This is a genomic window from Herbiconiux flava (assembly GCF_013409865.1).
In the GTDB taxonomy this organism is placed as follows: Bacteria; Actinomycetota; Actinomycetes; order Actinomycetales; family Microbacteriaceae; genus Herbiconiux; species Herbiconiux flava.
In genome coordinates, this window is record NZ_JACCBM010000001.1 from 2,922,657 (window position 1) to 2,979,076 (window position 56,420).

Here is a 56,420-nt window from a genome sequence, read left to right on the forward strand (position 1 = left end):
ACGCGTGGATGCTCGACGTGCTCGGTCGCGCGTAGCGGCGGCCGCCCGGGCGAACCGGGCCGGCCGCTCGCGTCAGCCTTCCGGGAACGGCCGCAGCTCGAGGCGGCCGTTCCTGGCCATCGGATGCCGGGCGGCCAGCGCCGTCGCCTCGTCGAGGTCGCGGGCCTCGAGCAGGTCGAAGCCCCAGATCGCGTCGGTGACACCGATGAGCGGGCCCTCGGTGACGATCGTCTCACCCGCGCGCACCCGCACCCCACGGGCGGTGCCCGGGTCGAGGATGTCGCCCATCACCCGCTGCCCGGCGCTCTCGAGCTCGTCGACCCAGACGTCGACGTCGCTCTCGTCGGGCTCGGCATCGGGCGTCTCGTCGCCCATCACGAACATCATGAATCGCATGTGAACACCGTACACATGCGAGCGGTCGAGGGGAAGATCAGTCCTCGAGCGCCGAGCGCAGCAGGCCGACGAGGGCGTCGAGCTGCACGCTGTCGGTCGAGCCGATCGCCTGGTCGGAGCCGTCGAGCGCACGGGCGGCGAGCCCCTGCTTCGAGTCGATCAGCTCGGCGATGCGGGTGTCGATCGTCTGCGCGGCCACGATCCGCCACGCGGTGACCGGCTCGGCCTGGCCGATGCGGTGCACGCGGTCGATGGCCTGGGTCTGCTCGGCAGCGGTCCAGGACAGCTCCGCGAGCACCACGTTCGACGCGGCCTGCAGGTTGAGGCCGACGCCCGCCGCGGTGAGCGAGCAGACGGCCACGGCCACCTCGGGGTCGTTGTTGAAGGCGTCGATCTCGCGCTGACGGAGGGCGGCCGACTGGTCGCCGCGGATCGACACCGTCTTCAGCTCCCGCTTGGCGAAGAGCTCCTCGGCGGCGTTCATCACGTCGATGTGCTTGGCGAAGAAGACCACCTTGCCCACTGAGCGGGCGAGCTGCGCGGTGTAGTCGGCGGCGAGGCCGGCCTTCGCCGTGCCGATGCGGCGCACCATCGTGAAGACGTTCAGGCCGTCTTCGTTGGCCTGCGTGTCCTCGAGCTCCTGCCGCGCGACGAGGCGCATCAGGTCGTCGTCGGGCAGCTCGTCGACCTCGTCGCCGCGAGCGTTGGCCCGGGCCGCCACCAGGCGGCGGTAGCGGGTGACCAGGCGGGCACCGAGCTCGCGCTCGGCCTCGCGGATGGAGCGGCCGAAGTCGTCGTCGAGCTCCACGGGGAGGTCGACGATGCGCTTGGCGGGCAGGTCGGCGGCCACGTCGATCTTGCGTCGGCGCACGATGCCCATGTCGATGACGGCCTCGCGCGCCTCGGCGAAGAAGCCCGCGTCGGCCGGGGTGAGGCCGATTTCTTCGAGGTGCTCCATCAGCTCGGGGCCCGGCTTGTCGCCGTCGATCCAGCCGAGGAACTGCCAGATCGCACGGAAGTCGTCGACGTCGTTGATCAGCGGCGTTCCGGTGAGCGCCATCATCAGCGGGTTGCCGCGCGGGGCGGTGTGCCGGATGCGGTCGGCCAGTGCCAGCACGTTGCGCGAGCGCAGCGAGGTCATGTTCTTGATGAAGTGCGCCTCGTCGACGACCATGCCGCGGAAGCCCATGCTGCCGAGCCAGGACAGGTGCCGGTCGAGCACCTCGTAGTTCACGACCACGACGTCGGCGAAGGCGTCGAGCGTCTCGCCGTCGCCCTGCACGACGGTGGCACGGCGGTGCGGGGTCCAGAGCTCGACCTCGCGAGCCCAATTCATCTTCACCACGTTCGGCACGACGGCCAGCAGCGGGTAGGCGTCGGCGACGGATGCGGCCAGCAGCGACTGCGCCGTCTTGCCGAGACCGGGCTCGTCGGCGAGCAGGAAGGTGCGGTGCCCCGCCTGCACGCTCTGCAGGAAGCGGGACTGGTGCACCATCAGCTCGTGGCCGGGGGGCGAGAGACGGTCGATGGTGGGGGCCTCGGGCAGCTCCATGCTGGCGGCCCTGCCGCCGGCACCGTACTCGAAGGCGCGGTAGAGCGGGCCGAGCAGCTCCCAGTTCGAGAGCCGGCCGACGCCGTGCGGCTTGGCGGGCGTGAGGTCGGGGGCCATGAAGGGGTTCGCGAGCTGACGCGACTTGACCGACACGGGCACGACCTGGCGCTCGGCGAGCTCGGGTGGCACGACGGTGGCGGTGGGGGCCGGCGTCTCGGGCTCGTCGTCGGGCACCTCGTAGCCAGCGTCCTCCAGGTACTCGCGGCGGAGGCTCCGGGCGGCGGGTGAGAGCGGGGTGTCGTTCTCGAGCAGCGCGATGAGCGAGGTGTCGCGGGCGGCGGTGCGCGCGAGGATCGATGCGATGCCGTCGAGGCGCTTCAGCTGCTCGGCCCGCTCGGCGTCGGTGATCGTCGTGTCGGTCTTGATGCTCGCGCGCTCCTCGCGCATGAGCAGGGCGACCACGAGGAACTTCGTGCGGTTGGCGGGGGCGACCTTGCCGCGCTGGGCGGCGGCTTCGACCTCGCGCACCTTGCGGGCGAGGATCGGGATCAGACCGGTGTTGTCTGCGGTGCGCGTACGGCGGTTGCCGGACCTTGACATCGTTCTCCTGGGAGTGAGGCGGAGTGCACGGGGCCTGGGCGGTCGAGCAAGGCGATAAAATCGCGGTCGGCGCGAGGAGCGGGAAAACCCGTGGCGTGCTCAGTCTACGCGATGCACCTTGATCAGCAGTCCACTGGCGACGAACACGATCGCGCCGACGCCGTGGGCGATCTGCCAGCCCACGAGCGGCAGGACGATCGGCAGCACCGGGTTCCACAGCACGGCGATGGCGGCGAGCGGCGGGAGCCACCACCACTGCTTCGCCTGCACCGCGAAGACGAGCATGATGAGCGCCAGGATGGCGATCACGAAGCGGGCCACGGTGAACCAGCCGTCGTCGCCGATGACGGCCAGGAAGGCCACCAGGGCGATCGCGCCGAGGAGCCCGGGGGCGAGTGCGGGACGGGTGAAGTCGGGGGTGGTCTGTCGCGCGCTCATGTCTCGCCAATCCTACGCGGCGCTCGGTAGGGTGAACCCATGTCATTCACGTCGGGTGCTTCGACCCCCCTTTTCGCAGGCCCAGAGGGGCTCTGGACAGCTGATCCCGAGGAGCTCGCCGCACGGCTGTTCGTCACCGTCTTCGCCGGGCAGGGCGCCGTGCCGCTTCCCCAGAAGGACGTGTCGGAGGTCTATTCCACGCTCGCCGGGCTCGGCGGCTACTCGCTTCCCGACGTGCGCTCGGGCAACACGCAGCCGCTCGGGCTGACCGTGCAGCTGGCGCAGGAGGCCATCCTCACCTGGGAGCGCGCGACGGTCGCGGTGCGGCTCTCGGCCGGCTCGGGCAGCGGCGCCGGCCCCGTGTCGCACACGGTGACGATGCTCCGCTTCGGGCCGGGCATCCTGAACGCCGCCGACCCCGTGGTGGCGCTCAAGGCGCGGCTCCACTGATGGCGGCGACGAACCACCAGACCGAGGCACCGGCACAGACCGAGGCCTTCCGCGTCTCCGACGAGGTCGCCGAGGCCCTCGCGGCCGGGCGCCCGGTCGTGGCGCTCGAGTCGACGATCATCTCGCACGGTCTCCCCCGCCCCCGCAACCTCGAGGCGGCCCGGGAGTTCGAGGCGATCCTCCGTGACGCCGGCGTCACGCCCGCCACCATCGCGGTGCTCGACGGCATCCCCCGCATCGGCCTCGACGACGAGGGCGTGCGGCGCATCGCCGAGGAGGACATGACCAAGGCGAGCGTGCGCGACCTGCCGATCCTCTCGGCCAAGGGCGCGAGCGGTGCGACCACCGTCGCGGCCACCGCCTACCTCGCCGGCCGCGCCGGGGTGCGCGTCTTCGCCACGGGCGGCCTCGGCGGTGTGCACCGCGGCGCCTCCGACACCTTCGACGAGTCGGCCGACCTCTCGGCGCTGGCGCTCTCGGGTGTCACCGTCGTCTCGGCGGGCGTCAAGTCGGTGCTCGACATCCCCGCCACGCTCGAGCGCCTCGAGACCCTCAGCGTTCCCGTGGTCGGCTACCGCACCACCGACTTCCCGAGCTTCTGGCTCAGCACCTCCGGCTACACGATCGACTGGTCGGTCGAGGACACCGACGAGATCGCCCGGGTCATGCGCGGACAGGACCTGCTCGGCCACGGCCAGGGCATCGTCGTGGCCAACCCGCTGCCGGCCGAGCTGCAGTGGGACCCGGCGGAGCACGACCGCGTGCTCGCGACCGCCTTCGCCGCGGCCGACGCCGCCGGGGTCTCGGGCAAGGCGGTCACACCGTTCCTGCTCGGCTTCATCGTCGAGGAGTCGGGCGGCCGCAGCCTCGAGGTGAACCTCGACATCGCGCGCAACAACGTGCGGCTCGCCGGCGGCATCGCGCTCTCCTGGAGCGCACTGAACAGCGCTGCGGCCTAGCCCGTGACCGACCCGCGGATGCCCGTGCCGCGGGTGGTCGCGCCCCTGGCCGCCCCGCGGGTGACCCCGCTCCCGGCCGCCCCGCGGGTGATCGCCTTCGGCGACGTCTTCGACGACGTCATCGTCACCCCGGCCGGCGACATCCGGCCCGACACCGACACCGCGGCCACGATCGAGCGGCGCTCGGGCGGATCGGCGGCGAACGCGGCCGCCTGGTTCGGTCACCTCGGAGCCGAGGCCCATTTCTTCGGCCGGGTCGGCACGGCCGACGTCGACCGGCACACCTCCGAGCTGGCCGAGGCCGGCGTGGCGGCCCACCTCCTGGCCGACGTCGAGCGCCCGACGGGCACCATCGTCGTGGTGCTGCAGCCCGACCGCACCCGCACCATGCTCACGGAACGCGGCGCCAACGTGCTGACCGGCCCGGCCGACGTCGACCGCTCCCTGCTCGCGCCGGGGGCCCATCTGCACCTCACCGGCTACTCGCTCTTCAACGACGTGCCCGGCGCGGCCCGCCTGAGCGCGGTGCGCGCCTGCGCCGCCCTGATCGCCGACGCCACCGCGGCCGGCATGACCATCTCGGTGAACCCTGGCTCGGCCGGCTTCATCGCCGACCACGGCGCCGCCACAGTGCTCGACGCCTCCCGGGGCGCCACGGTGCTGCTGCCGAACCTCGACGAAGGGCGCGCGCTGATCGCGTCCGCCGATCCGGCGGCTCCGGGCAGTTCAGCCGTCGATCCGGCGGAGGTGGCGACCGCGCTGCTCGCGCACGCCCCGGTGGTGGCGCTGACGATGGGGCGGGGCGGGGTGCTCGCCGCGGTCAGGCGGGCGCACGGGCATCCGCTCGTCGTGCGCGTACCGGCCCTGCTGGTCGACCCGGTCGACACCACCGGCGCGGGAGACGCCTTCAGCGCCGGCTTCGTGCACGCGTTGCTCACGGGAGGACCCGTGGTCGCCGAGGCGATCGACGAGGCCAGGCTCGAGCGGGCGGCCCGCGAGGGCGTGCGCTGCGCGGCCATCGCGATCCAGCGCCTCGGCGCCCGCCCACCGATCGCCGAGCAGCCCGAACGGGTGCGGGCATGAGCGGCGCCGCCCAGCCCGGCGACGAGGCCGCCCTCGAGCGCCTCCGCACCCTCCTCCGCATCCCCACGGTGTCCCTGCCGCCGGCCGAGCGCGACGAGGCCGCGTTCGACGCCTTCGCCGACGCCCTGAGCGAGCTCTACCCCCTGGTGCACGAGCGCCTCGAGCTCGAGCGGATGCGCGACCGCACCTTCCTCTTCCGCTGGCCCGGTCGCACCCGCGGCCGCGCCGCCGTGCTGATGGGCCACTACGACGTGGTGGTCGCCACCGACGAGGGCTGGGAGCATCCGCCCTTCGCCGCGGAGGTCACGGGCGACGGCGCCGACCGCGTGCTCTGGGGGCGCGGAACACTCGACGACAAGGGCTCGGTGGTCGCCGTCCTCGAAGCCGTCGAGCGCTCGCTCGCCTCGGGCGTCACGCCGGAGAACGACGTCTACCTGCTGTTCGGCCACGACGAGGAGACGGCGGGCACCGGCGCCGAAGCGGCCTCCCGCCTGCTGCACGAGCGCGGGGTGGAGCTCGGTCTCGTGCTCGACGAGGGCGGCGCGGTGATCGAGCGCGCCTTCCCGACGGTCGCGGTGCCGGTCGCCGTGGTCGGCGTGAGCGAGAAGGGCACCACGAACTTCACCTTCACGGTCGAGCAGCCGGGCGGCCACGCCTCGACTCCCCCGGCCGACACGGCCACAAACCGCCTGGCCCGGGCCATCACGCGCCTGCAGAAGCACCCGTTCCCCGCGAGCCTGAACCCGGTGACGGCCCGCATGATCGCCACCATCGGTGCCCACGCGGCGAACCCGTTGCGCACGGTCTTCACCCGGGTCGGGCTCTTCCGCCCGCTGATCGTGCCCGTCTTCGCGCGGCTCAGCGACGAGACCGCAGCGATGGTGCGCACGACGATGGCCGTGACGCAGCTCTCCGGATCACCGGCCGCGAACGCGCTGGCCGAGCGAGCGCAGGCCGTCGTCAACGTGCGCATCGCCGTCGGCTCGACGGTCGATGAGGCAAGGCGCCACCTGGAGCGCGCGATCGCCGACCCGCTCGTGCGCGTCGACACCACGATGGAGAACGGCCCCGCCCGGGTCTCCCGCATGGGCGGGCCCGACTGGGAGCTGCTCGCCGAGACGATCGTCGCGAGCTACCCGGGCACCGTCGTCACCCCCTACGTTCAGACCGGAGCGACCGACTCGCGGTGGTTCTCCCCGCTCAGCCGCTCGGTGTACCGCTTCAGCCCCTTCGAGATGTCGTCCGAGGAGCGTGCCACACTGCACGCCAAGAACGAGCGGATGCACGTGGACACGTGGTTCACGGGCATCCGCTTCTTCGAGCGCCTTGTGAAGCGGCTCTAGCGCGGGCTTTCACCCGCACCGTGACTACTGCTGCTCGGCCCGCTTCGCCTGCTCGGCGGCCATCTGCGCGTGCAGCTCGGGCAGCCGGATGGGCCGGCTCGACGGCGGAAGGTCGTGCACCCGCTCCAGGGCCGGCTCGAGCTCGGAGAGCCACGCCTTGTAGCCCTCTTCGTTCAGATGCAGCCGGTCTTCGGTGAAGGCCGGGTTGAGCTCGCCCGACTCGACGGCCATGACGGGCCAGAGGTCGAGGTAGTGCGCGCGCACGGTGGCGGCGAACTGCCACACGTGCCGGTTGATCTCCTTGACGAACTCGGCGTACTCGGCGCCGCGCGGCAGCACCGACTGCACGAGGATGCGCGCGTCGGGCAGCGCGGCCCGGATGTTGGCGAGCGCGGTCTCGATGCCGCGCACGACCTGCTCGATGCCGCGGCGGTTCGCCACGTCGTTCGTGCCGATCAGGAGCACGACCGTGTCGGGGTCTTCGGCGGCCACCTCGTCGAGCCGGGCGATCAGACCCTCGGTGGTGTCTCCGCCGACGCCGAGGTTCACGGCCTCGAGCTCGGGGAACCACTCCTGCCAGCGGCCGCCTTCGATCAGGCTGTCTCCGACGAAGACGGTCTTGGGCTTTCCGGACATCCGCACCTCCAGGTGAAGTAGATCCCCATTTTAGCCGGGGGCGACGATCCCCGCTCCGGCGGGCTTCGTCGAACCGGCCATCGCGGCGTCCTTCCGGGCCGCGAGCAGCGCGGTCTCGGTGATGCGGTTGGCCATGCCGTTGAAGATCACGCCGTGGAAAGGCAGGATCGCGAACCAGTACAGCCGGCCGCCGAGCCCACGCGGGAAGAAGATGGCGCGCTGGTCGTAGATGGAGCCGCCGTCGTCGGAGGGCGTGGCGCGCATCTCGAGCCACGCACCACCCGGCACCTTCATCTCGGCGCGGAGCCGCAGGAACGACCCGCGGTCGATCTGCTCCACGCGCCAGAAGTCGAGCGCGTCGCCCGTGTGCAGCTCGGTCTGGCTGCGACGGCCACGACGGAGGCCCACGCCGCCGACGACCTTGTCCATCCACCCGCGCACGGCCCAGGCGATCGGGAAGGAGTACCAGCCGTTCTCCCCGCCGATGCCCTCGATCACGCGCCAGAGCTCGTCGGCGGGGGCCGGCGTGCGGCGCTGCTTCACATCGAGGTACACGGTGTGGCCGGCCCAGTCGGGGTCGCTCGGCAGCGGGTCGCTCACGGCACCGGGCACGAAGGCGTCCTGCCAGCTGGTCTCGACCTCACCGGCCTTCATCTTGCCGAGCGCGAGCCGCACGGCCCGGCGGTACGGGGTGAGCCCGCCCTCGGGGTCGTCGATGTAGCCGCGGATGTCGTGCTCGTGCGTGACGCAGTCGAACTGCAGCGACGCGATGATCGGGATGGCCAGCGCGCGCGGGATGGGCGTGACGAGATTCACCCACTGCGAGGCGAGCCACGGCGTCAGCACGGGCAGCGCGGCGATCGGCCGCTGGGCGAGCCCCGCCTCGAGCGCGTAGCCGTTCATCATCTGCCCGTAGCGCAGCACGTCGGGCCCGCCGATGTCGAAGGTGCGGTTCACCTCGGACGGCAGATCGGCGGCCCTGACGAGGTAGTAGAGCACGTCGCGCACGGCGATCGGCTGGATGTGGTTGCGCACCCACTTCGGTGCCGGCATGTACGGCAGGACGTCGGTGAGGTGCCGGATCATCTCGAACGAGGTCGAGCCGGAGCCGATGACGACACCCGCCTGCAGGGCGGCGGTCGGCACGCCCGAGTCGAGCAGGATGCGCCCGACCGCGACCCGCGACCGCAGGTGCGGCGACAGCTCCCCGCCCTCGGGATGGAGACCGCCGAGGTACACGACGCGCGTGACGCCGGCGTCGGCGACCGCGGCGGCCACGTTCTTCGCCGAGGCCTCCTCGGCCTTCTCGAAGTCGCCCGTGCCGCCCATGGAGTGCACGAGGTAGTAGAAGACGTCGACGCCCTTCACCGCTGTGCGCAGCGACTCGGCGTCACCGAGGTCGCCCTTCACGATGTCGACCGAGCCCGCCCAGGGCACGTCGCGCAGCTTCTCGGGCGTGCGCACGAGCACGCGCACGTCGAAGCCCGCGTCGAGCAGGCGGGGAACCAGACGCCCCCCGATGTAGCCGGTCGCGCCCGTGACGAGGGCCAAGCGTGGGGAGGTCATGCTGCCTACGCTAGCCCTCGCACGGACACGGCGGGCGGGAGGCGTCGCCCTCGGGGTGAACGGTCAGCGCAGCGCCGGTCGGTGCAGCACTAGATCAGCGCCTTCGTGTGCCACACCGTCTTGATCTCGGTGAACGCCCCGATGCGGGCGAGGCTCGGCGCGGCGGCGTCCGGCCCCTCCTCGGGCGGCAGCACGCGCTTCAGCGTCTCGGCCGCGGCGATCTCGAGGTCGATCCACTCCAGCGCCGAGGCGCCCACGAGGTCGAGCGCGTTCACGTCGGCATGGCTCGCGAGCCACGGCGCCAGCTCGGCGGGAGAGCCGGTCAGCACGTTCACCACGCCCTTCGGCAGGTCGCTCGTGGCGAGCACCTCGCCGAGGGTGATCGCCGAGAGCGGATGCGCCTCGCTGGCCACCACCACGACGGTGTTGCCGGCGACGAGCGCGGGCGCGACCGCGCTGACGAGACCGAGCAGGGCCGAGTCCTGTGGCGCCACGACCGCGACGACACCGGTGGGCTCGGGCACGGAGAGGTTGAAGTACGGGCCGGAGACCGGGTTCGCGTTGCCCGCCACCTGCGCGTACTTGTCGGCCCAGCCGGCGTACCAGACCCAGCGGTCGATCGCCTCGTCGACCTGCGAACGGGCGGCGGAGGCCGACACGCCCTCCTGCTTGACGATCTCGTCCTCGAACTGGGCGCGGCGTCCCTCGAGCACCTCGGCCACGCGGTAGAGCACCTGGCCGCGGTTGTAGGCGGTGGCGCCCGACCAGCCGCCGACGGCGGCGCGTGCGGCCACGACGGCGTCACGCGCATCCTTTCGCGAGGCCTGCGCGGCGTTGGCGAGGAAGCGGCCCTTGGAGTCGACGACCTCGTACACGCGGCCCGACTCGCTGCGCGGGAAGGCGCCGTTGACGTAGAGCTTGTAGGTCTTGGGAACGGTGACGTGGCTGCTCATCGGGCGCCTTCCTTCAGGTATGCGGCGAGACCGTGGCGGCCGCCTTCGCGGCCGTAGCCTGACTCCTTGTAGCCGCCGAAGGGCGACGCGGGGTCGAAGCGGTTGAAGGTGTTGGCCCAGATCACGCCGGCGCGCAGCTTGTCGGCCACGGCCAGGATGCGGCTGCCCTTCTCGCTCCAGATACCGGCCGAGAGGCCGTAGGGCGTGTTGTTGGCCTTGGCGATCGCCTCGGCCGGGGTGCGGAAGCTCAGCACCGACAGCACCGGGCCGAAGATCTCCTCGCGGGCGATGCGGTGGCTGGTCGACACGTTGGTGAAGATCGTGGGGGCGAACCAGAAGCCGTTCTCGGGCAGCTCGCACGCCGGGCTCCAGCGCTCGGCGCCCTCGGCCTCGCCGATCTCGCTCAGCTCGCGGATGCGCGCCAGCTGCTCGGCGCTGTTGATGGCGCCCACGTCGGTGTTCTTGTCGAGGGGGTCGCCGACGCGCAGGGTCTCGAGGCGCGACTTCAGGCGTTCGACGACCTCGTCGTGGATCGACTCCTGCACCAGCAGCCGCGAACCCGCGCAGCAGACGTGGCCCTGGTTGAAGAAGATGCCGTTGACGATGCCCTCGATGGCCTGGTCGATCGGCGCGTCGTCGAAGACGATGTTCGCCGCCTTGCCGCCGAGCTCGAGGGTGAGCTTCTTGCCGGTGCCCGCGGTGGAGCGCGCGATCTCGCGGCCGACGGCGGTGGAGCCGGTGAAGGCCACCTTGTTCACGTCGGGGTGGTTGACGAGCGCGCGGCCCGTTTCACCCGCACCGGTGACGATGTTGACGACGCCGGCCGGGAGGTCGGCCTGCTGCAGGATCTCGGCGAAGAGCAGCGCCGTGAGCGACGTGGTCTCGGCGGGCTTCAGCACGACGGTGTTGCCGGCGGCCAGGGCGGGCGCGATCTTCCACGCCAGCATGAGCAGCGGGAAGTTCCACGGGATGACCTGAGCGGCGACGCCGAGCGAGCGCGGGTTCGCGCCGACGCCGGCGTACTCGAGCTTGTCGGCCCAGCCGGCGTAGTAGAAGAACCAGGCGGCGACGAGGGGCACGTCGACGTCGCGGCTCTCCTTGATCGGCTTGCCGTTGTCGAGCGACTCAGCCACGGCGAGCTCGCGGGCGCGCTCCTGAACGAGGCGCGCGATGCGGAACAGGTACTTGCCGCGGTCGCGGCCCGACATGCGCGACCAGGTCTTCTCGTAGGCCTTCCGCGCGGCGGCCACGGCGCGGTCGACGTCGGCCTCGGTGCCGTTGGCGATTCGCGCGATGGGCTTCTCGGTGGCGGGCGAGATCGTCAGGAACGACTCGCCGGCGGCGGGGGTGAACTCGCCGTCGATGAACAGGCCGTACTCGGGCTTGAGGTCGAGGATCGCCGTCGACTCGGGGGCCGGGGCGTATTCGAGGAATGACATCGTGTGGTCCTAGTCGATCGTGACGTAGTCGGCGCCGGAGTAGTGGCCCGAACTGAGCTTCTGCCGCTGCAGCAGCACGTCGTTGAGGAGGCTCGAGGCCCCGAAACGGAACAGGTGCGGCTGGAGCCACTCCTCGCCCACCGTCTCGGCGACGGTGACGAGGTACTTGATGGCGTCCTTCGACGAGCGGATGCCGCCGGCCGGCTTGACGCCGATCTTCTCGCCGGTGAGGCGGTTCCAGTCGCGTACGGCCTCGAGCATCAGCAGGGTGACGGGCAGCGTGGCGGCCGGGGCGACCTTGCCGGTCGAGGTCTTGATGAAGTCGCCGCCCGCGAGGATGGCGAGCCAGGATGCCCGGCGCACGTTGTCGTAGGTGTTCAGCTCCCCGGTCTCGAGGATCACCTTGAGGTGCGCGAACGAGCCGTCGGCCCGGCGGCAGGCCTCCTTCACGGCGACGATCTCGTCGAAGACCTGACCGTAGCGGCCGGAGAGGAAGGCACCGCGGTCGATCACCATGTCGATCTCGTCGGCGCCCGCGGCCACCGCGTCGGCGGTGTCGGCCAGCTTCACCGGCAGCGAGGCGCGACCCGAGGGGAAGGCGGTGGCGACGGCGGCGACGTTGATCAGCCCGTCGCCCGGCTCGGTGACGCGGCCGGCGGCGTGGGCGTCGCCCAGCGCCTCGACGGCGTACGGCACCATGTCGCCGTAGACGCAGACGGCGGCGACCCGCGGGGTCGAGCTGTCCCCCGCATCCGGAACCAGGGCCTTGGCCACGAGCGAGCGCACCTTGCCGGGGGTGTCGGCGCCCTCGAGCGTGGTGAGGTCGATCAGCTCGATGATGCGGTCGAGGGCCCAGGCCTTCGAGGTGGTCTTGATCGAGCGCGTGCCCAGCGAGGCGGCGCGCTGCTCGAGTCCGACGGTGTCGACGCCGGGGAGGCCGTCGAGGTACCGCTTGAGGGTGGCTTCGGTCAGGTCACCGCCGAGCACCTCCACGGCGCGCTGCGCGGGGCTGACCGCTCTTTCTATCGTCACGAGGTCACTTCCCAATCCTTCGCGGCCACGACCCGTCCGGTCGCACCGCATCCGTCGATTCTCTCACGCGGCCCTGCATGACCAGCGGATGCGCGGCGAATCACCGCGCTTGCGACCCGCCCTGCTACCACTCGTCCTCGAGCATACGCGGCCGGGCCACCACGATACCGCTGACGGTCAGCGCCAGGGCGGTGCCGACCAGGAACAGCAGCGGAACCGTCCAGCCGCCGGTGCTGTCGTGCAGCACGCCGACCACGAGCGGACCGAGCGCGCCGATGCCGTAGCCGATCGACTGCACGAACGAGCTCAGCGCCACCGATCCCTCGTGCGTGCGCGTGCGCAGGTTGATCAGCACGAGCGAGAGCGGGAACAGCAGTGGCCCGAGCCCGATGAACGCGACCCAGAGCCAGAGCGGCCCGCCCGGGGCGAGCAGCAGGCCGCCGTAGCCCACGATGTAGAACACGACACCGGCGGCGATCAGCGGGCCGACCGTCCTCATCCTCGTCGCGAGGATCGGCACGAGCAGGGCGGCGGGCAGCCCCATCACCGAGAACAGCGAGAGCAGCGCGCCGGCCTCGGCCTCCGAGGCTCCGGCGACGTCGGTCAGGATGCTCGGCAGCCAGGCGAACATGGCGTAGGCGTTCACCGAGGTGAGGGCGAAGACGAGCATCAGCGACCAGGCGACCGGCGAACGGAGAACGCGGCCGAAGCCCTTGCGGCGCTCGATGGGCACGTCGACGGGCCCGGGCAGGCCCTCGGCATCGGCCGGGGCGGCGCCGTCCGCGGCATCGCGCCGATCGCGCATCCGTCTCGCCAGCAGTGTCACCAGCGGCACCAGCGCCAGCACCGCGAACACGGCCCACATGCCCACCGAGACCCGCCAGCTGCTGGCGTCGGCGACCGGCACGGCGACCAGCGGCGGCAGGGTCGCGCCCATCGCCATGATGGTCGCGTACAGCGCGGTCAGCAGCCCGATGCGGTCGGGGAAGTACGTCTTGACGAGCGGAGGCAGCAGCACGTTCGCCACGCCCATGCCCGCGAAGGTCACGGCGCTCGCGAGCACGAGCACCAGGTACGAGCCCGAGGATGCCCGCACCAGATGCCCGAGCAGGATGGCGACGATCGCCACCACCATCACCCGCTCCACGCCGAACCGCCGGTGCAGCGCGGGGGCGAACAGGCCCACCACGGCGAAACTCACGGGCGGCAGCGTGCCGAGGAAGCCGATGCCGATCGCGCCGATCGCGAAGTCCTCGCCGATGCGGTCGTAGATCGGCGACAGCGCGGCGACGGCGGTGCGGAGGTTCAGCCCGACGAGCACCACGGCGAGCAGCGCGACGGTGCGGCCCTGCCAGAGCGGCCGAACCCCGGTGCCGCCCCGGTCAGCGGGCGTCATCGAGCAGGCGCCGGGCGTTCAGCACGTCGTCGTCCATCTGGGCGATCAGCGGGTCGATGCCCGTGAACTTGACCTGCCCGCGGATGCGCGCGACGAACGACACGTCGACCACGTGGTCGTAGAGGTCGAGGTCCTCGTCGAGCACGTACGCCTCGACCTGCTTCTGCGGCACGCCGTCGAAAGTCGGGTTGTTGCCGACGGAGATCGCCGCGGGGTAGCGCCGCCCCGCATCCGTCAACCAGCCGGCGTAGACGCCGTCGGCGGGGATGAGCCCTTCGGACTCGGGTGAGAGGTTGGCGGTCGGGAAGCCGAGCTCGCGCCCGCGCTTCGCGCCGTGCACCACCATGCCGCGCACGGTGGGCGGGCGGCCGAGCAGCTCGGAGGCGCGCTCGACGTCGCCCTCGGCGAGGAGCTCACGGATCCAGGTCGAGGAGACCTTGCGCTCCTCGGCGGGCCGCACGTCGGGGATCAGGTCGACGTCGAAGCCGAACTCGCCGCCGAGCTCGCGCAGGGTGTCGATGGTGCCGCGACCCTTGGCGCCGAAACGGAAGTCCTCCCCCACCATGACGACCTCGGTGCGACAGACGCCGGCGAGCACCGTCTCGACGAACTCGCGCGGGGTCATCGAGGCGAGGGCCTCGTCGAAGGGCAGGAAGATCGTGACGTCGACGCCCGTCTCCTCGAGCAGCTCGAGTCGCTGCGCGTTGCCGAGCAGCGCCTCGGGCCGGAGGGACGGGTCGAGCTGGGCGAGCGGATGGCGGTCGAAGGTGATCACGACGCTCGTCAGGCCGCGGCTGCCGGCCACGTCGATCAGCTCGGCGATCACGGCGCGGTGGCCGGCGTGCACGCCGTCGAACTTGCCGATCGTGACGGCGGCCGGACCGAATCCTTCGGGCACCTCGGCCAGCGAGCGGTAGGCCCTCACCGGGTGCGCCGCAGCCACAGCATGCCGAGCACCGGCAGCACGAGCGGGATGAACAGGTACCCGGCGCCGTACCACGACCAGACCGAGGCCTTCGCGAACAGCTCGGGCAGGAACAGGCTCAGGGTGCCGACGGTGAGCACGCCGATCAGCTCGAAGGTGATGGTGATCCAGGCGATGCGGTACCAGGCCCGGCCCGGGGCGATCAGCGCGACGGTGGCGACGATGTACACCACGGCCGCCACGGCGGAGAGCGTGTAGGCGAACGGGGCCTGGTCGAACTTGCCGATGATCTCGACGACCGAGCGGCCCGTGGCCCCGAGGGCCAGGATGGCGTAGACCGCGATGAGCACCCGGCCGATGCCGCGGGCTCGGGTGCGGGGCGGGGTCGGAGCGAGGGTGTCGTGAGCCATGGCTCTAGAAGTTTATGGCACCCGGTCAGCTTCCCTGCACGAACCAGATCACGTTCATGCGGTAGACCATCACCGCCACGGCGAGGCAGACCGCGCCGAGGATGACCGTGCTCCAGCGACTGCGCTCGACCAGCGCCCAGAAGCCGCCGGCGACGGGCAGGAGCACCGCCGAGACGAGGTACACCCAGAACTCCAGGGGGTCGCCGGAGGGCGTGTTGCCGAAGGCGGGGGCGGCGATGGCGACCACGAGCTGCACGATCAGCAGCACCTCGACCAGTGCGGTGGCGCCCATCGTCAAGTCGGTGGGCTTCCGTCCGGCGAGGCCGAGAACCACGCACAGGATGCCCGCCAGCACGGCCACGGCCACCTGCACGATCGTGAACCACTCGATCACGGGGTCTCCTCGGTCGGGCTGGCTGCGACGTCGGGGCTGGCTGCGATATCGGGGCTGGCTGTAGCATCGGGGCTGGCTGCGATATCGGGCGTGGGTGCGTACTCGTCCGGCGGGAAGTTCACGATGCTCTTGGCCGAGGCCCCCGCGCGTTCGACGAGGCCGACGAGCCGGCCCTCGGCGGTGACGGCGGCGACCGGGCCCGAGGGCACGTCGTCACCCACGGGGATGCGCTGCCCGTGGCCGAGGGCGGCGGCGGCAGGGCCGTCCACGTCGAGCACGGGGAACAGGGAGCGGGCCACATCGGCCGGTGCGCGGAGCGGGAGCGGTTCGCCCGTCTCGACGAGGGCGTCGAGGGCGTCGAGGGTCGGAGCATCCGTCACCGAGAAGGGGCCGACGCGGGTGCGCCGGAGGTTGGTGAGATGACCGCCGACGCCGAGAGCGGCGCCCAGATCGCGGGCGATCGCGCGGATGTAGGTGCCCGAGGAGCAGACCACGCGCACGTCGACGTCGAGCACCGGATGCCCGTCGTCGTCGACCCCTCGGCGCCCACTGCCGAGCACCTCGAGCTCGGACACGGTCACCGTGCGGCTCTTCAGCACCACGTCCTCCCCCGCGCGCACCCGGGCGTAGGCGCGCTGGCCGTCGACCTTGATGGCGCTGACCGAGCTCGGAACCTGCTCGATCGTGCCGCGCTGGGCGTCGAGGGCGCGGTCGACCCGCTCGTCGTCGAGGCCCTGCACGGCTCCGGCGGGTGCGCGCTCGACGAGCTCGCCCTCGCGGTCGTCGGTGGTGGTCGAGGCGCCGAGGCGGATGGTGGCGAGGTACTCCTTGTCGAGCCCCACCAGGTAGGTGAGGAGCCTCGTGGAGCTGTTCAGGCCGAGGATCAGCAGCCCGGTGGCCATCGGGTCGAGGGTGCCGGCGTGGCCCACCTTGCGCGTCTGCGCGAGGCGCCGGGTGCGCCCGACGACGTCGTGGCTGGTGCGGCCGGCCGGCTTGTCGACCAGGAGGATGCCGCTGGCCGTGCTCGTCGGACTCTTCACGCCTGGCACTTTCTCACGCTGACACGCTAACAGGTGCGCGAGCGTAGGCTCGGAGCATGGTTGAACCCGCTACCCCGGCCAGCGTCTACGCGGACACGCTCGCGGCCGAGATCCGTCACAACTACCGCCTCGGACGGGTGATCGTGGGGGTGGACGGCGTCGAGCACACCCGCGGCTTCGCCGACGAGCTCGCCGCGGCCTTCGAGCGTGCCGGCGTCGACGCGGTGCGGGCCTCGCTCGACGACTTCCAGCGGCCCCGCTCGGAGCGCCTCCGCCTGGGCCAGGACTCCCCCGAGGGCTACTACCTCGATCGCTACGACGTCGACACGCTGAAGCGTGTGCTGATCGAGCCGTTCCGCATGGCCGGCAGCACGGGCTTCCAGACCACCGCCTTCGACGCCGCGCGCGACGTGCCGGCCGAGGCGCGCTGGCTGACGGCTCCGGCCGATGCAGTGCTGGTGCTCGACGGACCCTTCCTGCAGCGCCCGGGTCTGCGTGGGCAGCTGAACTTCACCGCCTACCTCGAGGGCCGGAACGCCGATCTGCCGCCCGAGGTTCTCGGGGCGGATGCGCTCTACCAGGCCGAGGCCGGGCCGCGGTTCGGGGCGAGCGCCATCATCGATGTGAGTTCGCCCGAGCATCCGCGTCGCAGTTTCGCCGACAGCTGCTGACGCCCCGGGCTTCCGCTCGATCTAGGCTGTCAGGATGCCTGACCCCACCCCCTTCTCGACGGCGGTGGTCTCGTGGTTCGCGACCGCGGCGCGGGACCTGCCCTGGCGCCGGCCGGGATTCACGGCCTGGGGCACACTCGTCAGCGAGTTCATGCTGCAGCAGACGCCGGTGGTGCGGGTGATCCCGCGGCTGGAGGAGTGGCTTACGCGGTGGCCGACGCCTGCGGCTCTGGCGGCCGCTCCTGCCGGTGACGCGGTGCGGGCGTGGCAGTCGCTCGGGTATCCGCGACGCGCGCTGAACCTGCACGCGTGCGCGGTGGCGATCACGACCCGCTTCGGCGGGGTGGTGCCGCGAGACGTGCCGTCGCTGCTGTCCCTGCCCGGGGTCGGCGACTACACGGCGCGGGCGGTCGCGGTGTTCGCGTACGGTGACCGGCACCCGGTGGTCGACACGAACATCCGCCGGGTGATCGCGCGGGCCATCGAGGGTGCGCCGGATGCCGCTGCGCCCAATGCCCGCCGCGACCTGCCGGCGATGACGGCGCTGCTGCCGGAGTCAGACTCGTCTGCGGCCCGCTTCAACGCCGGGATGATGGAGCTCGGCGCCCTGGTCTGCACGGCGCGCGCCCCGCGCTGCGACGAGTGCCCCGTGGCCGGCCTCTGCGCGTGGCGAGCGGCGGGGTACCCGGAGTCCTCCGTCGCTCGGCGACCCGTGCAGAAGAAGTACGAGGGCTCGGACCGCCAGGCGCGGGGCATCGTGCTCGGCGTGCTCAGGGCCTCCCCCGACCCTGTTCCCCATGCCGCTCTGAGTGATGCCCTTCCCGACTCCGCGCGCCTCGGTCGAGCCCTCTCCGGCCTCCTGGCCGACGGCCTCCTGATCACTGATTCCGACGACGTCTACGCTCTTCCTTAGCTCTCAGGGTCGCTCTCGTCTTTCTTGAGGCGACCCATGCCCATCGTCGGCAAGCGCGAAGCGCGCGGCAGTTCCCCAGCTGCTGCCGCGCACTCCGTGCTTGCCCTCGGCATCATGGCCCGGTCACAAAGTCCAATGTCGGTGGTCTCTGATTGAATTAACCTCATGAACAGTTCGTCCATCGCCTTCACCGAGGCTCCCGCATTCGACGCCCCGCGCGTCGACTCGCTGGGTGCTCAGTTCGATGCGGCGATTCAGGATGTTCGGGCCGCCGATGCTCAGATCGCCGCCGCCGAGGCGCTCCGCGTGCGCTACCTTGCCCGGGTGGCCGAGCTGGCCGAGCAGATGTCGCGCGCCGACGGCAGCGCGGCAACTGCCGCCGGCCGGGAGTGGGCCCACCGCCGCCTTGTCGTCGAAGTGGCCTGCGCGACCAAGCGCAGCGAACGCACGACCGCCCGCCTGATCGACGATGCCGAGCACCTCGTGACCGAGCTCTCACTGACCCTCGCGCGGCTTTCGTCGGGTGCCATCTCGTACGCCCACGCCAAGTCGCTGGTGGCCCACGCCCTCACGATTCCCGTGGATGCTCGGGCCTCCTTCGAGCGCGAGGTGCTCCCCCACGCCGAGTCGCTCCCCGCCCACCGCTTCGACGACCGCGCCCGCCGCCTGCGGGAGCGCCTGCACCCCGAGTCGATCGCCACGCGCACCCGCGCCGCCCTCGAGGAGCGGCACGTAGCGGTCACGCCCGAGTGTGACGGCATGGCGACGATCCTTTATCACCTCCCCGCGGTCGACGCCCTCGCGATCGACGACCTGATCGATCGCGTGGCCCGAGCCGCCCGCTCCGACGACGACGGCCGCACCCACGCCCAGCGCCGTTGCGACGCCCTCACCGACCTCGTCCTCGCCCGCGGCGACCGCCCGTCGCTGATCCCCACGGTGCTCGTCACCATCGCGGCCTCGACCCTCGACGGCTCCCCCGCCTCCCTCCACGGCTACGGCCCCATCGACCCTCACACCGCCCGCCGCCTGGCGAGCCTGGCTCCCACCCTTCTCCATGCCGCGGCGCCCACCACCGCCCGCAGCACCGGAAGCTGCAGCGCAAGCAGCACCGGCGGCGCCGCCACCACGATCGTCACGCGGCACCGCCGCCGGAGCACCGGGTCCGACGGGGCGGGCGGAGCGACGAACATCGCCCCCACCCTCCACTCCGTCTCCCCCACGCACCCCTCCGCCGGCCCGGACGCACAGAATGCCGAACACCGTTACAGCGCCTCCCCGGTGGTGCGCACCGTGCTCACCCTGCTCGACGAGACCTGCCGCTTCCCGGGCTGCGGCCGCCGAGCCGACCGCTGCGAACTCGATCACACCCACGCCTGGAGCGAGGGCGGCCGCACCACCCCCGACAACCTCGCGCACCTCTGCTCCCGCCACCACCACCTCAAGCACGAGGGCGGCTGGCACGTCACCCCCTCCCGCGACGGCACCCGCACGCTCCACTGGACGAGCCCCCGCGGCGCCACCTACACGACGACCCCCGAACTCCACTCCCTCACGGCGGAAGCCCCCGACCCACCCCCACACTGACACCCCCGCCAGACCACGCCAGCCCGCGGTCTTCCCCAGCGCCCCGCTGCACCTCGGCGCCCCGCTGCACCCCAGCGCGTCGTCGCGCCTGAAACCACGAACGGCCCCACCTCTTCCGAGGCAGGGCCATTCGCACCGGGTGCGCCGGAGGAGCTAGTCCTCCTCGATCACCTTCGGCTTCACGTAGGGGTCCTCGTCGCCGGCGTACTGCGCCTTCTTCGCCAGGCCCTCGACCTCGGCGTCACGAGCGCGCGCCTGAGCGAGCAGATCGTCGAGCACCTTCGCGTTCTCCGGCAGCGCATCCGCGATGAACTCCAGCGACGGAGTCAGGCGAGCCGTGATGTTCTTGCCGACCTCGCTGCGCAGCATGCCGGTCGCCGACTTCAGAGCCGCGGCCGAATCGGCCCGCTCCTGGTCGTCGCCGTAGACCGTGTAGAAGATCGACGCGTGCTGCAGGTCACCCGTCACCCGCACATCCGTGATGGTGACGAACCCGAGCCGCGGGTCTTTGATGCCCTTCTCGAGGCGCTTCGCCACGATGACCTTGATGCGGTCCGCCATCTTGGCGGCACGAGCCGGATCGGCCATGATCATCCCTCTCTCTGAATCGTAGACCTCTGAATACGGGATCTCTGTATATGGGAGGAGGAGTGATGCGAACATGCCGCACCACTCCTCCGTCAGCTCACGCTGCTCCAGCCGAGGCTAGACGCGCGGCTTCTCCTTCATCTCGATCGTCTCGATCTCGTCGCCGATCTGGATGTCGTTGAACTTGCCGAGACCGATACCGGCCTCGAAGTCCGTACGAACCTCGGTGACGTCGTCCTTGAATCGACGCAGCGACTCGATGGCCAGGTTGTCCCCGACCACGACACCCTCGCGGATGACACGCGCCTTGGCGTTTCGCGTGATCGTTCCCGACCGCACGATGACACCGGCGATGTTGCCGAACTTCGAGGAGCGGAAGATCTCGCGGATCTCCGCGACACCCGACTGCACCTCTTCGAACTCCGGCTTCAGCATGCCCTTCAGCGACGACTCGATGTCGTCGAGCGCGTTGTAGATGACCGAGTAGAACCGGATGTCCACACCCTCGCGAGCGGCGCGCTCGCGCGCCTTCGTGTCGGGACGCACGTTGAAGCCGATGATGATGGCGTTGTCGACCGTGGCGAGGTTGACGTCGCTCTCGGTGACCGCACCCACACCGCGGTGGATGATGCGCAGCTGAACGCTGTCGTCGACCTCGATCTTGAGCAGCGACTCCTCGAGTGCCTCGACCGCACCGGAGACGTCACCCTTGATGATGAGGTTGAGCGCTTCGACCTTGCCCTCTTCGAGTGCACGGGTGAAGTCCTCGAGCGAGATGCGCTTGCGGGCCTTGGCCAGCGAGGCGTTGCGCTCGGCGGCTTCACGCTTCTCAGCGATCTGACGGGCCGTGCGGTCCTCCTCGGTGACGAGGAAGGTGTCACCGGCTCGCGGAACACTGGAGAGGCCCTGGACCTGCACCGGACGCGACGGGGTCGCCTCGGTGACGGTCTCGCCGTTCTCGTCGACCATCGCACGGACGCGGCCGTAGGCCGTTCCCGCCACGATCGCGTCGCCGACCCGGAGGGTTCCGGACTGGATGAGCACGGTCGCGACCGCACCACGGCCCTTGTCGAGCTTGGCTTCGATCGCCACGCCACGCGCATCCTTGTTCGGGTTGGCCCGCAGGTCGAGACCGGCGTCGGCGGTGAGGAGCACTGCGTCGAGCAGGTCCTGGATACCGATGTCGTTGCGCGCCGACACGTCGACGAACATGACGTCTCCGCCGTACTCCTCGGCGACCAGGTTGTACTCGGTCAGCTGCTGGCGCACCTTGGCCGGGTTGGCGTCGGGCTTGTCGATCTTGTTGACCGCGACCACGATCGGCACGTTGGCCGCCTGGGCGTGGTTCAGCGCCTCGATCGTCTGCGGCATGATGCCGTCGTCAGCCGCCACCACGAGGATCGCGATGTCGGTGACCTGGGCACCACGAGCACGCATGGCGGTGAACGCCTCGTGACCGGGGGTGTCGATGAAGGTGATCGGACGCTCGATGCCCTCGTGCTCGGTGACCACCTGGTACGCACCGATGTGCTGGGTGATGCCACCGGCCTCGCCCGCCACGACGTTCGCGTTGCGGATGGCGTCGAGCAGTCGCGTCTTACCGTGGTCGACGTGACCCATGACGGTGACGACCGGGGGACGGATCTCCAGGTCTTCGTCGGTCTCGTCTTCCAGCTCCTGGTCGAGGTCGATGTCGAAGCCCTCGAGAAGCTCGCGGTCCTCCTCCTCCGGCGACACGATCATGATCTTGTAGCCGAGCTCTTCACCGAGCACCTGGAAGGTGGCCTCGTCGAGCGACTCGGTCGCCGTCGCCATCTCACCGAGGTGGAACAGCACGGTCACCAGGTTGCCCGGGCTCGCGTCGATCTTGTCGGCGAAGTCGGTGATCGAGGCACCACGACGCAGGCGGACGACGGTGTTGCCGTCTCCGCGGGGGACGCTGACGCCACCCAGCGACGGGGCTTCGCGCAGCTCGAACTCGGCCCTCTTCGTCCGCTTGGACTTGCGGGCCTTGCTCTTGCCGCCACCGCGACCGAACGCACCGGCGGTTCCACCACCGGGGCCACGGCCACGACCGCCGGCACCCGGACGCGGCGCGAAGCCACCGGGGGCGCCACCGGGACGGAACCCGGGCGAGCCGGGAGCCGGACGAGCGCCGCCACCCTGGGGAGCGCCGGGGCGGAAGCCCGCACCGGTGCCGGGGCGCTGGAAGCCCGTGGGGCGAGGAGCACCCGGACGGGGCGAACCGGGACGCGGAGCGCTCGGACGAGGAGCACCGGGACGCGGGATGGCGCCACCGGCGCCACCACCCGAACCGCTGCGACCCATGCCCTGCTGGCTGGCGAAGGGGTTGTTGCCCGGGCGCGGTGCGCCGGGACGCTGCATGCCCTGCTGGCTGGCGAACGGGTTGTTGCCGGGGCGCGGGATGCCGGGACGCGGTCCACCGGGGCGGGGCGCAGCGGAGTCACCGGAGGCAGCGGGGGCGGCCGGAGCCGCAGGAGTCGCCGAGCCGGACGCCGTGGGGGCGTCGGTCGAGGACTTCGGTGCCGGAGCGGCCGCGGAGGGCGCAGCCGGGGCAGCGGCGGCCGGAGTCGCCGGAGCGGCAGCGGCGGCGCGCTCGGCCGGAGCCGAAGCAGGTGCGGCGGCCGAAGCAGGTGCGGCCGGAGCAGCGGGCGCGGCGGGTGCCGGCGTCGAGCTGCGGCCGGCCGAGGGGCCGGGAGCCGGAGCGCCGGGACGAGCGCCACCGGGGCGGGGCCCGGACGACGACGACTTCGGTGCAGCCGAGGACGAACCGGCAGCCGGAGCGGACGAGCCGCCGGAAGCGGCGCCGGCGCCGGCCTTGATCAGTGCCTCTTTGAGGCGACGAGCCACGGGAGGCTCGATGCTCGACGAGGGGCCCTTGACGAACTGACCCATCTCCTTGAGCGTCGCAAGGGCGACCTTGCTGTCGACACCGAGCTCGGCGGCGACTTCATGTACACGTGGTTTTGCAGCCACAATTCTCCTGTCTGGATGGCCCACCCAGACAGGGCAGGCCGTTAGTAGCGGACGGGTCTCATTTCGAGCCGCTCATCAGTTGTCACTCATGGTTCACGGTGCCGTTCAGCCTGTTCTCTAATGTTGTCGTCTCGAGTGTTCCGTCCACCCGGAGCGCACGCCCGAAAACGCGACGCGTGACCGCGAGGTGGAAGCACGCGAGTGTCGGATGCAACCATGCGCCTCGCCCGGGAAGTGTGGCCGTCTCATCGACGACCAGAGCTTGTCCAACAGGAACGACGTTCCTGGCGACGACCCTCAGCAAAGAGGACCGTGAGGCGCGCGCACGACATCCGACGCACGTTCTAACGGGTTCCATGGTACTCCATATTCCCGGAGCGGCCGTCGGGGCCCGCTCCGGACGTGCGCCGATCAGTCGCCGTCGAGGATGCTGTCGGGCTGGATGTCGATCTTCGCGCCCGTGAGCTTCGCGGCGAGTCGGGCGTTCTGACCCTCCTTGCCGATGGCCAGCGAGAGCTGGTAGTCGGGCACCAGGGCGCGCACGGCCTTGGTGGCCTGATCGATCACGAAGGCGCTCGAGACCTTGGCAGGCGAGAGCGCGTTGGCGACGAAGGTCGGCAGGTCTTCCGAGTAGTCGACGATGTCGATCTTCTCGGCACCGAGCTCGGACGTGACGGCCCGGACACGCTGGCCCAGCTCACCGATGCAGGCGCCCTTGGCGTTCACACCGGGCTCCGTGGCCCGCACCGCGATCTTCGTGCGGTGGCCGGCCTCGCGGGCGAGCGAGACGATCTCCACGACGCCCGAAGCGATCTCGGGCACCTCGAGGGCGAAGAGCTTGCGTACGAGCGACGGGTGCGTGCGCGAGACGGTGATCGACGGACCCTTCGGCCCCTTGGCGACGCTCGTGACGTACACGCGGATGCGCGAGCCGTGCGCGTAGACCTCGCCCGGCACCTGCTCCTCGGGGGGCATGATGGCCTCGATCGTGCCGAGGTCGACGTGGATCATCCGCGGGTTGGGGCCCTGCTGGATGACGCCCGCGACGATGTCGCCCTCACGGCCCTTGAACTCGCCGAGCACCTTGTCGTCGCCGATGTCGCGCAGCCGCTGGTTGATGACCTGTTTGGCGGCGAAGGCGGCGATGCGGCCGAAGTCGCTCGGGTTCTCCTCGGCCTCGCCGATGAGCACGCCGTCCTCGTCGAGCTCGGGCACGAAGATGCCGATGTGACCCGTCTTGCGGTCGAGGTGCACGCGCGCCGAGTCGGTGCCGTCCTCGGTGGTCGCCGGGCGGTCGGTGTGCTTGAGGAATGCGGTCAGGATCGCCTGCTCGATGATTCCCACGAGTTCCTCGAAGGGAATCTCTCGTTCACGCTCCAAGAGGCGTAAGACGCTGAGGTCGATGTCCACTTCCGGCCTCCTCTGTTCAGATCTGTCGCCGCCGATGTCTCCGGCGGTCAAACGGAAAGACTACCCGAAGCTCGCGGCGACGTCATCCAGCGCGACCTGGGTGCGCTCCCCCGTCGCCCGATCCCACAGCTCGACGACGCCCTCGGCGACCCCGCGGCCGACGATCACGATGCGCGGAACGCCGATCAGCTCGGCGTCGCCGAACTTCACGCCGGGGCTCACCTTGGGGCGGTCGTCGAAGAGCACGTCGAGGCCCTTCGCCTCGAGGTCGGCGACGACCGACTCGGCCGCCTGGTAGATCTCGGCGTCCCGCCCCGTCGCGATTACGTGCACGTCGAAGGGGGCGACCGACGGCGGCCAGATGAGGCCCTTCTCGTCGTTGTTCAGCTCCGCGATGATGGCGAGGATGCGCGTGACGCCGATCCCGTAGGAGCCCATCGTCACCGTGACGAGCTTGCCGTTCTCGTCGAGCACCTTGAGGCCCAGCGCCTCGGCGTACTTGCGGCCGAGCTGGAAGACGTGGCCGATCTCCATGCCGCGGGCGAGCTCCACCGGCCCCGACCCGTCGGGAGCGGGGTCGCCCGGCCGCACCTCGGCCACCTCGACGGTGCCGTCGGCGGTGAAGTCGCGCCCGGCCACGAGGCCGAACACATGCTTGCCGTGCACGTTCGCGCCGGTGATCCAGCCGCTGCCGTCGACCACCCGGGGGTCGACGAGGTAGCGGATACCCGTGCTCGACTCCTCGCCGAGCACCGCACCCTCGGGCGTCCAGGGCCCGATGTAGCCCTTGACCAGGCCGGGGTTCTTGGCGAAGTCGGCCTCCGTGGCCGCCTCGACCTCGGCGGGTGCGAAGGCGACTTCGGCGCGCTTGAGGTCGACCTCGCGGTCACCGGGGAGACCGACGACGACGACCTCGCGGGTGCCGTCGAGGTTCACGAGGGCGAGCACGACGTTCTTCAGCGTGTCGGCCGCCGTCCACGACCGGCCGTCGGGCCGGGGGTGCGAAGCGTTGGCCGCGTCGACGAGCGTCTGGATGGTGGGCGTCTCGGGGGTGTCGTGCACCTCGGCCGGGGTGAGGCCCTCGAACGAGCGCGGCTCGGGTGCGAGCGTGGTGAACGCCTCGACGTTGGCCGCGTAGCCGCCGGCCGAGCGCACGAAGGTGTCTTCACCGACGGGCGTGGGGTGCAGGAACTCCTCACTCTTCGAGCCGCCCATGGCGCCCGCGTCGGCCTTCACGATCACGTACTCGAGGCCGAGGCGCGTGAAGATGCGCTCGTAGGCGTCGCGCTGGGCCTGGTAGCTCGTGTCGAGCCCGGCGTCGGTGTAGTCGAACGAGTACGCGTCTTTCATCGTGAACTCGCGGCCGCGCAGGAGGCCGGCTCGGGGCCGGGCCTCGTCGCGGTACTTGTCCTGGATCTGGTAGATCGACAGCGGAAGGTCTTTGTAGCTGTTGTAGAGGTCTTTCACGAGCAGGGTGAAGACCTCCTCGTGCGTGGGCGCGAGCACGTAGCCCGCGTCCTTGCGGTCGGAGAGCCGGAACATGCCGGGACCGTACTCGGTGTAGCGGCCGGTGACCTCGTAGGGCTCCTTGGGCAACAGCGCGGGGAAGTGCACCTCGAAGGCGCCGGCGGCCTCCATCTCCTCGCGGATGATCGCCTCGATCTTCGCCTTCACCCGGAGGCCCAGCGGCAGCCAGGCGAAGATGCCCGGCGCCTGGCGTCGGATGTAGCCGGCGCGCACGAGCAGCACATGGCTCGCGACCTCAGCGTCGGAGGGCGATTCCCGCAGCGTGCGGAGGAAGTAGTTGGACAGGCGAGTAGGCACGCACCCACTCTAGCCAGCCCCGCCGACGCGCTCACATCGGCCACCGCAGCTGTGCACAACTCCCGTTATCCCTCCTCCACAGAGCGACGGATGCTCGTCCCTCTCCACAGATCACCGCCCCACACCTCGGCGGCCGACGAGGGCGCCCTACCCTCACGGCATGGACACTCTGATTCAGCTGCGGGCTGCCGCGCCGTTCCTGCAGCGCTGCACGACCCCGATCGGCCGGGTCGAGGTCGTGAGCGACGGCGAGGCCGTCACCCGTGTCGCGCTCGAGGCGGCCGGGGCGCTGCCGCACGACGGGCTCGTCTTCGATTCCGACACGGTCGCCGACGAGGCGATCGCGCAGCTGCTCGACTACTTCGAGGGCAGTCGGCAGCGGTTCACGGTGCCTCTCGCGCATCGCGGCACGCCGTTCCAGGTAGCAGTGTGGCAGGAGCTCGCCGCGCTCGGCTGGGGCGAGCCCACCGACTACGGGGCCATCGCCCGGGCGGTCGGCAAAGCCGGGGCCGGGCGCGCGGTCGGCGGGGCCGTGGCGCTGAACCCGACGCCACTGCTCGTCGGCTGCCATCGCGTGCTCTCGGTGGCGGGGCGCATCACCGGCTGGAGCCACGGCGAGGGCGTCCCGACCAAGGCGTGGCTGCTCGCGCACGAGTCCATCGCCTTCGCGGCGGGCTGACGGCGATGACTGTGTCCAGGCCTCCAAGGCCAGCTTCAGACCCCGAGAGCGAGTTCAGACCTCCAGCACCAGCTCGCCCGAGGGCGCGAGCGAGAGACGATGACCGGTCGCGCTCCCCCACGCGATCAGCTCGTCCACCTCCGCGAAGTCGGTGCCGTGCTGCACGAGTGCACGCACGAGCTCGCCCTTGCCCTTCTTGTTGAAGTGGTTCAGGGCGCGCGTGACGCCATCGGGGCCCTCGCTGACCACGCGCAGGAAGTGGCCGCGGGTGACCGCCGCGGGCACGGGGCCGAGGTGCACGTAGGCCTCCGAGCGCAGGTCGAGCACGAGCTCGTCGCGGTGGGCCAGCAGCGCCTTCGAGATCGGTGCGCCCCAGGTGGCCTTCAGGCTGTCGCCCTCGAGTCGCGAGTCGTGCGAGAGACGGTAGGCCGGCACCGGGTCCCCGGCGCCGACGAGGCCGAACAGCGCCGAGTGGATGCGCACGTGCTGGGCGGCGAACGAGCGGGCGGAGGCGTCGAGCGAGGGCGCGTCGAAGGCCTCGTAGAGCACACCCGTGTAGCGGTCCATCGCGGGCAAGGTGGGTGAGATCGTCAGGGCACGGTTGCGCTCCACCTCGGAGGCGAGCTTCGGGCCGAGCTTCAGGCGCTTGAGCGACTCCTCGCGGTCGCGGCTGAGCTGCTTCAGGCGGCGCACGGTGGCGCGGCGGGTCGGGGTGAGGCCCGGGTGCGACAGGGCGGCGAGATCGAGCGGAGGGCCGTCTCCCCCGTCGTGCTTGGTCTCCGAGGGCGGGAGCAGGACGAGCATCCGGAGCCTTTCTGCACACGAAGCGCGCGGGAATGCCGAAGACCGCCGGCCCCGGCTCACGAGGAGCGGGGACGACGGCCTTCGGAGGGTGACTACTTGATCAGCTCGGCGTCGCGGGCGACGATCGTGACGGTGTCGTTCTCGACCGAGAGGAACCCGTCGTCGGCACGCGCCACGAGGCGCTCTCCGCTCGTCGCGTTCACGCGCACCTCACCGGCGGCGAGGATCGCGAGCATCGGCTCGTGACCGGCCAGGATGCCGATCTCGCCCTCGACGGTCTTGGCGACGACCATCGAGGCCTCACCGGCCCAGATCTGCTGGTCTGCCGAAACGACGCTGACGTTCAGGGGTCGGGCCATGATCAGCCGTTCTCCTTCTGGATCTGAGCCCACTTCTCCTCGACGTCGGTGATGGGGCCGACGTTGAAGAACGCCTGCTCCGCCACGTGGTCGAACTCGCCCTTGGTGATCGCGTCGAACGACTCGATCGTGTCCTTCAGCGGAACCGTGGAACCCTCGACACCGGTGAACTTCTTCGCCATATAGGTGTTCTGCGAGAGGAACTGCTGGATGCGACGGGCCCGCGACACGGTGATCTTGTCTTCCTCGGAGAGCTCGTCGACACCGAGGATCGCGATGATCTCCTGCAGCTCCTTGTTCTTCTGCAGGATCTGCTTCACGTTGGTCGCGACACGGTAGTGGTCGGCGCCCAAGTAACGCGGGTCCATGATGCGCGAGGTCGAGGTGAGCGGGTCGATGGCCGGGTACAGGCCCTTCGACGCGATCTCCCGCGAGAGCTCGGTGGTGGCGTCGAGGTGGGCGAACGTGGTCGCCGGAGCCGGGTCGGTGTAGTCGTCGGCCGGCACGTAGATCGCCTGCAGCGAGGTGATCGAGTGACCGCGCGTCGAGGTGATGCGCTCCTGGAGCACACCCATCTCGTCGGCGAGGTTCGGCTGGTAGCCCACCGCGGAGGGCATGCGGCCGAGCAGCGTCGACACCTCGGAGCCCGCCTGCGTGAAGCGGAAGATGTTGTCGATGAACAGCAGCACGTCCTGGTTCTGCACGTCGCGGAAGTACTCCGCCATCGTCAGCGCCGACAGGGCGACGCGGAGACGCGTTCCCGGCGGCTCGTCCATCTGGCCGAAGACGAGGGCGGTCTTGTCGAAGACGCCCGCCTCCTCCATCTCGGCGATGAGGTCGTTGCCCTCACGGGTGCGCTCACCGACACCGGCGAACACCGACACACCACCGTGGTCCTGGGCGACACGCTGGATCATCTCCTGGATGAGGACCGTCTTGCCGACGCCCGCACCACCGAAGAGTCCGATCTTTCCACCCAGCACGTAGGGGGTCAGGAGGTCGATCGACTTGATGCCGGTCTCGAAGAGCGAGGTCTTCGACTCCAGCTGGTCGAAGGCCGGGGGCTTGCGGTGGATGGGCCAGCGCTCGGTGATCTCGATCTTCTCGCCGGGGGCTGCGTTCAGCACCTCACCGATCACATTGAAGACCTTGCCCTTGGTGACGTCGCCGACGGGAACCGAGATGGCGGCACCGGTGTCGCGCACCTCCTGGCCGCGGACGAGACCGTCGGTCGGGTTCAGGGCGATGGCGCGCACCAGGTCGTCGCCGAGGTGCTGAGCGACCTCGAGCGTGATCTCGGCGCGGTGCTCGCCGATGACGATCGTCGTCTTGAGGGCGTTGTAGACCTCGGGGATGGAGTCGTGCGGGAACTCGATGTCGACCACCGGACCCGTGACGCGTGCGACGCGGCCGACTCCCTGCGGAGTCTCCTCCGCCTTGGTCGGCGCGATGACAGTGTCAGTCATTGTGCTCTCTTTTCTCTGTGTCTACTTGGCTCTGTGACTACTGGCGGAGGCCGGGTCGCTTACTTGGCCGAGGCCAAGGCGTCGGCCCCGCCGACGATTTCGGAAATCTGCTGCGTGATCTCGGACTGGCGGGCGTTGTTGGCCAGACGCGTGAAGTCGCGGATCAGGTTGTCGGCGTTGTCGGAGGCCGACTTCATGGCCTTCTGACGTGCGGCGTGCTCGGCGGCGGCCGACTGCAGCATCGCGTTGAAGATACGGCTCTCGACGTAGATCGGGAGCAGGGCATCCAGCACGGTGGCCGCGTCGGGCTCGAACTCGTACAGCGGGTAGACCTCGTTCGAGGGCTCGACGGGGGCTTCGCCCTCGACGATCTCGAGCGGGAGCAGACGCACGACCTCGGGAACCTGGCTGACCATGCTCACGAAGCGGTTGTAGACGAGGTGGATCTCGTCGACCCCGCCCTCCTGGTCGTCGAGGTTGTAGGCCTCGACCACCGCGTCGGCGATCTCTTTAGCGGTCTCGAACTGGGGCTGGTCGGTTCCACCCGTCCAGGCCTTCACGCTCGCACGCTTGCGGAAGCTGAAGTAGCCCACCGCCTTGCGGCCGACGAGGTAGAAGACGACGTTCTTGCCCTCGCTCCGCAGGAGCTCGGCCAGCTGCTCCGCCTCCTTCAGGATCGAGGAGGAGAAGGCACCGGCGAGACCGCGGTCGGAGGTGAAGACCACCACGGCGGCGGTGTCGAGCTTCTCCCGCTCGCTGGTCAGCGGGTGGTCGACGTTGGAGTACGTCGCCACCGCCGACACCGCTCGCGTGATGGCGCGGGAGTACGGGGCCGAGGCGGCCACGCGCTGCTGCGCCTTCTGGATGCGCGAGGCGGAGATCAGCTCCATGGCCCTCGTGATCTTCTTGGTCGTCTGGGCCGATTTGATCCTCGACCGATAGACCCTGAGCTGAGCGCCCATGCTTAGCGGCGACCCTTCACGATCTTCTCCTGGCCGACGTCGGCCTTGTCGGTCGCCTGGAACTGCTCCTTGCCCACCGAGGCGAGCGGCTTGCCCTCACCCGTCTGGAACTCGAGCTTGAACTGGTCGACCGCCTTGTCCAGCGCCGCGACGGTGTCGTCGTCAAGCTTGTTGGTCTCGCGGAGCGTGGTGAGGATGTCGGTCGTGCGACCGACGAACTCGAGCAGCTCGGCCTCGAAGCGGAGGATGTCCTCGACCGGGACCTCGTCCAGCTTGCCCTTGGTGCCGGCCCAGATCGAGACGACCTGCTGCTCGACGGGGAACGGCGAGTACTGCGGCTGCTTGAGCAGCTCGGTGAGACGGGCGCCTCGGGCGAGCTGACGGCGCGACGCGGCGTCGAGGTCGGACGCGAACATCGCGAAGGCCTCGAGCGAGCGGTACTGGGCGAGCTCGAGCTTCAGCGTTCCGGAGACCGACTTGATCGACTTGACCTGGGCGTCGCCACCCACTCGCGAGACCGAGATGCCGACGTCGACAGCGGGGCGCTGGTTGGCGTTGAACAGGTCGGACTGCAGGAAGATCTGGCCGTCGGTGATCGAGATCACGTTGGTCGGGATGTACGCCGAGACGTCGTTCGCCTTGGTCTCGATGATCGGCAGACCGGTCATCGAGCCGGCGCCCAGCTCGTCGGACAGCTTCGCGCAGCGCTCGAGCAGACGCGAGTGCAGGTAGAAGACGTCACCGGGGTACGCCTCGCGTCCCGGCGGACGGCGCAGCAGCAGCGACACGGCGCGGTAGGCCTCGGCCTGCTTGGACAGGTCGTCGAAGATGATCAGGACGTGCTTGCCGCCGTACATCCAGTGCTGGCCGATGGCCGAGCCGGTGTAGGGCGCCAGGTACTTGAAGCCCGCGGGGTCGGAGGCCGGCGACGCGACGATGGTGGTGTACTCCATCGCTCCGGCGTCTTCGAGGGCACCGCGCACCGAGGCGATGGTCGAGCCCTTCTGGCCGATCGCGACATAGATGCAGCGGACCTGCTTGTTGACGTCGCCGGAGTCCCAGTTGGCCTTCTGGTTGATGATCGTGTCGATCGCGATGGCCGTCTTGCCGGTCTGGCGGTCGCCGATGATCAGCTGGCGCTGGCCGCGGCCGATCGGGATCATGGCGTCGATGGCCTTGATACCGGTCTGCATGGGCTCGTGCACGCTCTTGCGGGACATGACGCCCGGCGCCTGGAGCTCGAGCTCGCGGCGGCCCTCGGCGACGATCTCGCCGAGACCGTCGATCGGGTTGCCGAGCGGGTCGACGACGCGGCCGAGGTAGTTGTCGCCCACGGGGACCGAGAGCACCTCACCCGTGCGGGTGACTTCCTGGCCCTCTTCGATGCCGGTGAACTCACCGAGCACGATGACACCGATCTCGTCCTCGTCGAGGTTCTGGGCGAGGCCCAGCGTGCCGTCGGAGAAGCGGATCAGCTCGTTGGCCATCACACCGGGGAGGCCCTCGACGTGCGCGATGCCGTCGGCGGCGTCGATGACGTAGCCGACCTCGGTCGTCGAGGCCTTGCCGGGCTCGTAGGCGGCGACGAAGTCTTTGAGAGCGTCGCGGATCTCATCGGGGCGGATCGTAAGTTCAGCCATCGTTTTCCCTTTTCTGATGGGGTATGCCCCCAGTGTGTTCCTGTGCCCTCTGATTAGCCAGCGAGCTGAAGTCTCAAATCGTTGATGCGCGTCGCGACGCTCCCGTCGATGACGTCGTCACCGATCTGGATGCGGACACCGCCCACCACCGTGGGGTCGATCACCTGGTTGATCCGCACCGGCACGCGATAGCTGCCGGTGAGGGCCTTCTCGAGCCGGGCGATGCGGTCGGAGCTCAGCGGAGTCGCGACGGTCACCGTCGCCACCCGCGAACCGGCCTCGTCGGCCACGATCGTGGAGGCGTAGCGGATGAGTTCGCCGATGCGCCGGCCGCGCGGCTGGGTGACCAGCTGACGGACGATCGCGACGGTCTGCTCCGAGGCACGCCCGCCGAGCAGACGCTCGACGAGGCCGCGCTTCTGCTCCGTGGAGCCGAGCTTCGACCCGAGTGCGAGCTCGAGCGACGAGTCGCTCGTCACCGCGCGGGCGAACTCGAACAGCTCGCGGTCGATCGACATCGACGAGGGCGCCGAGAAGGCCACGGCACGGATGCCGAGCTCCTCGATGCCCGCGAGGAGGTCGTTCTTCGACGACCAGCGGCTGGCGACCACGGTGTCGAGCAGGTCGACCGTGGTCGCGCTGTAGCCGGTGCCGAACAGGCGGCGCACGAGCGCCGCCTTGGCCGCCGGCTCCACTCCGGGGTCGGAGAGGGCTGCCAGCAGGTGCGACGAATCTCCGATGATCCGACCAGCGGCGAAGAGCTCTTCTCCCGTGGCCAGATCGACCGCGCCGGCCACGCTCGACAGACGAGCGGTGGCGCCGGCGAGGGCTTCTCTGGTCGCGCTACCCATGGTGCTACTTCTTTCCCGAGGTGTCGGCCTCGAGGTCGGCGAGGAAGCGGTCGACCAGGGCCGTCGCCTTCGCGTCGTCGGAGAGGGACTCGCCCACGACACCCGATGCGAGGTCGATGGCCAGCGAGCCGACCTCCGAGCGCAGGGACACGAGGGCCGCCTGACGGTCGGCCTCGATCGCGACCTGGGCGTTCGCCTTGGTGCGCTCGGCCTCGTTCTGAGCCTGAGCGGTGACCTCGGCGCCGATGCGCTGGGCGTCGACACGGGCCTGCTCACGGATCTTCGCGGCCTCGGCGCGTGCCTCGGCCAGCTGGGCGGTGTACTGCTGGAGGGCAGCCTCCGCCTCGCGCTGGGCCTCGTCGGCCTTCTCCATGTTTCCCTCGATCGCGGCGGACCGCTCGTCGAGGAGCTTCTTCATGCGCGGAAGCACGAGCCTCCAGAAGAAGAAGAGGATGACGACGAAGCACACGGCCGACCAGATGATGTCATATGGCGCCGGGATGAGCGGGTTCGTGCCTTCTTCGCCAGCAGCCAGAATTGCGTTCAGCATTCCAGCCTCCTTATCGATCGAAGATGGGCTACTAGGAGGTGAAGATGAAGTACGTCGCGATACCGATGAACGCGAGCGCCTCGGTGAACGCGATACCGATGTACATCAGCACCTGGAGACGGCCGGCGAGCTCGGGCTGGCGGGCGACGCCTTCGATGGTCTTGCCGACCACGATGCCCACGCCGATGGCGGGGCCGATGGCGGCGAGGCCGTAGCCCATGGTCGCGACGTTGCCGGTGACCTCAGCGAGGATCGATACATCTGCCACGTTGTGTTCCCTTTCGTGATGGTGGTTCGGGCGGACGCCTGAACCGCTTAGTGTTCCTCAGCCAGCGCGAGCTGGATGTAGACAGTGGTGAGAAGAGCGAAGACGTAGGCCTGCAGCACGGCGACCAGCACCTCGAAGAGGGTGAAGACGAAGCCGAAGGCCAGCGTGCCGACGCCGAACAGCGAGTAGAAGAAGTTCGTCTGCGTCGCTGTGAAGAAGAAGAACTGCGTGGCCGAGAAGAACAGCACCAGGAGCAGGTGGCCGACGACCATGTTCATCAGGAGTCGGAGCGTCAGCGTCACCGGGCGGAGGATGAAGGTCGAGACCAGCTCGATCGGCGTCACGATGATGTAGAGCGCCTTCGGCACGCCGGGCGGGAACAGCGCGTTCTTGAAGAAGGCACCGGGGTGCTTCTTGATGCCCGCGTAGATGAAGGCGAACCACGCGACGACCGCGAGCACCAGCGGAACACCGATCACCGACGTTCCGGCGATGTTCAGGAACGGGATGATGCCCGTGATGTTCATGAACAGCACCATGAAGAAGATCGTGGTGATCAGCGGCAGGAAGCGACGACCGTCCTTCTTGCCGAGGAGGTCTTCGGCGATGTTGACCCGAGCGAAGTCGAGCCCCATCTCGACGATGGACTGGAAGCGGCCGGGCACCACCTTCATGCGCCGGGTTCCGAGCCAGAAGATCAGCACGATCGCCAGCACCGCGAGGAAGCGGATCAGGATGATGCGGTTGATCTCGAACGGAGTGTCGGCGAAGAAGATGACTTCGGGGAAGAACTCTTCGATGGACGGGCCGTGGAAACCACCGTCATCGGAGGTTGCCATGGGGGCTAGCAGGTGCACAGCGTTAGCTATCAGCGCTATCTCCTGTTCGGGGCGTGGAACTGTTCATAGTTCTCGCGACGACGAGCGGGTGGGAGGGGTGCTGCAGAGAGAATGCGAAGGCATTGTCCCGCGGCGGAACGATCTTGACAACCCTATCAAGAGTTAGGGCATCCTGACGAATCGTGAAGCCCTTCACTGCCCACCGGGAAGCCGCACGTCGGAGGCGTAGGGCATCCGGCTGCGTGCCACGACGACCACGTCGACCACGAGGGTGCCGATCACGGCGACGACGATGCTGAGGAACAGCACGACGTCGTTGGTGAAGTCCGCGCCGCGCAGCAGCACCACCAGCACGATGAACAGGGCGAACTTGACGATCCACGAGCCGAGCACGATCACGAAGAACAGCGTCGTGAACAGCGGTGACGCGGCGAAGCGGTTGGCCACCAGGATGCTCGCCGCGGTGATGCCCGCGAACACCAGCACCATCACCGTGCCGATGAGGGCGCTGATCGCCCCCGTCCAGCCGTCGACGAGGTAGCCGACCACTCCCCCGACGACGGCGATGACCAGGGCGAGCACCGCATCCCACTTGAGGATCGTCGAGAACACCCCCGTCGAGGACGGCGTCGGGTAGTTGCCCCGCGGAGCGGGAGCGGGTGCGGGTTCGTTGACGGTCACGGGGTGGACTCCTTGATGTCGTCGGCGGCCGCGTCGAGCGGGTCGTCGCCGGCTTTGGCACGGGCTTCGAGGGTGCCCGCGTCGGCGGACTGGGCGGCGAACTCGCGCCGCTTGGCGCGGCTGAGGGGCGACAGCGTCAGCACCGTGCAGACCGCGATGCCGAGACCGAGCACGATGAAGGCGGGCCAGTACGGATCGAGCACGAAGAAGAGCAGGCAGCCGATCGAGATGACGGCCGTCCAGGCGTAGAAGATCAGCACGGCCTGCAAGTGGCTGTGGCCCATGTCGAGCAGGCGGTGGTGCAGGTGCTTGCGGTCGGCGCTGAACGGGCTCTTGCCCGCCCGCAGCCGACGGATCACCGCGAGGCTGAAGTCGAGCAGCGGGATGATCAGGATGGCGAACGGCAGCAGGATCGGGATGAACGCCGGCAGCAGCTCCGAACGGCCGAGCTGCGCGGGGTCGACCTGGCCGGTGACGGCGATGGCGCTGGTGGCCATCAGGAGGCCGACGAGCAGTGCGCCGGCGTCGCCCATGAACAGCTTCGCCGGGTGGAAGTTCAGCGGCAGGAAGCCGGCGCAGGCGCCGATCAGCACCGCGGTGATGAGCGAGGCGAGGTTGAAGTAGTCCGTCGGCGACGTCTCCTGGGCGAGGAGGTAGCTGTAGAGGAAGAACACTCCGTTCGCGATGAGCGCTACGCCAGCCACGAGCCCGTCGAGACCGTCGATGAAGTTGATCGCGTTCATCACCAGCACGACCGCGAGGATCGTGATGATCAGCGACATCGCCGGCGACCCGATGCCGCGGGTGTCACCGATCGGCAGCGAGAGGATCTGCACGCCCTGCCAGGCCAGGAGCCCGGCGGCGAGGATCTGGCCGGCCAGCTTGGTGAGCCAGTCGAGGTCCCAGATGTCGTCGGCGACGCCGATGACCACGATGATCAGAGCGGCGCCGAGGATGGCCCAGACCTTGCCGGGCTCGGCGAACACCAGCCGGAACCAGCTGATCTGCGAGGCGACCCCGATGGCGACGACGACACCGAGGAACATCGCGATGCCGCCGAGCCGCGGCGTGGGACGCGTGTGCACGTCGCGCTCGCGGATCTTCGGGTACAGCCGGTAGCGGTGGCTGAGCTTGTAGATGACCCAGGTCAGGCCGAAGGTGACGACGGCGGAGACGAGGGCGACGAGGAGGTAGAACCGCACGTCAGGCGCCGGGCCCTGACGTGCTGGCTCCTGGGCTGCCGGGCGCGGGGGTGCCGGAAGCCGCGTCGCCCGGAGCCGGCAGGAGCAGCTCGCCGACGACCTCGCGCAGCCGCTCCTCGGAGACGGCCCCGTGGCGCACGACGCGGAGCGTGCCGTCGGGGCGCGTGGCGTCGACGATGGTGGAGGCCACCGCATCCGCCCGCTCTCCCCCGTCGAGGTAGACCGTGACGCTGTCGCCGAGCATGTCGAGCGCCTGATGCGCCGTGGCGGCTGCCGGCTGCCCGGTGAGGTTCGCGCTCGAGACCGCGAGGGGGCCGGTGTCGGCGAGCAACTCGAGGGCGATCGGGTCGTTCGGCATGCGCAGCGCAACGGTGCCGCCGGTCTCGCCGAGATCCCAGGCGAGGGAGGGGGTCGCTCGCAGGATGAGCGTGAGGCCCCCTGGCCAGAAGGCGTCGACGAGGTCGCGCGCCGAGGCCGGGATGCCGACCGCGAGGGCGTCGAGCGTCGGCGAACCCGGGATGAGCACGGGCGGGGGCGACTGGCGGGTGCGACCCTTGGCGTCGAGCAGTCGTTGCACCGCACGCGGCTGGAACGCGTCGGCGGCCAGCCCGTACACCGTGTCGGTGGGGATGACGGCGAGCTCGCCACGCGCGATCGCGGCGCGGGCGAGTCGCATGCCGCTCAGCAGCTCGGTGGACACGGAGCAGTCGTAAAGGGAAGCCATTGCAGCACCAATGATAGCTGGGTCGCCCGGAAGGGCCCGGGAGGCGCTCAGCGCTTGGGAACGCGCCCGCGGCCGAAGATCAGCCAGAGGATCGAGCCGAGGATCGACAGGAAGAACGCCACCAGGATCCAGATGAACTTGCCGAGCCCGCCGTGGTTGGGGTTCTTGACGATCGAGACGACCGTCACGATGAAGACGATCAGGCCGACGATGCCGAATGTGAAGCTGATGGGTTCCATGCTGGAATTCTAGGGGTGCCGGCTCGGGGGTGCCGGCTCATTGGTGCCGGCTCAGGGGGTGCCGACTCAGCGGATGCCGGTGGTCGCCCGGTCGCGCCCCGTGAGGTCGCGGTGGGTGGCCACGGCCCGCCAGCCGTCGCCGCTGAGCAGCGCGCGCATCTCGGCCCCCTGCAGGTCGCCGTGCTCGATCACGAGGCTGCCGCCCGGGCGGAGCAGGCGCTTCGCCGTCGCGGAGACATCGCGCACCACGTCGAGTCCGTCGACTCCGCCGTAGAGCGCGTGCTCGGGGTCGTGCAGGCGCACCTCGGGGTCGCGCGGGATCGCGCCGACCGGGATGTAGGGCGGATTGGAGGCCACCACGTCGACGGTTCCATCGAGCTCGGGCAGCGCATCCACCAGATCGATGAAGACGATGCGGGCGTTCTCGGCGCCCACCGAGCGCAGGTTCTGCTTCGCCCAGACGAAGGCGGCCGTCGAGTTCTCGACCGCCACGACCTCGGCGTGCGGCACCTCGGTGGCCAGCGACAGGGCGATGGCCCCGCTGCCCGTGCCCAGGTCGACGGCGAGCGGATGCGCGCCCTCCGCGGGAACCACGGCGCGCAGGGCGTCGATCGCCAGCTGCGCCACGAACTCGGTCTCGGGGCGGGGCACGAAGACCCCGGGGCCGACCGCGAGCTCGAGCGAGCGGAACCACGCGACCCCGGTGATGTGCTGCAGCGGCTCGCGGGCCGCGCGGCGCTCGACCGCCTCGGCGATCGCGACGGTGTCCTCGGCGCCGAGGGCCGCATCGGTCACCACGAGCGACTGGACGCGGCCGCGCGAGGCGCCGAGCACGTGCCCGATCAGGAGTTCCGCGTCGACCTCCGGGTCGGTGACCCCGCTGGCGCGCAGGATCGCGCTCGAGCGCTCGAAGATCGAGCGCACGGTGGCGGGGGCGCCGGTCGCGGTGTCGATGAGGGTCATCCTGCGATGGTCCAGCACTCGTCCGTCACGCGTCGCCGCCGAGGGCGGCCAGACGGCTCTCCTCGTCGGCGGTGATGGCGGACTGGATGATCGGCTCGAGAGCGCCGTCCATCACCTGGTCGAGGTTGTACGCCTTGTATCCGGTGCGGTGGTCGGCGATGCGGTTCTCGGGGAAGTTGTAGGTGCGGATGCGCTCCGAGCGGTCGACCGTGCGGATCTGACTGCGGCGCGCGGCGCTGGCCTCGGCGTCGAGCTCCTCCTGCTGCTTGGCGAGGATGCGGGCGCGCAGCACGCGCATGCCGGCCTCGCGGTTCTGCAGCTGGCTCTTCTCGTTCTGCATCGAGACCACGATGCCCGTGGGCAGGTGGGTGATGCGCACGGCGGAGTCGGTGGTGTTCACCGACTGGCCGCCGGGGCCGGAGGAGCGGAAGACGTCGATCTTGAGGTCGTTCGGGCTGATCTCGACCTCTTCGGGCTCGTCGACCTCGGGGAAGACGAGCACGCCCGCGGCGGAGGTGTGGATGCGCCCCTGCGACTCGGTCGCCGGAACGCGCTGCACGCGATGCACGCCGCCCTCGTACTTCAGGTGCGCCCAGACACCCTCGGCGGGGTCGGTCGAGCGGCCCTTGACGGCGACCTGCACGTCCTTGTAGCCACCGAGATCGCTCTCGGTGCGCTCGAGGAGCTCGGTCTTCCAGCCCTTCGACTCGGCGTAGTGCAGATACATGCGCAGCAGATCGGCCACGAAGAGCATGCTCTCCGCGCCGCCCTCGCCGGCCTTGATCTCCATGATCACGTCGCGGGCGTCGTCGGGGTCGCGCGGGATGAGGAGACGCCGCAGGCGCTCCTCGTTCTCGGCGGCCGTCGCCTCGAGCGCCGGCACCTCGTCGGCGAACGCCTGGTCTTCCGAAGCCAGCTCGCGGGCCGCCTCGAGGTCGTCGACGCTCTGCTGCCAGGCCGTGTGCGCGGCCACGATGCGGCTGAGCTCGGCGTAGCGGCGGTTGACGCGCTTGGAGCGCGCCGCATCGCCGTGCAGCTCGGGATCGCTCAGCTGGCGCTGCAGGTCGTCGTGCTCGGCCTGCAGCGTGGCCACCGACTCGAACATCACTCGCCCTTGTGGGCGCCGAAGCCGTTGCTGTGGTTCGACGCGCTGTGGTTGCCGTGACCCTGCGCGGGGGCGGGCATCGACTTCTGCACCTGCATCAGGAACTCCACGTTCGAGGAGGTCTCCTTGAGGCGGCCGAGCACGATCTCCAGCGCCTGCTGGGGGTCGACCCCGGCGAGGGCGCGACGCAGCTTCCAGGTGATCTTGGTCTCGTCGGCGCCCATCAGGAGCTCCTCGCGACGGGTGCTCGACGCGTTCACGTCGACCGCCGGGAAGATGCGCTTGTCGGCGAGCTGACGCGAGAGGCGCAGCTCGGAGTTGCCGGTGCCCTTGAACTCCTCGAAGATCACCTCGTCCATCTTCGAGCCGGTCTCGACCAGCGCGGTGGCGAGGATGGTCAGCGAACCGCCGTTCTCGATGTTGCGCGCGGCTCCGAAGAAGCGCTTCGGCGGGTAGAGCGCCGAGGCGTCGACACCGCCCGAGAGGATGCGGCCCGAGGCCGGCGACGCCAGGTTGTACGCCCGGCCGAGGCGGGTGATCGAGTCGAGCAGCACGACGACGTCGTGACCGAGCTCCACCAGGCGCTTGGCGCGCTCGATGGCGAGCTCGGCGACCGTCGTGTGGTCTTCGGCCGGACGGTCGAAGGTCGAGGCGATGACCTCGCCCTTGACGGTGCGCTGCATGTCGGTGACCTCTTCGGGCCGCTCGTCGACCAGCACGACCATGAGGTGCACCTCGGGGTTGTTGGTCGAGATCGCGTTGGCGATCTGCTGCAGCACGATGGTCTTGCCGGCCTTGGGCGGCGCGACGATGAGGCCGCGCTGGCCCTTGCCGATCGGGGCGACCAGGTCGATGATGCGCTGGGTCAGCTTGCCGGGCTCGGTCTCCAGGCGCAGGCGCTCCTGGGGGTAGAGCGGGGTCAGCTTGCCGAACTCGACGCGGTTCTGCGCCTCGTCGACGGGCAGGCCGTTGATCGACTCGATGCGCACGATCGCGTTGTACTTCTGGCGGCCGTTCGAGTCGCCCTCGCGGGGCTGACGGATCGAGCCGACGACGGCGTCGCCCTTGCGCAGGTTGTACTTCTTGACCTGGCCGAGCGAGACGTAGACGTCGCTGTTGCCGGGCAGGTAGCCGCTCGTGCGCACGAAGGCGTAGTTGTCCAGGATGTCCAGGATGCCCGCCACGGGGATGAGCACGTCGTCCTCGGAGATCTCGGGCTCGACGTCGTCGCCGCCGGTCTGGCCGCGGCGCTTGCGGTCGCGGTAGCGGTTGCGGGCGCCCCGCTCGCTGCGGTCGCCCTGCTCGCCGTTGCGGCGCTCGTCGAACTGCTCCTGCTGGCGGGCCTCGCTGGGCTCGCCCTGGCTGCGCTCGGAGCGGTCGGTGCGGTCGGAGCGATCGTTGCGGTCGGCGCCGCGGTCGTTCTGGCGGTCACCGCGATCGGTGCGGTCGTTGGCGCGCTCGTTCTGGGCGCGGTCCTTCTGCTGCTGACCGTTCTGGCGGTCGGCGCGGTCGTTGCCGCGATCGTTCTGGCGCTCGCCACGGTCGTTCTGGCGGTCGTCGCGATCGTTCTGGCGGTCGTTCTGCGCGGCCTGGCCGTTCTGCGCAGCCTGAGCGTTCTGTGCACCCTGAGCGTTCTGGCCGTTCTGCTGCTGACCGTTCTGGGCAGTGCCGTCGGCGGTCTCGGCGGCATTGCCACCGCGTCCACGGCGGTTGCGACCACGGCCGCGACCCTCACGAGGTGCCTGCTCGCTCTGGTCGGCCTGCTCGGCGGCGGGATCGGTGGTGACGCCCTCGGCCGCAGCCTCGGTGCTCGCGTCGCCGGCGGGGAGAATGGGCGCTTCAGCGCTCTCGTGGTTGGCGTGACCGCCGGCGCTCACCCGCTCGGTGGTGACCCGGCGCGAGCGGCGCTTGGGCGAGACCGGGCCCTCGGGGAGCTCGATCACGATCGGCTCCTTGGGGGCCGATCCGGTGGAAGGAGCCGCACGGAGCAGCTCGTCGGGGATGATCGGACCGGCCAGGTCGGCGACCGGCGCCTCGGCCGGTGCCTCAGCGGATGCGGCGGGCGCCTCGGCGACAGGTGCTTCGGCGGCGGGCACCTCCGCAGCAGGCGCAGCGGCCTCGGCAGTCGGTGCCTCGGCGGCAGCGGCCTCGGGAGCCTCGGCAGCGGGTGCCTCGGAGGAGAGCGCATCGACGGGCAGGTCGAGCGTGGCCGCGGTGGCAGCGGGCAGGTCGTCGCCCTGCTGCACACGGCGGATGGCCTCGACGAGCTCGCCCTTGCGGAGCTTCGAGGCGCCGGCCATGCCGAGCTGCGCGGCGATGGCCTGCAGTTCGGAGACCTTGAGCGTCGAGAGCTCGGGGGTGGTGTTGACGTCAGTCACGGAGATGGTGTCCTTCCCCTGCCGGCATCAGAGGCGAGGCAGAGAACTGCTGCGGAAGGGGGACGCAGACAGCTGCGAGGAATCACACTGCAGATGCGGTGGGATGCAACACGAGCCGGATACGTCTCTGCACGCGGCAGGAAATGAGTTGAGGAAATGCGACCAGGGATGGTGATCAGATGCACAAGACATCAGATGCGCAGATATTCAGATCTGCGAAAACTGAGGCTAGTTCTGATTCTCCGGGTGCACGACCACTGTAGCACCTTTGAAGTCCACGGCCAGAACGAGCGATTCCCAGGGTGTCGCAGCCTTCGCGGCCACCAGATCGGCGGCGGCCTGACGCTGTCCGGGGTCGCTGCAGAGCACCAGGATGCTCGGCCCGGCACCCGAGACGACGGCCGGGAAGCCCTCCGCCCGCAGCGCCCGGATGAGCCGGTCGGTCTCGGGCATGGCGCTGGCCCGGTAGCTCTGGTGCAGCTTGTCCTCCGTGGCCGCGAGCAGCAGCTCGGGGCTCTGGATGAGGGCGGCGATCAAGAGCGTGGAGCGCGAGACGTTGAAGATGGCGTCGGCGTGCGGCACCGATTCCGGCTGGAGGCTCCGGGCCAGCGCCGTCGACATGGTCTCGTGCGGCACGAGCACGAGCGGCGAGACGCCGCGGTGCACGATCAGCTTCTTCGACTGCGGGCCCTCGGGCGTGACCCACGCGATCGTGAGGCCGCCGAAGAGGGCCGGAGCTACGTTGTCGGGGTGGCCCTCGAGCTCGGTCGCGAGCGCGAGCAGCCCGAGCGAGTCGATCTCGACGATGCCCTCGAGCAGGCCCTTGGCCGCCATGATGCCCGAGACGATGGCCGCACCGGAGGAGCCGAGACCCCGGCCGTGCGGGATGACGTTGTGCGCCTCGAGGTGGAGGTTCGGCATCTCCTGGCCGAGCGCCGCGAAGGTGTGGGCGATGGCGCGCACCACGAGATTCGACTCGTCGGTGGGCACCTCCCCCGCGCCGACACCGTGCACGTCGACGAAGACACCGGGCTCGGAGCGCACGGTGACCGTGAGCTCGTCGTACAGCGCGAGCGCGAGCCCGAGCGTGTCGAAGCCGGGGCCGAGGTTCGCGGTGGTCGCCGGAACCCGCACCGTGACCGAGGTGCCCACCCGGGGACCGGCCGAGACGGCCGCGCTCGCCGGGCCGCCTTCCGCAGCCGCGCTCACAGTGCCGCCTTCTGCAGCCGCGCTCACAGGGCCGCCTTCTGCAGCCCGAGCACGCCGGCCACCTCGGCGGCGTCGACGGGGACGATGGTCGGGGTGACCTCGCCGCCGTCGGCGGTGCGGAGCGCCCACTGCGGGTCCTTCAGGCCGTGGCCCGTGACCGTGATGACGACGGTCGCGCCGGCGGGGATGACCCCGGCCTCGGAACGCTCCAGCAGACCGGCCACACCGATCGCGGAGGCGGGCTCGACGAAGACGCCGACCTCGGCCGAGAGCAGTCGGTGCGCCGCGAGGATGTGCTCGTCGCTGATCGCGCCGAAGTAGCCGTCGGTGGCCTCGCGGGCCGCGATCGCGAGCTCCCACGACGCCGGGTTGCCGATGCGGATGGCGCTGGCGATGGTGTCGGGGTTGCGCACGATCTCGCCGAGCACGATGGGCGCGCTGCCCGAGGCCTGGAAGCCGAACATGCGGGGCAGCTTCGTGGTGACGCCCCGCTCGAGCTCCTCGGTGTAGCCGCGGGAGTACGCGGTGTAGTTGCCCGCGTTGCCGACCGGCAGCAGGTGGAAGTCGGGCGCATCCTGCAGCACCTCGACGACCTCGTAGGCGGCGGTCTTCTGACCGGCGATGCGGTCGGGGTTCACCGAGTTGACGAGGTGCACCGGGTAGTTCGTGGCCAGCTCGCGGGCGAGGTCGAGGCAGTCGTCGAAGTTGCCCTGCACCTGGATGAGCTGCGCGTTGTGCGCGATGGCCTGGCTCAGCTTGCCGAGCGCGATCTTGCCCTCGGGCACCAGCACGGCCGCCGTGATGCCGGCGTGGGTGGCGTAGGCGGCCGCCGAGGCGGAGGTGTTGCCGGTGGAGGCGCAGATGACGGCCTTCGCACCGTGCTCGACGGCCTTGGAGATGGCCATCGTCATGCCGCGGTCTTTGAAGGACCCGGTGGGGTTCATGCCCTCGTACTTGATGTAGACCTTCGCGCCGGTGCGGGCGGACAGTGCCGGGGCCGGGATGAGAGGAGTGCCACCCTCGCCGAGCGTGACGACGGGCGTCGCGTCGGTGATGTCGAGGCGGTCGGCGTATTCGCGCAGGACCCCGCGCCACTGGCGTGACTCGATGCCGCGTGACTCGATGCCGTGGGAGGGGATGCGGGCGGTGGTGTCGGCCACTAGGGCGTGTCTCCTTCAACTCGTAGCACTGACTCGACCCGAACGACGGCGTCGTGGGCCGAGACAGCGGCCACCGTGGCCGCGAGTGCGGCCTCCGTGGCTTCGTGCGTGATGATCACAAGGGTAGCGGTGAGCGGCTGATCGCCCGACCGGCCCGCCGCGGCACTCGCGACGGTCTGCTGCAGTGCCTCGACCGAGACACCGTGCTCGCTGAACAGTCCGGCGATCTGGGCGAGCACGCCGGGCTTGTCGGTGACGACGAGCGTCAGCTGGTAGCGGGTGGTGACCGAGCCGATGCCGAACACCGGCAGGTTCGCGTGCACCGACTCCCCCACGCCCGGGCCTCCGGCGACGTGCCGGCGCGCGGCCGAGACGAGGTCGCCGAGCACGGCCGAGGCGGTCTCGGTGCCGCCGGCACCCGCGCCGTAGAACATCAGGTCGCCCGCGGCCTCGGCCTGCACGAAGACGGCGTTCTTGGCGTCATGCACGGCGGCGAGCGGATGACGCCGGCTGATCAGAGCCGGATGCACGCGCGCGACGACGCCCTCGACACCGGTCTCCGGGTCGGTCAGCCGCTCGCAGATCGCGAGCAGCTTGACCACGAAGCCGGCCTTCTCGGCCGCCTCGACCTGCGCGGCCGTGACCGTGGTCATGCCCTCGCGGTGCACGGCCTCGACCGGCACCGCGGTGTGGAAGGCGAGGCTGGCGAGGATCGCCGCCTTCTGCGCGGCGTCGTAGCCCTCGACGTCGGCGGTGGGGTCGGCCTCGGCGTAGCCGAGCTCGGTGGCCACGGCCAGGGCGTTCTCGAAGCTGTCGCCCTGCACGTCCATGCGGTCGAGGATGAAGTTCGTCGTGCCGTTCACGATGCCCATCACGCGCTTCACCCGGTCGCCGGCGAGCGAGTCGCGCAGGGGGCGGATGATCGGGATGGCGCCGCCCGCAGCGGCCTCGTAGTAGAGCTGGGCGCCCACCTGCTCGGCGGCGGCAAAGAGCTCCGGCCCGTGGGTCGCGAGCAGAGCCTTGTTGCCCGTGACGACGTCGGCGCCGGAGTTGATCGCGGCGAGGATGTACTGCTTGGCCGGCTCTATGCCGCCCATCAGCTCGATCACGACGTCGGCCGACTGGATCAGCGTCAGCGCGTCGGTGGTGAGCAGCTCGCGCGGGATGTCGACGTCGCGCTTCGCGTCGACGTCGCGCACGGCGACTCCCACGAGCTCGAGGCCGGCGCCCACGCGGGCGGCTAGCTCGTCGCCGTGCTCCAGGAGCAGGCGGGCGACCTGCGAGCCGACCGAGCCGGCGCCGAGCAGGGCGATGCGGAGATTGCGGTATTCGATCATCGGTCGGCTCCGTCGTCGGCAGGTGAAGTGGGGGCGCTGTAGCCGGCGTCGCGCGCCAGCAGGTCGTGCTCGGTCTCCCGGCGCACGAGCAGCCGGGCCTCGCCGTCGGCCACGGCCACGACGGCCGGCCGGGTGAGGTAGTTGTAGTTGCTCGCGAGCGAGAAGCAGTAGGCGCCGGTCGCGGGCACCGCGACGAGGTCGCCCGGGCGCACGTCGCCCGGGAGGTAGTCGGCGTTCACGACGATGTCGCCGCTCTCGCAGTGCTTGCCCGCGATGCGCACGAGGGCGGGCTGCGCATCCGTCACCCGGCTCGCCAGGCGCACCGAGTAGTCGGCCCCGTAGAGCGCAGTGCGCGCGTTGTCGCTCATGCCGCCGTCGACGCTGACGTAGCGGCGGACGGCCTCGGTGGCGGGGGCGGCGTGCTCCCCCGGCACGGTGACGAGCACGTCCTTGATCGTGCCGACCTCGTAGAGGGTGACGCCGGCCGGGCCGACGATCGAGCGGCCGGGCTCGAACGCGAGCGCGGGCACGGGGATGCCGAGGCGCGCGCACTCGCGGGCGACCGAGCCGACGATGGCGTGGGCGAGCTCGGCGACCGGGGTGGGGTCGTCGGCCGAGGTGTAGGCGATGCCGAAGCCGCCGCCGAGGTTGAGGCCGGGCACCTCTCCGCCCTTGAGCAGCTCGGCGTGCACCTCGAGCAGGCGGGCCGCCGACTCGGCGAAGCCGTCGGAGCCGAAGATCTGAGAGCCGATGTGGCAGTGCAGGCCGAGGAAGCGCAGCGAGTCGTACGAGCGGATGGCCGAGGCGTACTCGACGGCCTGGTCGAGCCGCACGCCGAACTTCTGGTCTTCGTGGGCGGTGGCGAGGAAGTCGTGGGTGTGCGCGTGCACGCCGCTGTTCACCCGCAGGCGCACGGCCTGCACGCGGCCAAGCCGGGCGGCCGCCTCGGCGACGCGCTCGATCTCGATCGCGCTGTCGATGACGACCACGCCGATGCCGGCGCCGACCGCCCGGTCGATCTCGGCGACGGACTTGTTGTTGCCGTGCAGGCCGAGGCGCGCGGGGTCGGCGCCGGCCGCGAGGGCGACGGCGAGCTCGCCGCCGGAGCAGACGTCGATCCAGAGACCGTCCTCGGCCATCCAGCGGGCGACGTCGATCGTGAGCAGCGCCTTGGCGGCGTAGTAGACGGTGGCGGTGGTGCCGATCGCGGCGGCCTCGGCGGCGAAGGCGTCGCGGATGCTCCGGGCGCGGGCACGGGCATCCGCTTCGTCGATGACGTAGAGCGGGGTACCGAAGCGCTCGGCCAGGGCGGAGGCGGAGACGCCGGCGACGGTGATCTCACCGGAGGCGCCACGGGCGGCGTTCTGCGGCCAGACCGCGGCGTCGAGCGCGTTCGCGTCGTCGGGGTGCTGCAGCCAGGCGGGGGCGATGGGGCTGACGGTCATGGGCTGATCCCTAGTGCTGGAGGAAGCGGCGTGCTGGAGGGAGCGGCGCCGGCCTCGGGCAGGCTGGGGGCCAGAGGGGACGGCGTCGATCCGGGCGGCGGGCGCGGTGCGGCCCAGGGGGCGAGCGGACCTGGCTTGGTCCCTGAAGCCGTCGCGCGAGGCGTGAACACCCGCGCGTGCCCCCGATTCTAGCGGGTGTCCGGGGTGCCGCGGCGTCCGTGACGAACTGCGGCCGGGGTACGGAGGCGCTGCCGGGCGGCAGACGTCAGGAACAGGTGCCGAGCGTGCGGAGACTTTGCTCGTCGACCACGAAGTCCCGGGCCGAGGCCGTCGCTGTCGCTCCCCCGTCGGCGACGTCGAGCGAGTCGACCGTCACCCCCTGCGGGAGGTACGACGCGACGCAGACCGTGATCGGCTGCCCGGCCACGCCCTCGAGCAGGCCGCCGAGGTCGAGCGAGTTGCCGCCCTGGGTGAGCTCGGCGTCCTGCGGGGTGATCACGACGTCGGTTCCGGATGCGCTGACCTGCCCGGTCACGCGGTAGCCGACGCTCAGCCCCAGAACCTCCACACTGCCCTCGTACGAGACGTCGCCGTCGCCGAGCGCGAGCTGCGCGTCGCCGGGAAGCGTGACGACCGCGTCGACCGCGGACTGGTCGAGCGAGATCGAGGCACGGATGTCCTCGACGGGCTTCGTCAGGTCGGTGGGTACGCCGGTCGCGACGACGTGGGCGGCGATCGGGATGCCGCTGACCGTGAGGGCCGGGGCGTCGAGCGTGACCTCGCCGAGCCGGCCGGCCGCCACCTGGGCGAGGAAGGAGAAGCCGGCGATGGACACGTCGACGTCGCCGTCGACGTTCTCGGGCAGCTGCTCCTCGATCTGGGTCGCCGCCTCGCCTTCGGCGTAGGCGCGGAAGGCGATGTCGGCGACGACGAGCGCCACAGCGAGCAGCACGAGCACCGCGACGAGCACCCAGGGCCAGCGGCGGTGGCGGCGGGGGGCGGGCGCGGTCTCGGCGGGCAGCGTCTCGGTCGTCATGAGTTCATACTGCCCGGTCGACCCGATGCGCGCCTGCCCAATGCTCCGGGCACCGGCGCCGTACCACTACATGCGGTCGGGCGCCGAGACGCCGAGCAGCTCGAGGCCGTTGCGGATGACCTGGCCCGTCGCGTCGTTCAGCCAGAGGCGCGTGCCGTGGATCGGCGCGAGCTCCTCGTCGCCGAACGGCAGCACCCGGCAGGCGTCGTACCAACGGTGGTAGTAGCCCGCGAGCTCCTCGAGGTAGCGCGCCACGCGGTGCGGCTCCCGCAGTTCGGCCGCGTGCGCCACCACCCGGGGGAACTCCTGCAGCGCGCCGAGCAGCGCCGTCTCGGTGGGGTGCACGAGCAGCGCCGGCTCGAAGTCGGCGCGGGTGACCCCGGCGTCGGCCGCGTTGCGGGCGACCGAGCGGGTGCGGGCGTGCGCGTACTGCACGTAGAAGACGGGGTTGTCGTTGGTGCGCGAGCGCAGCTTCTCGCCGTCGAGCGACAGCGGGGAGTCGGCCGGGTAGCGGCCGAGCCAGTAGCGCAGCGCGTCGGCGCCGAGCCAGTCGAGCAGGTCGTCGAGCTCGATGATGTTGCCCGCGCGCTTGGAGAGCTTCGCACCGTTGAGGTTGACCAGCTGACCGATCAGCGCCGTGAGCGTGTCGGGGTCGTCGCCGGCGGCGGCCGCGAGGGCCTTCAGACGCCCCACGTAGCCGTGGTGGTCGGCGCCGAGCAGGTAGATCTTCTCGCCGAAGCCCCGGTCCTTCTTGCTGAGGTAGTAGGCCGCGTCCGCCGCGAAGTAGGTGACCACGCCGTTGCCGCGGGTGAGCACCCGATCCTTGTCGTCGCCGAAGTCGGTGGTGCGCACCCAGACGGCGTCGTCGGCCTCGAAGACGTGACCCTGGGCCCGGAGGCGTGCCTCGGCGTCGTCGATCGCGGTGAGGCCGGTCTGCGCATCCGGAGCATGCAGCGTGCGCTCGGAGAAGAACACGTCGAAATGCACGTGGAAGTTCGCCAGCGACTGCTTGATCTCGGCCAGCTGGTACTCGTAGGCGAGGTCGCGGGCGATGGCCAGCGCCTCGTCGTCGGGCTTGTCGAGGAGGTCGGGCACGGCGGCCAGCACGCGCTGCGCGAGGCTCTGGATGTAGGGGCCGGGGTAGCCCTTCTCGGGCGTCGGCAGGCCCTTGGCTGCGGCGAGCACCGAGAGGCCGAAGGTGTCCATCTGGCTGCCGGCGTCGTTGATGTAGTACTCGGTCGTGACCTCGGCACCGGATGCGCGGAGCACGCGCGCGATCGAGTCGCCGAGAGCGGCCCAGCGGGTGTGGCCGATGTGCAACGGGCCGGTGGGGTTCGCCGAGACGAACTCCATGTTGATGGTGTGCCCGGCGAGCACGGCGTTGTGACCGAACGACTCGCCCGCCTCGACGACGGTGCGGGCGATCTCGCCCGCGGCGGCCGCATCGAGGGTGATGTTGATGAAGCCGGGGCCGGCGACGTCGACGGCCGAGACGCCGTCGATGCGCTGGATCAGCGGGGCGAGCTCGAGGGCGAAGTCGCGCGGGTTCGTGCCGAGGCGCTTGGCCAGCTTCATCGCGATGTTCGAGGCCCAGTCGCCGTGGTCGCGGTTGCGAGGACGCTCCACCGTGGTGTCGGACTCGGTGATCGACACGTCGGGCACACCGGCCAGGCGGTCGCTCACGATGGCGAACAGAGCGGCGGAGAGGGCTTCAGGAGTCACGGCGTACGATCCTACCGTTCGGGGCGGTCGAGGGCTGTGTCAGCCGAGCTGCACCAGGCGGTCGATGTCGTCGTTCGGCAGCACGTCGACGACGGCCGAGACCTCGAGGCGATCGAGCCGGAGGTAGCCGCCGTGGTTCGTCAGGAACGCGGTGTCGCTCGCGTCGCGTCCGGTGGCGATGCGCAGCAGCGAGTCGCGGGGCGCCAGCGTGGTCGCGTCGACCACCTGCCACTCGCCGTCGATGTGCGCCTCGGCGACCGCGTGGAAGTCCATCGGGTAGAGGCCCGGGGCGTAGACCGACGCGAGGCGGGCCGGCACGTCGAGCGCGCGCAGCAGCGCGATCACGAGGTGCGCGTAGTCGCGGCAGACGCCCTGGCGCAGGAGCAGGGTCTGCACCGCGCCGTCGGTGGGAGCGCTGGAGCCGGGCACGTAGCTGAGCTCCTCCCCCACCCACGAGCTCACCGCGGTCAGCAGGTCGCGGCCGGCGAGACCGCGGAACTCGGCCTGCGCTGTCGGGAGCAGGGTGTCGCTCTCGCAGTAGCGGCTGGGCCGGAGATAGCGGATGAGGTCGACCGTCTCGGTCGGCGCCGGCACCGTGCGGCCCTCGGCGGTGGCCTCGTAGCGGGCCGAGAAGCGGCCGGGCTGCACATCGAACACGTGCAGTCGGGTGCCGTGCTGGTCGAGCACCGTCTCGAAGTCGACGGGCTCGCCGTCGAGGCAGTACTCGATCACCTCGCGGGAGAGCTCGGCGCCCTCGGCAGCGGCGATCGAGAACACGACGGTGGTGGCGCGATCGATGGTGGCGTCGATCGCGGCGGTGACGGAGCGCTGCATGCGTCGTTCCTCTCGGGTCGGGGAGGTGTGGCGGTGGCGGTACCGGTGTGGCGTGTGGCGGACGTGACGGCTGTTGCCTGCTAATCTGTTCAGGCACCCCGGGCCCCCATAGCTCAGGGGATAGAGCGTCTGCCTCCGGAGCAGAAGGCCGTAGGTTCAAATCCTACTGGGGGCACAGATCTCCTCGAGGAACAAGAAGTCCGCCTGCAGCCTGGCTGCGGCGGACTTCTCGCTTTCCCGGCCCTCGTCTATACGAGGCGTCTAGACGAGGCGCACGAAGTAGTAGCTGCCCCAGAGACCGGTCGCGTGGGTGACGTAGCGGCCCCAGTCGGGCGAGTGGATGACTCCGCCGCTGCCGTCGTAGATGCCGATGTGCGCGCCGGGCCAGACCACGAGGTCGCCGGCCTGGGCGTCCTGCGCCGAGACCCGCACGCCCATGGCGGCCTGGTTGCTCACCATGCGCGGCAGCGAGATGCCGAACTGACCGTAGACGTACTGGGTCAGGCCGTCGCAGCCGAAGGAGTCGTTGGGGTTCGCGCCCCAGCCGTAGGGCACCACGCCGACGAACTGCTCGGCGTACGCCACGACGGCGGCGCCGCTGTACGACTGCGCGGGCGGGCTGACGACGATGCCGCCGCCACCGCCACCGCCGGAACCGCCAGAGCCGCCGCCGCTGGAGGAGCCGCCACCACCGCCGGACGACGAGCCGCCCTCGTCGGAGCCGCCACCGCTGCCGCCACCCGAGCCACCGGCGTTCTGCGCGGCCTCCTCGGCCGCCTGCTGTGCCGCCGCCTCGGACGCCGCCGCTGCGGCCGCCGCCTGCTCCTCGGCGATGCGCCGCTGACGCTCGGCCTCCACGCCGGCCGTGTACTGGGCCTCGGTGACGTCGGCCGCGTTCTTCAGCACGGTCACCTGCACGGTCAGTTCGGCCTGGTGGGCCTCCTGCTCGAGCAGCGCCGACTGCACGGCCTTCTGCGCGTCGATCGCGGACTGCAGCGAGACCTTCGCCACGTCGGCGAGCTTCTGCAGCTCGGCCTCCGCGACCTCGGCCTGGTCGGTCAGTGCCGTGGCCGTGTTCTGGTCCTGCTTGGCCGCCGTGAAGACCTCCTGCGAGGTCTCGGAGAGCTTGGACATGGTGCCGAGCTGGTAGAGCAGGTCGTCGCTGCCCGAGCCGGAGACCATCAGCTGCGAGGTGAGGTCGTTACCGGCGCTCCGGGCGAACTGGGCGGCGAGGCCGGCGGCGCGCTTCTTCGACGCCTCGGCGTCGGCGGCGGCCTGCTCGGCCTGGGCTTTCAGCGACTCGGCGGCGCGGGTCTTGTCGGCCAGCGCATCCTGAGCGGCCTTGTCGGCGGCCCAGGCCTCGTCGGCAGCGGCCTTGGCCTGGTCGACCTGCGTCTGCAGGCCGGTGATCAGGCCCTCGAGCTCGGCGACCTTGCTCTGCGTGGCGCTCTGGCTGGCACGCGCGGCGACGACGTCGTTCCACGACGGGTAGTCGGTGGCGGCGGCCGGCGACGCGATGAACAGGCTCGCGGCGAGGGCGGCAGCGGTCGCGAGGGCCGCGACGGCAGGCGCCCGGCGGCGACGGGCAGGCGTGGGGTCGAGCGGCATGGGAGGACCTCTGATGATCGGGTGACGCGTCGACTCGAGTAACTCCAGTCACACACGCAACATCAACAACTTCGATCACAGTAGCAACACGCCGACGACAATGACAGTCCGGAGGGCAGGGCGGACGTAAGGTTCGGCGCTCGGGCCGGCGCCGGCGCCGGCTGACATGTGCTCAGGCCGCGACGGCGAGGGCGGGCTCGGTGACCACGGCGAGCAGGGCTCCGAACTGGCCGCGCACCGCTCCCGGGTCCTCCGGGTGCCACTGCACTCCGAGCACCGGCGCCTCGCGGTGCGCGATCGCCTCGACGAGCCCGTCGTGGGCGACGGCGGCCACCGCGAGTCCGCTACCGAGCCGGGCCACGGCCTGGTGGTGGGCGCTCTGGGTCGAGACGACCCGGCCGAGCCGGTCGATCAGCGACCCGGCCAGCGGCGTGCCGGCGGTCAGCTCCACGTCATGGGTCGACATCACGCGCTCGATCGGCTCTCCGTCGCGGCGGTGGGCCGAGCCCTCCCCCAGGTCCTGCACAAGGGTGCCGCCGAGCGCGACGTTGATGATCTGGTGGCCGCGGCAGATGCCGAGAAGCGGCGTGCCGCGGTCGACGGCCCGGCGGGCGATGGTGAGCTGCGCCTCGTCGGCGCGCTCGGCGTGCCGGCCCTCGGCGCGGTAGCCGCGGGCGGCGCCGTAGTACTCGGGGGCGATGTCCTCGCCGCCGAGCAGCACCACGGCGTCGGCGCGGTCGGTGCGGGCGAGGGTGTCGACCACGGACGTGTCCTCGGCCGCGACGACTTCGACCGTCCAGCCCGAGGCCTGCGACACGGCGACGGCCCGGCGCATCAGCATCGTCGAGTACGCGTGGTACTCCGGCGCGTGCGGCCGGTGAGCCGTCACGGTGACGATGCTGAGGGTGCGGGCGGTGGTCATGGCTCAATCCTGTCGAGTGGCGGCGGCACGTGCATCCGCTCGTGTCATGCGGCGCAACACAGGGAGTTCGTCGCGGGCACCGCATACGACTGGGTGGGATCGGATGTCACTTGCCGCCGCGCTCCCACCCACCCGGGAGGCTCCCGGGAATCTCTCGGACAGCGCACGGATTCGTAGCGGGCCCGGCCCCCTCCCTCCTAGACTTCACGCAATGAGACAGCCCCTCCCGGCCCGCGCCTCCGCGCGAGCGCCGCACCGCCTCCTCGCCCGGATCGGCGCCTCCGCCGGCGCGATCGCCCTCACCGCGCTCGCCCTCGTCGTGGCTCCGGCCCAGCCCGCCCTGGCCGGCGACCCGGTGTCGCTCGACGGCCGCTACGTGGTCGACGAGGCGGGCGTGCTCGACGGCTCCACCGCCGAGGTGCAGGACGCGATCGACACCCTCGCCACCGAGCAGGGCGTCAACCTCTTCGTCATCTACACCGACAGCTTCGAGAACCCCGCCGACCGCCAGCAGTGGGCCAGCGAGACCGCCCAGCTGAACCAGCTCGGCACCAACGACGTGCTGCTCGCCGTCGCCGTCGACGACCGGCTCTACCAGCTCTCGGTCGACTCCGGCTTCCCGCTCGACGACCAGCAGCTGCAGAGCATCGAGACCGACGACATCGTGCCGCAGCTGCGTGAGGGCGACTGGGCCGGTGCCGCCGTGGCGGCCGCCCAGGGTCTCGACGGCGCGCTCGGCGGCAGCGGATCGGTCGACGGCACCGCCGACAGCGACGGGGCCGGCCTCCTCGGCGGGTTCATCTGGGTGGTCGCGATCCTCGTCGTCCTGCTCGTCGGCGCCGTGGTGATCGCGCTCGTGCTGCGCCGCCGCCGCACGCTCGACAAGGCCGTCACAGCCCAGGCGCAGGCCGCCGGGCCGAGCCAGAAGGAGCTCGACCAGAAGGTCGGCGCCCTGCTCGTCGAGCTCGACGACGCCGTCACCTCCAGCACCGAGGAGCTCGGCTTCGCCGTGGCGCAGTTCGGCGCCGAGGCCACCGCCCCCTTCCAGACCGCGCTCACCGAGGTGAAGGCCGAGCTGTCCCGCGCCTTCACCATCAAGCAGAAGCTCGACGACGCCGAGCCCGACACCGCCGAGGAGCGGCGCGCCTTATCACTCGAGATCATCGACATCTGCGAGAAGGCGGATGCGCGGCTCGACTCCGAGGCCGAGGCCTTCGACGCCCTGCGCGACGTCGAGCGCGACCCCGCACCCGCCCTCGCCGAGGCGCGGAGCGAGCTCACCGACTCCGAGACCGCCCCGGCCGAGGTGCGGGAGCGCCTCGCCGCCCTCGGCGCGAGCTACGACCCCGCCGCGCTCGGCACCGTCGAGGGCAGCGCCGAGCAGATCGAGAAGCTCCGGGCCTTCGCCACCACGCAGCTGACCGAGGCCGAACAGGCGATCGCGGCGGGGCGCACGGGCGAGGCTGCGGTGCAGATCCGAGCCGCGCGCCAGGCCTCGGCGCAGGTGCGCACGCTCGCCCTCGCCGTCCTCACGCTCGAGAAGAACCTCCGCGAGGCCTCCGCCGGGCTCGCCGCCGCGGTCGCCGATGCCGAGTCCGACCTCGCGGCCGCCGCGCAGCTCGAGGCGAGCCGCCCCGGCACCGGCATCGCCGGGCTCTCGGCCGCGGTGGGCGTCGAGCTCGAACGGGCGCGCACCACCGGCGCCCGCGATCCGCTGAACGCCCGGCAGTCCCTCGAGCGTGCCGACGCGCCGCTCGATCAGGCGCTGGCCGCCGAACGCACCGAGCGCGAGCGTCAGGCGCGCATCCTGAGCCAGCGCGACCGGGCCATCAGCTCGGCCGAGAGCCAGGTGGCGTCGACGGCGCAGTTCCTCGAGACGCGCCGCGGCGCGGTGGGGCCGGATGCCCGGACCCGCCTCTCGGAGGCCCAGCGCCACCTCGACCAGGCGCACGCCCTCGCCACGACCGACCCCGAGGGCTCGCTCCGCGAGGCGACCACCGCGGCCGAACTCGCGACCCGCGCGGCCGCGTCGGCCCAGCAGGACGTCTCGTGGGCGCAGTCCGACCAGAGCAGCTGGGGCGGCGGCGGCAGCTGGACGTCCAGCGGCAGCCGGCGCAGCGGCGGTGGCGACGACTTCGGCGGGGCCCTGCTCGGTGGCATCATCGGCAGCATGCTCGGCGGGGGCGGCGGAGGCGGATCCTCGTACCGCGGCGGTTTCGGCGGCGGCTCGTCGCGGCGCGGTGGCTTCGGGGGTGGCGGCTTCGGTGGCGGCAGCCGGCGCTCGAGCGGCGGCAGCTTCGGCGGCGGAGGCCGGCGCGGCGGCGGCGGTCGCTTCTAGCTCGTGCAGTATCAGAATCCATCGGCACCACCAGAAGGAGACAGGATGTCCAAGCAGTCGATTTTCGGACGCATCGCGCAGCTCGCCAAGGCGAACATCAACGCGCTGATCGATCAGGCCGAAGACCCCCAGCTCATGCTCGACCAGCTCGTGCGCGACTACACCACGAACATCGCCGACGCCGAGAGCGCCATCGCCCAGACCATCGGCAACCTGCGCCTGCTCGAGGACGACCACCGCGAAGACGTGGCGGCCGCCTCCGACTGGGGCCGCAAGGCCCTCGCCGCGAGCCAGAAGGCCGACGAGTTCCGCAGCTCGGGCAACACCGTCGACGCCGACAAGTTCGACGCGCTCGCCAAGGTCGCCCTGACCCGCCAGCTGCAGTCCGAGAACGAGGCGAAGGACGCCGAGCCCTCGATCGCCAGCCAGACCGAGTCGGTCGAGAAGCTGAAGTCGGGCCTCACCGCGATGAAGGAGAAGCTCAACCAGCTGAAGTC

Annotated in this window: 54 protein-coding genes and 1 tRNA gene (2 of these 55 cut by a window edge); 12 read left to right on the forward strand and 43 right to left on the reverse strand. The window is 70.7% G+C overall.

Annotated features, from left to right (window positions below):
* On the forward strand, positions 1-35 hold the final stretch of the coding sequence (locus tag BJ984_RS13985) for a S9 family peptidase (protein WP_179548519.1). Its footprint begins 2,083 nt before the window's first position; only the last 35 of its 2,118 coding nucleotides appear in the window; the start codon falls outside the window, past its left edge; the stop codon is at positions 33-35.
* A gap of 37 nt (positions 36-72) precedes the next feature.
* Here BJ984_RS13985 and BJ984_RS13990 read toward each other — a convergent pair whose 3' ends face one another.
* The 3 genes from BJ984_RS13990 to BJ984_RS14000 form a co-directional block, all read right to left on the reverse strand.
* Entirely contained in the window at positions 73-396 is a 324-nt protein-coding gene (locus BJ984_RS13990) for a YciI family protein (protein WP_179548520.1), read from the reverse strand.
* Between the two features lie 37 nt (positions 397-433).
* On the reverse strand, positions 434-2,548 hold the full coding sequence (locus BJ984_RS13995; RefSeq protein ID WP_179548521.1) for a DEAD/DEAH box helicase: 2,115 nt from the start codon (positions 2,546-2,548) through the stop codon (positions 434-436).
* A gap of 99 nt (positions 2,549-2,647) precedes the next feature.
* Positions 2,648-2,986, reverse strand: coding sequence for a DUF6804 family protein (locus BJ984_RS14000; protein ID WP_179548522.1), 339 nt, complete (start codon positions 2,984-2,986; stop codon positions 2,648-2,650).
* Between the two features lie 39 nt (positions 2,987-3,025).
* Here BJ984_RS14000 and BJ984_RS14005 point away from each other — a divergent pair, with 39 nt between their 5' ends.
* From BJ984_RS14005 to BJ984_RS14020, 4 genes are read left to right on the forward strand one after another with little or no spacing between them, the layout of a single operon-like run.
* A complete protein-coding gene (locus BJ984_RS14005) occupies positions 3,026-3,436 on the forward strand; it encodes a hypothetical protein (RefSeq protein ID WP_179548523.1) in 411 nt (136 codons plus the stop codon).
* Positions 3,436-4,395 (forward strand): pseudouridine-5'-phosphate glycosidase, encoded by a 960-nt coding sequence (locus BJ984_RS14010; RefSeq protein WP_179548524.1) that lies wholly within the window; start codon positions 3,436-3,438, stop codon positions 4,393-4,395. The genes BJ984_RS14005 and BJ984_RS14010 overlap by 1 nt, the downstream gene beginning before the upstream one ends.
* 3 nt (positions 4,396-4,398) lie before the next feature.
* Complete coding sequence (locus tag BJ984_RS14015; RefSeq protein ID WP_179548525.1) at positions 4,399-5,478, forward strand: carbohydrate kinase family protein; 1,080 nt, start codon at positions 4,399-4,401, stop codon at positions 5,476-5,478.
* On the forward strand, positions 5,475-6,821 hold the full coding sequence (locus BJ984_RS14020; protein WP_179548526.1) for a M20/M25/M40 family metallo-hydrolase: 1,347 nt from the start codon (positions 5,475-5,477) through the stop codon (positions 6,819-6,821). Before BJ984_RS14015 ends, BJ984_RS14020 begins: the two co-directional genes overlap by 4 nt.
* Positions 6,822-6,845: 24 nt before the next feature.
* Here the strand turns inward: BJ984_RS14020 and BJ984_RS14025 are convergent, their stop codons facing one another.
* From BJ984_RS14025 to truB, 10 genes are all read right to left on the reverse strand, one after another.
* On the reverse strand, positions 6,846-7,457 hold the full coding sequence (locus BJ984_RS14025; RefSeq protein ID WP_179548527.1) for a GDSL-type esterase/lipase family protein: 612 nt from the start codon (positions 7,455-7,457) through the stop codon (positions 6,846-6,848).
* Positions 7,458-7,487: 30 nt separating this feature from the next.
* Positions 7,488-9,023, reverse strand: coding sequence for an SDR family oxidoreductase (locus BJ984_RS14030; protein ID WP_179548528.1), 1,536 nt, complete (start codon positions 9,021-9,023; stop codon positions 7,488-7,490).
* A gap of 89 nt (positions 9,024-9,112) precedes the next feature.
* The gene (locus BJ984_RS14035) at positions 9,113-9,976 is read right to left on the reverse strand and encodes an aldehyde dehydrogenase family protein (RefSeq protein WP_179548529.1); all 864 of its coding nucleotides are present in this window, start codon (positions 9,974-9,976) and stop codon (positions 9,113-9,115) included.
* On the reverse strand, positions 9,973-11,415 hold the full coding sequence (locus BJ984_RS14040; protein WP_173181181.1) for an aldehyde dehydrogenase family protein: 1,443 nt from the start codon (positions 11,413-11,415) through the stop codon (positions 9,973-9,975). Before BJ984_RS14040 ends, BJ984_RS14035 begins: the two co-directional genes overlap by 4 nt.
* A gap of 9 nt (positions 11,416-11,424) precedes the next feature.
* A complete protein-coding gene (gene deoC, locus BJ984_RS14045; RefSeq protein ID WP_271206553.1) occupies positions 11,425-12,447 on the reverse strand; it encodes a deoxyribose-phosphate aldolase in 1,023 nt (340 codons plus the stop codon).
* 124 nt (positions 12,448-12,571) lie between these two features.
* Positions 12,572-13,843, reverse strand: coding sequence for an MFS transporter (locus BJ984_RS14050; RefSeq protein ID WP_179548531.1), 1,272 nt, complete (start codon positions 13,841-13,843; stop codon positions 12,572-12,574).
* A complete protein-coding gene (locus tag BJ984_RS14055; RefSeq protein WP_179548532.1) occupies positions 13,830-14,768 on the reverse strand; it encodes a bifunctional riboflavin kinase/FAD synthetase in 939 nt (312 codons plus the stop codon). The genes BJ984_RS14050 and BJ984_RS14055 overlap by 14 nt, the downstream gene beginning before the upstream one ends.
* Entirely contained in the window at positions 14,765-15,178 is a 414-nt protein-coding gene (locus BJ984_RS14060) for a hypothetical protein (RefSeq protein WP_179548533.1), read from the reverse strand. The genes BJ984_RS14055 and BJ984_RS14060 overlap by 4 nt, the downstream gene beginning before the upstream one ends.
* Before the next feature lie 25 nt (positions 15,179-15,203).
* Positions 15,204-15,572 (reverse strand): hypothetical protein, encoded by a 369-nt coding sequence (locus BJ984_RS14065; protein ID WP_179548534.1) that lies wholly within the window; start codon positions 15,570-15,572, stop codon positions 15,204-15,206.
* Entirely contained in the window at positions 15,569-16,612 is a 1,044-nt protein-coding gene (truB, locus tag BJ984_RS14070) for a tRNA pseudouridine(55) synthase TruB (RefSeq protein ID WP_271206552.1), read from the reverse strand. The genes BJ984_RS14065 and truB overlap by 4 nt, the downstream gene beginning before the upstream one ends.
* 56 nt (positions 16,613-16,668) lie before the next feature.
* On the opposite strand from truB, the gene BJ984_RS14075 reads away from it, so the two are divergent.
* From BJ984_RS14075 to BJ984_RS14085, 3 genes are all read left to right on the forward strand, one after another.
* Positions 16,669-17,283 (forward strand): nucleoside/nucleotide kinase family protein, encoded by a 615-nt coding sequence (locus tag BJ984_RS14075; RefSeq protein ID WP_179548536.1) that lies wholly within the window; start codon positions 16,669-16,671, stop codon positions 17,281-17,283.
* 34 nt (positions 17,284-17,317) lie between these two features.
* A complete protein-coding gene (locus BJ984_RS14080; protein WP_179548537.1) occupies positions 17,318-18,196 on the forward strand; it encodes an A/G-specific adenine glycosylase in 879 nt (292 codons plus the stop codon).
* Positions 18,197-18,361: 165 nt separating this feature from the next.
* Positions 18,362-19,783, forward strand: a complete 1,422-nt coding sequence (locus BJ984_RS14085) for an HNH endonuclease signature motif containing protein (RefSeq protein ID WP_179548538.1) — start codon at positions 18,362-18,364, stop codon at positions 19,781-19,783.
* A gap of 153 nt (positions 19,784-19,936) precedes the next feature.
* On the opposite strand, the gene rbfA is transcribed toward BJ984_RS14085, so the two are convergent.
* The 5 genes from rbfA to BJ984_RS14110 form a co-directional block, all read right to left on the reverse strand.
* Positions 19,937-20,371 (reverse strand): 30S ribosome-binding factor RbfA, encoded by a 435-nt coding sequence (rbfA, locus tag BJ984_RS14090; RefSeq protein WP_179548539.1) that lies wholly within the window; start codon positions 20,369-20,371, stop codon positions 19,937-19,939.
* Between the two features lie 117 nt (positions 20,372-20,488).
* Complete coding sequence (infB, locus tag BJ984_RS14095) at positions 20,489-23,368, reverse strand: translation initiation factor IF-2 (protein ID WP_179548540.1); 2,880 nt, start codon at positions 23,366-23,368, stop codon at positions 20,489-20,491.
* A gap of 82 nt (positions 23,369-23,450) precedes the next feature.
* Positions 23,451-23,726 carry a YlxR family protein gene (locus BJ984_RS14100; RefSeq protein ID WP_179548541.1) on the reverse strand — a complete coding sequence of 92 codons (276 nt, stop codon included), beginning with the start codon at positions 23,724-23,726 and terminating at the stop codon, positions 23,451-23,453.
* Positions 23,727-23,779: 53 nt separating this feature from the next.
* Positions 23,780-24,778, reverse strand: a complete 999-nt coding sequence (gene nusA, locus BJ984_RS14105; RefSeq protein ID WP_179548542.1) for a transcription termination factor NusA — start codon at positions 24,776-24,778, stop codon at positions 23,780-23,782.
* Positions 24,779-24,838: 60 nt separating this feature from the next.
* A complete protein-coding gene (locus BJ984_RS14110; protein ID WP_179548543.1) occupies positions 24,839-26,602 on the reverse strand; it encodes a proline--tRNA ligase in 1,764 nt (587 codons plus the stop codon).
* Positions 26,603-26,762: 160 nt separating this feature from the next.
* Between BJ984_RS14110 and BJ984_RS14115 the strand changes: the two genes are divergently transcribed.
* Complete coding sequence (locus tag BJ984_RS14115) at positions 26,763-27,281, forward strand: methylated-DNA--[protein]-cysteine S-methyltransferase (protein ID WP_246306470.1); 519 nt, start codon at positions 26,763-26,765, stop codon at positions 27,279-27,281.
* Between the two features lie 54 nt (positions 27,282-27,335).
* Here BJ984_RS14115 and BJ984_RS14120 read toward each other — a convergent pair whose 3' ends face one another.
* The 23 genes from BJ984_RS14120 to BJ984_RS14230 form a co-directional block, all read right to left on the reverse strand.
* Positions 27,336-28,085: a YaaA family protein gene (locus BJ984_RS14120; RefSeq protein ID WP_179548544.1), complete on the reverse strand. Its 750-nt coding sequence runs from the start codon at positions 28,083-28,085 to the stop codon at positions 27,336-27,338.
* Positions 28,086-28,177: 92 nt separating this feature from the next.
* Positions 28,178-28,444, reverse strand: a complete 267-nt coding sequence (locus BJ984_RS14125) for a F0F1 ATP synthase subunit epsilon (protein WP_179548545.1) — start codon at positions 28,442-28,444, stop codon at positions 28,178-28,180.
* Between the two features lie 2 nt (positions 28,445-28,446).
* Positions 28,447-29,910, reverse strand: a complete 1,464-nt coding sequence (gene atpD / locus BJ984_RS14130) for a F0F1 ATP synthase subunit beta (protein WP_173181198.1) — start codon at positions 29,908-29,910, stop codon at positions 28,447-28,449.
* A 59-nt stretch (positions 29,911-29,969) separates the two neighbouring features.
* On the reverse strand, positions 29,970-30,872 hold the full coding sequence (locus tag BJ984_RS14135; protein ID WP_179548546.1) for a F0F1 ATP synthase subunit gamma: 903 nt from the start codon (positions 30,870-30,872) through the stop codon (positions 29,970-29,972).
* Between the two features lie 2 nt (positions 30,873-30,874).
* The gene (atpA, locus tag BJ984_RS14140) at positions 30,875-32,512 is read right to left on the reverse strand and encodes a F0F1 ATP synthase subunit alpha (protein WP_179548547.1); all 1,638 of its coding nucleotides are present in this window, start codon (positions 32,510-32,512) and stop codon (positions 30,875-30,877) included.
* A gap of 53 nt (positions 32,513-32,565) precedes the next feature.
* Positions 32,566-33,363: a F0F1 ATP synthase subunit delta gene (locus BJ984_RS14145; RefSeq protein ID WP_179548548.1), complete on the reverse strand. Its 798-nt coding sequence runs from the start codon at positions 33,361-33,363 to the stop codon at positions 32,566-32,568.
* 4 nt (positions 33,364-33,367) lie between these two features.
* A complete protein-coding gene (locus BJ984_RS14150; RefSeq protein ID WP_173181202.1) occupies positions 33,368-33,913 on the reverse strand; it encodes a F0F1 ATP synthase subunit B in 546 nt (181 codons plus the stop codon).
* A 31-nt stretch (positions 33,914-33,944) separates the two neighbouring features.
* Positions 33,945-34,133 (reverse strand): ATP synthase F0 subunit C, encoded by a 189-nt coding sequence (gene atpE / locus BJ984_RS14155; protein WP_173181709.1) that lies wholly within the window; start codon positions 34,131-34,133, stop codon positions 33,945-33,947.
* A gap of 95 nt (positions 34,134-34,228) precedes the next feature.
* Positions 34,229-35,020: a F0F1 ATP synthase subunit A gene (gene atpB, locus BJ984_RS14160; RefSeq protein WP_179548549.1), complete on the reverse strand. Its 792-nt coding sequence runs from the start codon at positions 35,018-35,020 to the stop codon at positions 34,229-34,231.
* Between the two features lie 192 nt (positions 35,021-35,212).
* Positions 35,213-35,701, reverse strand: coding sequence for a Cg1360 family ATP-synthase-associated protein (locus BJ984_RS14165; protein ID WP_179548550.1), 489 nt, complete (start codon positions 35,699-35,701; stop codon positions 35,213-35,215).
* On the reverse strand, positions 35,698-36,903 hold the full coding sequence (locus tag BJ984_RS14170) for an MraY family glycosyltransferase (protein WP_173181205.1): 1,206 nt from the start codon (positions 36,901-36,903) through the stop codon (positions 35,698-35,700). Before BJ984_RS14170 ends, BJ984_RS14165 begins: the two co-directional genes overlap by 4 nt.
* A gap of 1 nt (position 36,904) precedes the next feature.
* Positions 36,905-37,627, reverse strand: a complete 723-nt coding sequence (locus BJ984_RS14175; protein WP_179548551.1) for an L-threonylcarbamoyladenylate synthase — start codon at positions 37,625-37,627, stop codon at positions 36,905-36,907.
* 47 nt (positions 37,628-37,674) lie between these two features.
* A complete protein-coding gene (locus BJ984_RS14180; RefSeq protein WP_173181207.1) occupies positions 37,675-37,866 on the reverse strand; it encodes a PLDc N-terminal domain-containing protein in 192 nt (63 codons plus the stop codon).
* Positions 37,867-37,932: 66 nt separating this feature from the next.
* Positions 37,933-38,829 (reverse strand): peptide chain release factor N(5)-glutamine methyltransferase, encoded by an 897-nt coding sequence (gene prmC / locus BJ984_RS14185; RefSeq protein ID WP_179548552.1) that lies wholly within the window; start codon positions 38,827-38,829, stop codon positions 37,933-37,935.
* Between the two features lie 25 nt (positions 38,830-38,854).
* Complete coding sequence (prfA, locus tag BJ984_RS14190; protein WP_179548553.1) at positions 38,855-39,934, reverse strand: peptide chain release factor 1; 1,080 nt, start codon at positions 39,932-39,934, stop codon at positions 38,855-38,857.
* Positions 39,934-42,312: a transcription termination factor Rho gene (gene rho, locus BJ984_RS14195; RefSeq protein WP_179548554.1), complete on the reverse strand. Its 2,379-nt coding sequence runs from the start codon at positions 42,310-42,312 to the stop codon at positions 39,934-39,936. Before rho ends, prfA begins: the two co-directional genes overlap by 1 nt.
* 228 nt (positions 42,313-42,540) lie before the next feature.
* Complete coding sequence (thrB, locus tag BJ984_RS14200; protein ID WP_373877440.1) at positions 42,541-43,521, reverse strand: homoserine kinase; 981 nt, start codon at positions 43,519-43,521, stop codon at positions 42,541-42,543.
* A 23-nt stretch (positions 43,522-43,544) separates the two neighbouring features.
* Positions 43,545-44,630, reverse strand: a complete 1,086-nt coding sequence (gene thrC / locus BJ984_RS14205; RefSeq protein ID WP_173181710.1) for a threonine synthase — start codon at positions 44,628-44,630, stop codon at positions 43,545-43,547.
* A gap of 50 nt (positions 44,631-44,680) precedes the next feature.
* A complete protein-coding gene (locus BJ984_RS14210) occupies positions 44,681-46,018 on the reverse strand; it encodes a homoserine dehydrogenase (RefSeq protein ID WP_173181212.1) in 1,338 nt (445 codons plus the stop codon).
* Positions 46,015-47,463, reverse strand: a complete 1,449-nt coding sequence (lysA, locus tag BJ984_RS14215) for a diaminopimelate decarboxylase (RefSeq protein WP_179548555.1) — start codon at positions 47,461-47,463, stop codon at positions 46,015-46,017. Before lysA ends, BJ984_RS14210 begins: the two co-directional genes overlap by 4 nt.
* Before the next feature lie 265 nt (positions 47,464-47,728).
* Positions 47,729-48,499 (reverse strand): LmeA family phospholipid-binding protein, encoded by a 771-nt coding sequence (locus BJ984_RS14220; protein WP_179548556.1) that lies wholly within the window; start codon positions 48,497-48,499, stop codon positions 47,729-47,731.
* A gap of 66 nt (positions 48,500-48,565) precedes the next feature.
* The gene (locus BJ984_RS14225; protein WP_179548557.1) at positions 48,566-50,221 is read right to left on the reverse strand and encodes an arginine--tRNA ligase; all 1,656 of its coding nucleotides are present in this window, start codon (positions 50,219-50,221) and stop codon (positions 48,566-48,568) included.
* A 39-nt stretch (positions 50,222-50,260) separates the two neighbouring features.
* Positions 50,261-51,055 carry a transglutaminase-like domain-containing protein gene (locus tag BJ984_RS14230; RefSeq protein ID WP_179548558.1) on the reverse strand — a complete coding sequence of 265 codons (795 nt, stop codon included), beginning with the start codon at positions 51,053-51,055 and terminating at the stop codon, positions 50,261-50,263.
* A 102-nt stretch (positions 51,056-51,157) separates the two neighbouring features.
* On the opposite strand from BJ984_RS14230, the gene BJ984_RS14235 reads away from it, so the two are divergent.
* A tRNA-Arg gene (locus BJ984_RS14235) sits at positions 51,158-51,230 on the forward strand.
* Positions 51,231-51,316: 86 nt separating this feature from the next.
* Here BJ984_RS14235 and BJ984_RS14240 read toward each other — a convergent pair.
* The gene (locus BJ984_RS14240; protein WP_179548559.1) at positions 51,317-52,663 is read right to left on the reverse strand and encodes a C40 family peptidase; all 1,347 of its coding nucleotides are present in this window, start codon (positions 52,661-52,663) and stop codon (positions 51,317-51,319) included.
* Between the two features lie 172 nt (positions 52,664-52,835).
* Positions 52,836-53,585, reverse strand: coding sequence for a gamma-glutamyl-gamma-aminobutyrate hydrolase family protein (locus BJ984_RS14245; RefSeq protein WP_179548560.1), 750 nt, complete (start codon positions 53,583-53,585; stop codon positions 52,836-52,838).
* A gap of 211 nt (positions 53,586-53,796) precedes the next feature.
* On the opposite strand from BJ984_RS14245, the gene BJ984_RS14250 reads away from it, so the two are divergent.
* Positions 53,797-55,923, forward strand: coding sequence for a TPM domain-containing protein (locus BJ984_RS14250; protein ID WP_179548561.1), 2,127 nt, complete (start codon positions 53,797-53,799; stop codon positions 55,921-55,923).
* Positions 55,924-55,968: 45 nt separating this feature from the next.
* Positions 55,969-56,420, forward strand: the 5' portion of a protein-coding gene (locus tag BJ984_RS14255) for a PspA/IM30 family protein (protein WP_179548562.1). The gene runs 295 nt beyond the window's last position; 452 of the gene's 747 nt are visible here — the first part of the coding sequence; the start codon lies at positions 55,969-55,971; its stop codon lies off the right edge, out of view.

Excerpts from the sequence above, each read along its gene's own strand:
- prfA (WP_179548553.1), bottom strand. The coding sequence starts at position 39,934 with ATGTTCGAGTCGGTGGCCACGCTGCAGGCCGAGCACGACGACCTGCAG.
- BJ984_RS14120 (WP_179548544.1), bottom strand. The coding sequence starts at position 28,085 with ATGCTCGTCCTGCTCCCGCCCTCGGAGACCAAGCACGACGGGGGAGAC.
- BJ984_RS14245 (WP_179548560.1), bottom strand. The coding sequence starts at position 53,585 with ATGACCACCGCCCGCACCCTCAGCATCGTCACCGTGACGGCTCACCGG.
- BJ984_RS14150 (WP_173181202.1), bottom strand. The coding sequence starts at position 33,913 with ATGCTGAACGCAATTCTGGCTGCTGGCGAAGAAGGCACGAACCCGCTC.
- BJ984_RS14040 (WP_173181181.1), bottom strand. The coding sequence starts at position 11,415 with ATGTCATTCCTCGAATACGCCCCGGCCCCCGAGTCGACGGCGATCCTC.
- BJ984_RS14025 (WP_179548527.1), bottom strand. The coding sequence starts at position 7,457 with ATGTCCGGAAAGCCCAAGACCGTCTTCGTCGGAGACAGCCTGATCGAA.
- BJ984_RS14115 (WP_246306470.1), top strand. The coding sequence starts at position 26,763 with ATGGACACTCTGATTCAGCTGCGGGCTGCCGCGCCGTTCCTGCAGCGC.
- BJ984_RS14060 (WP_179548533.1), bottom strand. The coding sequence starts at position 15,178 with ATGGCTCACGACACCCTCGCTCCGACCCCGCCCCGCACCCGAGCCCGC.
- BJ984_RS14010 (WP_179548524.1), top strand. The coding sequence starts at position 3,436 with ATGGCGGCGACGAACCACCAGACCGAGGCACCGGCACAGACCGAGGCC.
- BJ984_RS14005 (WP_179548523.1), top strand. The coding sequence starts at position 3,026 with ATGTCATTCACGTCGGGTGCTTCGACCCCCCTTTTCGCAGGCCCAGAG.
- BJ984_RS14050 (WP_179548531.1), bottom strand. The coding sequence starts at position 13,843 with ATGACGCCCGCTGACCGGGGCGGCACCGGGGTTCGGCCGCTCTGGCAG.
- BJ984_RS14220 (WP_179548556.1), bottom strand. The coding sequence starts at position 48,499 with ATGACGACCGAGACGCTGCCCGCCGAGACCGCGCCCGCCCCCCGCCGC.
- prmC (WP_179548552.1), bottom strand. The coding sequence starts at position 38,829 with ATGACCCTCATCGACACCGCGACCGGCGCCCCCGCCACCGTGCGCTCG.
- BJ984_RS14135 (WP_179548546.1), bottom strand. The coding sequence starts at position 30,872 with ATGGGCGCTCAGCTCAGGGTCTATCGGTCGAGGATCAAATCGGCCCAG.
- BJ984_RS14180 (WP_173181207.1), bottom strand. The coding sequence starts at position 37,866 with ATGGAACCCATCAGCTTCACATTCGGCATCGTCGGCCTGATCGTCTTC.
- atpE (WP_173181709.1), bottom strand. The coding sequence starts at position 34,133 with ATGGGCTACGGCCTCGCCGCCATCGGCCCCGCCATCGGCGTGGGCATC.
- BJ984_RS14080 (WP_179548537.1), top strand. The coding sequence starts at position 17,318 with ATGCCTGACCCCACCCCCTTCTCGACGGCGGTGGTCTCGTGGTTCGCG.
- BJ984_RS14075 (WP_179548536.1), top strand. The coding sequence starts at position 16,669 with ATGGTTGAACCCGCTACCCCGGCCAGCGTCTACGCGGACACGCTCGCG.
- BJ984_RS14175 (WP_179548551.1), bottom strand. The coding sequence starts at position 37,627 with ATGGCTTCCCTTTACGACTGCTCCGTGTCCACCGAGCTGCTGAGCGGC.
- rbfA (WP_179548539.1), bottom strand. The coding sequence starts at position 20,371 with ATGGCCGATCCGGCTCGTGCCGCCAAGATGGCGGACCGCATCAAGGTC.
- atpA (WP_179548547.1), bottom strand. The coding sequence starts at position 32,512 with ATGGCTGAACTTACGATCCGCCCCGATGAGATCCGCGACGCTCTCAAA.
- BJ984_RS14100 (WP_179548541.1), bottom strand. The coding sequence starts at position 23,726 with ATGGAACCCGTTAGAACGTGCGTCGGATGTCGTGCGCGCGCCTCACGG.
- BJ984_RS13990 (WP_179548520.1), bottom strand. The coding sequence starts at position 396 with ATGCGATTCATGATGTTCGTGATGGGCGACGAGACGCCCGATGCCGAG.
- BJ984_RS14030 (WP_179548528.1), bottom strand. The coding sequence starts at position 9,023 with ATGACCTCCCCACGCTTGGCCCTCGTCACGGGCGCGACCGGCTACATC.
- BJ984_RS14250 (WP_179548561.1), top strand. The coding sequence starts at position 53,797 with ATGAGACAGCCCCTCCCGGCCCGCGCCTCCGCGCGAGCGCCGCACCGC.
- BJ984_RS14210 (WP_173181212.1), bottom strand. The coding sequence starts at position 46,018 with ATGATCGAATACCGCAATCTCCGCATCGCCCTGCTCGGCGCCGGCTCG.
- BJ984_RS14000 (WP_179548522.1), bottom strand. The coding sequence starts at position 2,986 with ATGAGCGCGCGACAGACCACCCCCGACTTCACCCGTCCCGCACTCGCC.
- BJ984_RS13995 (WP_179548521.1), bottom strand. The coding sequence starts at position 2,548 with ATGTCAAGGTCCGGCAACCGCCGTACGCGCACCGCAGACAACACCGGT.
- BJ984_RS14240 (WP_179548559.1), bottom strand. The coding sequence starts at position 52,663 with ATGCCGCTCGACCCCACGCCTGCCCGTCGCCGCCGGGCGCCTGCCGTC.
- atpB (WP_179548549.1), bottom strand. The coding sequence starts at position 35,020 with ATGGCAACCTCCGATGACGGTGGTTTCCACGGCCCGTCCATCGAAGAG.
- BJ984_RS14085 (WP_179548538.1), top strand. The coding sequence starts at position 18,362 with ATGAACAGTTCGTCCATCGCCTTCACCGAGGCTCCCGCATTCGACGCC.
- BJ984_RS14145 (WP_179548548.1), bottom strand. The coding sequence starts at position 33,363 with ATGGGTAGCGCGACCAGAGAAGCCCTCGCCGGCGCCACCGCTCGTCTG.
- BJ984_RS14020 (WP_179548526.1), top strand. The coding sequence starts at position 5,475 with ATGAGCGGCGCCGCCCAGCCCGGCGACGAGGCCGCCCTCGAGCGCCTC.
- BJ984_RS14035 (WP_179548529.1), bottom strand. The coding sequence starts at position 9,976 with ATGAGCAGCCACGTCACCGTTCCCAAGACCTACAAGCTCTACGTCAAC.
- atpD (WP_173181198.1), bottom strand. The coding sequence starts at position 29,910 with ATGACTGACACTGTCATCGCGCCGACCAAGGCGGAGGAGACTCCGCAG.
- BJ984_RS14125 (WP_179548545.1), bottom strand. The coding sequence starts at position 28,444 with ATGGCCCGACCCCTGAACGTCAGCGTCGTTTCGGCAGACCAGCAGATC.
- lysA (WP_179548555.1), bottom strand. The coding sequence starts at position 47,463 with ATGACCGTCAGCCCCATCGCCCCCGCCTGGCTGCAGCACCCCGACGAC.
- BJ984_RS14230 (WP_179548558.1), bottom strand. The coding sequence starts at position 51,055 with ATGCAGCGCTCCGTCACCGCCGCGATCGACGCCACCATCGATCGCGCC.